The organism is Thalassotalea sp. ND16A (assembly GCF_000764205.1).
Lineage (GTDB): Bacteria > Pseudomonadota > Gammaproteobacteria > Enterobacterales > Alteromonadaceae > Thalassotalea_A.
This window is the reverse complement of sequence record NZ_JQDZ01000112.1, coordinates 1-57671: the sequence shown is the minus strand read 5'-3', so window position 1 is coordinate 57671 and position 57671 is coordinate 1. Positions and strand designations below refer to the sequence as shown.

Genomic DNA, 57671 nt, shown 5'->3' with positions numbered 1-57671 from the left:
CTTTGGTTGTTGCTTCCGATTCGTATCCATGATGTAAGGCTAAAGACGCTAATTTCATAAGAATTTCCATGTAGTTAATATGCTTAACATTAACTTATCTTCCCTGAATTAAAAAAGCCAGTAACATTGATTACTGGCTTTTTTAAATTGGCAGCTTTAGTGCGCTTTAATTAGATGTTGTAACCAGATTCATCGTGTTCAACCAAATCCAGACCTGTGGTTTCCTGTTCTTCAGATACTCGTAAGCCACCGGTCATTAAGCCAACAACTTTAAACAGGATATAGGACACTACCGCGGTATAAACGATGGTTGCAATGATACCAATTAGTTGTACACCTACCTGCTCTGACATTGTTGAAATGCCTTCAGCAAAACCAAAACCGCTAAACACACCTAATGAGGTAGCCGAGAAAATACCGGCTAAAAAAGTCCCTAAAATACCGCCAACCCCATGCACCGGGAACACGTCTAGTGAATCGTCAATTTTCAGCTTTTGTTTGATATAAACCGTACAGGTAAAACACACAATACCGGCTAAAGTACCAATCACTAACGCTCCACCTGGACCAACAAACCCGGAGGCGGGAGTGATGGTACCAAGGCCTGCAACCATCCCCGTTACCGCGCCCAGTACACTGGCTTTGCCAAACTTTTTCCATTCAATAGCCGCCCAGGTTAATGCACCTGCGGAGGCAGAGATATGAGTCACTAACATCGCCATGGCGGCGTCACCATTAGCCGCTAAGGCACTACCGCCGTTAAAACCAAACCAGCCAACCCAAAGCAAACCGGCACCGGTGACTGTCATGGTTAAGTTATGCGGCAACATTGGCGTTTTCGGAAAACCTTTACGAGGGCCTAATACCATTGCCGCCACTATTGCGGCCACACCTGCGGTAATGTGTACCACAGTGCCACCGGCAAAATCATAGAGCCCCATCTCAGCAAGCCAGCCACCGCCCCAAACCCAATGAGTCACGGGGGCGTATACCGTTAATAACCATAAGCCACTGAATAACAGCACCGCTGAAAATTTCATCCGTTCGGCAAATGCACCAATAATAAGGGCTGGAGTTATCACCGCAAACGTCATTTGAAACAGCATGAACAGGCTTTCCGGAATGTCGCCAGACAAAGTACCTTTGCCGATGTCGGCCATCATGACTTTTGAAAAGTCGCCAATCCAGGCGTTGCCTGCACCAAACGCCAGGCTATAGCCAACCACCAGCCATAATATTGATGAAATACTGGCAATAGCAAAACATTGCATCAAAATAGAGAGGATATTTTTACTGCGCACTAAACCACCATAAAACAGCGCAAGTCCTGGTAGCGTCATCAATAAGACTAACGCTGTCGAGGTTAATATCCACGCCGTATTGGCGCCATTTAATTCGTTTTCACCGGCAACGCTGGAAAATCCAATGGTGGCGCACAGTAATACGCATAGTTTTAATATTTTAATCATTATTTTACCTTAAATTGCTTCGCTTCCGGTTTCACCAGTACGAATACGAATAATCTCTTCGATATTGGTTACAAAAATTTTTCCATCGCCAATTTTACCGGTATTGGCCGAATTGATTATGGTTTCGATCACTCTTTCGACCAACTCATCATGAATGCCGATTTCTAATTTTATTTTGGGCAGAAAATCCACTTGATATTCGGCACCACGATAAAGTTCGGTATGACCTTTTTGCCGACCAAAACCTTTAACTTCAGATAACGTTAAGCCTTCAATGCCGATTTCACTGAGTGCTTCGCGCACATCATCGAGTTTAAATGGTTTGATAATCGCGGTGATTAGCTTCATTGCAGTACCTTTTTTGAATTTTAGAGTAAATACTAAAATATCTAATCAACAGAGCATAAACAAGTACATTTTAAATAAAACCTCACAATAACCGAATAACTATTCACTTAATTGACGATATGCGGTCAAAATAAGCTTAAAAGATGCTAAACAGATTTAGCAGCTCTGATACTTTTGAGCTATTTTTGAGCTATTTTTGAGCTATTTTTCAGTGGTTATCGCTATGGACTATTTCCAAAAAGTCTCTTTTGATTTATCATTCCTGCCAATAAAATTAAACTAATGCATCGAGTCAAACAGGGATCAACATGACATTCAAACTATTACCATTAGCTTTTGCCTTAGCATCAGCTTCTACATTTGCCGCAGAAGCTGTAGATCAACCAAAAATTTGGTCTGGGGATGTTGAATTTGGTTACACAAATTTATCCGGCAATACCGAAGAATCCACTACCGTCGGTAAATTTAATTTGCTCCGCGAAAGCGCGCCGTGGAAATTCGCAGCTCATGTTGAAGGGCTTGCTTCGGAAAAAGACGAAGAAAGAACGGCCGAAAAATATTCAGCGTTCACTCGCCTGGAATACAACTTTACTGCTAAGAACTACGTGTTTGGCCGGGTATCTTATGAAGAAGATAAATTTAATGGTTACGAAAATCAATACACAGCAACCTCGGGGTTAGGTTGGAATGTCTATGATCTTGACACCTTTGATTGGGATCTTGAAGGCGGTGTCGGTTATCGTGCTGGAAAACTTGAAGATCCACTGTTAGAAGATGAAGAAGAAACTATCGTTCGATTATCGACTTTAGTCGATTGGAAATTTTCAGAAACCGGTACCTTTACTCAATTACTCAGTACAGAAATTGGTGATGAAAACACCATTAGCTACTCTAAAACGGCAATAAAAGTGCAGGTGATTGGTCAAGTCTCATTAAAGTTAAGCTACAACATAAAATATACTGAAGAGGTTCCTGACGGTACCGAACACGCAGATAAAGAAACGGTTGTTAGTGTCACTTATTCTTTCTAACCGCAATACCAATGAGAGATGGGCCTGCTCATCTCTTACTTTCTTCTTTTAACTTGGCTCTCATCTCTGCCAATTCGGCATCGACCTTAGCTATCATCTGAGCAAATTGCTGGTTATTCTTTAGCGGCTTAAAGATCGGGTCTATTTTAGCATTCCATACTTGTACCCAACCTGCGTCTATTGCCCCCTGGAAGAAAGCAAGCATGTCTTCTTCTTCATTTTGCAGTGCTTTAATTGCCGCCATGTTGTAATAATAACCGGGGTTATTGGCCATTTTATTGACACTCTGTTGCAAAAACAGGGTGAATTCCGTGAGCAAAGCAGCCATTTTGTCTGGCTGTTGCAGTTGTTTATAGGCAAAGGCTAAATGTAGTGCCGCCTGTCCTTCAACTAAGTGGTAAAAAGCATTCTTATTTCTCATTTGCGCATTTTTCAAAGCTTCAAATGCGTTAACGGCGGCACGGTAATTTTGCTGATAAAATGCTACCTCCCCCTGCACATATAAATCCATACCATGGTTGCCAGCGCTGGATTTAACCTGTCCTAAGTACGTTATTGCTTGCTCGAGGGCACCTTGTGCGGCATAAAATCGGGCTCTCATAAATACCGTTTCAGTGCTGCTTAACAGCGACGGGTTTTGTTCAAGATAACTAAACCAGAACTCGCTGGCTTCAATATTGTTCATGTCCATATTCGCCAACAGTAACCCTTGAACGGCGTTCTTATTTACCGGATCAACTTTTAGGGCTCTTTGATACATGGCAACCGATTCATCAAGCCGTCCACGGTTGCGAAGAATATCGCCAACTAAATTATAGGCTCCCGGGTAATAAGGATCATTACCAACAATTTGAGAAAATAAGTCCATCGCTTTGGCTTCCGAGCCTGCTTGATAGTAGCACCAGGCCACATTGTATGCGGCTACCGGCGATCTTGGATCCAGTTCGAAAGCCTGTTCAAACAATTGATGAGCACTGGCAATCTCACCTTGCTCGCGCCGTAACGTGCCATACCACATATAGGCCATTGCATAGTTAGGATTCAGCTCAATTGCCCGCTTAAATGCCAGCTCGGCCTTTTCGTTATCAGCACCGGTTAATAACAAACCTTTAGACGCGTAGGCTTCACCTAAATTCTCATTAAGACTAAGGGCTTTGTTAACGGCTGCTTGGGCAGCAGTCCTTGCCTGTAGTTCCGACATAGAGCCGTATAATGCGAGTAAAACATTTGAGTCGGCAATACCTACGTAGGCTCGGGCATAATTGGGATCTTCAGTGATCGCCTGGCGAAAATGAGTTAGGGCTTTTTTGATGGCCGGTACGGTACGGTGGGATAACTCTTTTTGGCCTTTGCCATATTCAACCATCGCATCTACGTTCTCGGTGCCAACGACAAAGGGTGAAGTTGCCGTATTACCCAGTAAGGTAATTTTCATTTTATCAACAACGGCCCTGGCAATGTCATCTTGTATTTGAAATATATCGCGATATTCTCGATCATAGGTTTCTGACCACAAATGCTCACCGGTGCTTACTTTTATCAGTTGCGCGGTAACACGAATTTTATTGGAGGTGTCATTTTTGCGAATACTGCCCTCTAAAATTGTATCAACATTTAACTCTTTTCCTATTTCAACAATCGATTTACTGGTAACGCCTTTATAGGTAAACGACGAGGTTCGTGCGGCTACTTGTAAATCAGGAATTTTCGCCAGCAAATTTAACAATTCTTCCACCATACCATCGGCAAAATATTCATCTTCAGGATCCGAGCTAAACGGCACGAAGGGTAAGATGGCAATGGATGTTTTGTTGTTAATTGCCGCCGATTTATTAATGCTCGGCGGTTGTGGAATAATTGCAGGGCTGGCGGCAGTTTCGTTAATGGTAACTTGGTTATCTACCATTAACTGGCTAGCAAGTGTCACTAAAACGGCTATCAGCAGAGCTCCTGCTACAGCAAACGTGGTGAGGATATTAACCTTTTTGGCGTTGTCGTCTGCAGCATTGTCCTGATCATCGGCGCGCACTATGCCATGAGCAGTAAAGTTAAATAACCAGGCAAAAATAAGGCTGACCGGAAAGCCGGCGATAAATATTTTCAACAACAAAGTCATCACACTATCGGGCAAGCCCAATGCCGGCACGGCTAAATCGGCGATTTGTATTAATGGCCAGGCCGATACCGCATAAATGGTTGCAACTTTAAATACTTGTCGTTGCTTTAATTGAGTGAAAATATTTTTCAATTACTTATTCCAAAAATAAACTGCAAATTACTTTTAAAGTAATCCTATAACTTTAAATAATAACATACCACCCTTAATATTTTTGAGTTAACCGACTGAATAACCATAACTTTAAAATATGACATTTACCTTGATGCAGAGGCAACGGAAAAGCCGAATGAACCATATAAGTTTAGTTAATTTAAACAACTAAAGTTCAGCCTTGCTAAAAATGCCATATACTAAACATATACATATAAATATAAGAAGCAGACTGAAGGGAAACTCAGCTTTGAAATTAACATTATCGGTAACTTTGTTTTTATGTTCTTTTCTGAGTGTCGCCAATGGCGTTTCAGTGTCTGTCGGCCAGTCGCCTCCCAGGTATTCCGGTTATGATTACAATGACGCAGTCAGGATTGCTTATGTTCTTCCCGTTTCGACCAGGATAGAGTTTTTAGAACAAAATCACATTACTGTCGATGTTGAATTTTCGTATATGCAATGGCGGGATAACAGTAAAAAATGGGGGTCGTATGATGACGATTGGTATGAAGATATTGAGGGCATTTCGATAACCCCCCTGTTCAAATATCAACTCGCTACGCTATCAAACAACCTGGATTTATACATCGCTGCCGGTATTGGCATCAGTTATCATAGAGGGATAAATTGGGGCTATCGAGAATTAGGCACGCGCTGGTTATTTGAAGACAAGCTTGAGTTTAGTTTACTGTATAAGCAAAGACATCAATTTTCGTTATCGTTAATCCATTATTCTAATGCGGATTTTGAGAAGAAAAACCAGGGCGCGAATGTTTATTCAATTGGTTATGGTTATCATTGGTAAGCCGTTTAATTTAATGCATTGGGCTATTTAAAGCTCGGTTAGTCCCCAAATAAAGGCAACCATCGCGGTAATACTAATTAACCCGGTATAAGCCATCCCCGTAACAACGTACTTAACCGAAGTCATAATATAGCCTTGCTGGTAAATACGCTTTTGCATGATGAACAAATAAATCGGTATCCACACCAGCAAACAAATCGCCACAACGTTTAAGCTTGTGTCTAACCACGGCAAGCCAGTTATTAGCTGATCTTGTACCATATCAATAATTTCAAGTAGTAGAATAGTGAAAAACACAAAACTGTGACTATGTAGGGCAACAGTTAAGTGCTCCATATAAAAGCGTTTGGAAAACAAATACATAATTTTCAGTAAGGCGGCAAATATGGGTAACAGGACAAACATTAATGGCGGTAATTTACTGATTATTTGCTCTAACAAGGGCCCGGTATCGCTTTGAAATGCTTTCGACGCTTTTTTCTCTAATTGACTGGCAAAATCGTTCACCATGGCATTTTGTGCTGCTGGCAAAAATGGCAATGACAAGGTGCCATCGCTACTACTGCCAAGAGTCAGCAAATTCACCTGCTCGCCATTTCTCACTTTGGCGAGTTTTTTGGTCAAATTGGCGTATTGTTTTTGCTGGCTTTCTGTTAACGGTTTCGCCGATTTAATTTGTCGAAATTCAAGGCCAATAAGTTCGCCTGCTATCGCCTTTCGTATTTTATTACTTTGCTCGCCAAGATCGGTTTGATAGTAATGAAATGTCTCTAACTGTTGCGTAACCAATTGCAGCGCTTCTGACTGACGTTGTTGTTCTTGATCTTCTGAGCTAAGCAACAAGTCCCGTTGTTGCTCTAATTCGCCAATGTGAGTCGTCACTTGGCTAAGCACGCTTTCATCATTGTTAATATTAATAAGGTTACCGTTTTCGCTGACGGCAAAAAATTCCAAGGTGATGAAAAAGATGATGCTGATAAATAAATAGAGCCTTAGTGGTGGCACATAATGCACTCTTCGGCCGAGAATATATTCATTGGTAAGAAAACCCGGACGGGTTAATAATGGCCAAATGGTACGGCTTGCCCGAGAGTCGAAACTAAAGATATCGTCGAGTAAATGCAACATCACTAACCAGAAATATTTTATCGTCGACTCTGAATCTTGGCCACATTGAGCACAATAAGGACCATTGAGCTGGGCTTTGCAATTGCGACAAATCGATTTATCTGCAGCCACTGCAGACGCGGCACTTAACTGCGTATCTTCTGTTTCCGTGTTCGCCATAAGGATAAAAATACCCGAGTAACCCCCGCAACCGTTCACCGTGACGAGAACATAAGTAGAGTAATTACAATTATCTATTCAAATTAATTGGTTATTATACCAATTTGCTTAAATATCTGCTCATTTTTAATCAAATTGGTATTACTATTGAACAAATAATAACTGATTCATACTTTTAAACAAAAAAATTTAAATATATGCACTATTGATGGTGGTTAAATGTTGATTCTCTGTTAAATTTAAGGGGTTAATAACAGCAAATTATAATAAATGACATCCATAATATTAGGAGAACGATAATGGCGTTTGAAGTTACCTTCGAATTAAAAGAATCAGATTTGGAGCATTTTCGTGGGGTTATGCGCAAAGCTCAAGATGGCGCAAAGTCATTAACTGAGCAAGTGATTTTAGCAAATGCTAAAAGCCTTATTGAAGATGTGAAAGGCAATGTTCCTACCTTCGTTAGTGAGCGAATTAAAAAATTAGAAACTTTAATCGCGATGATTGAAGACAGTGAATGGAAAATTCCCAGTGAAGAGCGCGCCGATGTATTAAGCGCTTTAGCCTACTTTAGTGATCCAGAAGATCTAGTGCCTGACGATATTCCGGTATTGGGCTTTTTAGATGATGCCATTATGATCGAATTAGTGGCTGAAGATTTAAAAGACAATATTGAGGCTTTTGATGAATTTTGTGCGTACCGATTACGCGAGCAAGGCAGAGCCGGTGATGAAACGATTACTCAAGATGATTGGTTAGATGCCAAACGCCGTGAGTTGCATTCACGGATGAGAAATCGTCGCTCTTCTCGCCGTCGTGGTGGTGGTTCATTCCGTTCGATATTTTAATCTGAGTCTTTACCCTTGAGAATACTGATTAAAAAGCCTTTATCTATTTGATAAAGGCTTTTTAATAACCGCTCAAAATAATCAAATTGCGATAAAAATTACTTCTTTTCCGCATTAAATTTCGCCCACGGATCGGCAGGTGAGCTTGATTGCGAGTTGTTATCCGGTCTTGAGCTTGAACGCTGAGGGCGAGCCGAGCGTGGTTTGGAACTGCCTCTGGAGTTGCCTCTAAAATTTGCCGCTCGTTCCGCTTTTCTTTCATTGAGAGTTTGCAATAGTTGCACAGTTAATTCCATCGGCTCGCCCGGAGTTTGATCCAGCGGGATCAAGCGTTGCCGCGGCGGTAAATCGTATTGGCTGTCACTCGGGCGGGGTAAGTGTTTAAACTTGTATAAATAAAACGCTTCCAGCTTTTCCTGCGCCCATTCGGTTTTTCGCAAAAACTTTAAGCTTGAGTCTATGCTAGGATTTTTTTGAAAACAGTTAATGTTGGTGGCTACGGCCAGTATTTCCCAACCATAATAGTCGACTAACTCATTGAGTAATATTTCTAATTTTAACCCATGCAAAGGGTTATTCTGTTGTTCTTCTACCGATATACTCATGATTTTTCCTGACAATGGTTAATACTATAGATTATAAATTCAGATAGCAGCTTTGAATAGGTTTATCGCCAACTAATCATAAATTTCTGCCAAACCATGGTGACTCAGAGCTGCTTTTTCCTTGAAACGGATACCACCACATTTGCAGCAATGAGGTATACCACATATAGGCTGAAGCGACCGTGTATCCCAGGCCAGAAATAATCGTTAACGAGTCAATACTGGCGCCATCATCAATTTTCGCCGACGGTAGCACCCCTTCATAGCTTTGAAAATTCGGAATTTGTGGTTGTCATTGGCATCAGCACAGTCGCTAATATCAGATCAGTGACAAGCGGCATATTATTGGTTAACCTAAGCTTAGGACTAAAACTAAAGAATGGAAATCTAAATGGATCTAGTTAAATTACTCAGTGCGGTAGTATTAATGTTATTGCTGGCAAGTTGTGGCAGCGACGAAAAAGATGATTATTCGGTGATAGAGCTAGAAGCTCCTAGTGCATCAACAAAAGGGTTTCGTCAAGCAACTGATGCGGAAGAAACCTTAACCAATCTTCGCAACAGCATGCTCTACTCGGCCAATCGCTATTATTTTAATGGCCCAGCACCGAGTTCAGCAACAGCAGAAAGCGCAGGGACGGATGCCAGTGGTGGCGGTCCCGGCTTTTCAACAACCAACACCATAGAAGCCGGCATCGACGAAGCTGACCGGGTCAAATATGATGGTGAACAGCTATATATTTTAGCCAATCAAAACTTTGGCAATATTGGCGTTGGTGGTGTTGGAGGCGTTGGTGGTGTTGGAGGCGTTGTTGCTGCTGCAACAATAACCACAGAGCCAGTAGACGATACTCCCTGGTACTCGCAAAATTCTTACATTCGCATCATGCAGACCAATGAAGACAATCAATCTACTGAAATCAGTCGTATTGAATCTTCCGACGACTATGAATTTCATTCTATGTATTTGCATGATCAGCAATTGACTGTTTTTGCCAGTGAGTACAATTATAATGAGGCCGCGGATGATTGGGGGATTGCCGACTATCAATCCCGACAAAGTGTGCATATTCTTGCCTTTGATACCAGCGTACCAGCGACGCCAACGCTGACCAAAGAAATTGAAATTGAAGGGTATTTGTTACAAAGCCGTCGTATCGATAATAAATTGTATGTGGTCAGTTCATATCGGCCCAACCGACCAGAATTAGCGTTCCCATCGCCCAAATCAAAGCAACAATATAAGGCCGATGACGAACAAGTTGCGGCGTTATCCGCACAACATTTATTGCCGATGATACGTTTCGATCAACAAGATGCACAATTACTGAGTTTGCCGGAAAATTGCTATATCGCCGCGGACAATAACAGTAACTCAGTGCATCGTAATATCATCAATATCAGTGTTTTTGATTTAACCAATCCAGAGCAATACAGCTCCACTTGCATTAACAGTACACACCATGATTTTTACATGTCGAAAAGCGCCATTTATCTTACCTCTACTATTTGGCAAGATGATTCTCAAGAGCGCAATACGGTTATCCAGCAAATGCAACTTAGCGAACAAGGAGTCGATTACCGGGCAACCGGCATAGTACCTGGTCACTTACGCCGAGGAGCAAAGTTTAGGCTCAATGAAAACAATGACTTATTACGTATTATCACCAGCATGAACACAGAAGATGCAAGTGACAGGCTAGATCATCAATTATTTGTATTGCAAACCAATGATAACAATCAGCAACTAGAGGCCATTGGCCAGTTGCCCAATGCAAACCGACCTCAAAAAATAGGCAAAGATAATGAAGATATTTTTGCCGTCCGATTTTTTCAAGACCGGGTGTATGTCGTCACTTTTGAGCGTACCGACCCGCTTTATGTTATTGACTTAACCACCGCTGACGATCCGCTCATTGCCGGTGAATTGGAGCTCCCTGGCTTCTCGACCTACCTGCATCCCCTTGGCGAACATCACTTATTTGGCATTGGTCAGGAAGGTGATGGCAATGACGGCGTTAAATTGGGCTTGTTTGATATTTCTCAACTCGATCAGCCCAGACAATTGGCAACGACAGTGATCGGCGATCGTTACAGCCAAAGCCAGGCCCTTTATGAACACCGTGCCATTTCCATTTTAACCACTGCAAGCAATCACTACCGCTTAGCGTTTCCCGTGACAGTACGTGTTATGGATGAAAACCTTGATAGTAGCCGTTGGGATCATACCGGTTTATATCTATTTGATATTGACTTGGACAATACCCAACAGCCACTGAGCAGTACCGGGGTGATCAAGGCCGAGCAAAGCAACCAGGAACGCAACTATCCTTACTATTACGCCAATGGTCGCAGCGTGATCGATGGCAATAATGTTCATTACATTCATGGTCCATTTGTTTTTTCTGCACGATGGCAAAGCCCGGAACTGGTCATTGGCCCGCAATAAATGGCTAAATGCAAAAACAGGCATATATACAGTTATCCAAAAAGATAACTGTATAAAATAACAGTGGTAGTGTAGTATTCATTTCAAAGTACAAAATACTAGCGAGTGTATTCGTTGAAACTATACATTGCCGAAAAGCCAAGCCTTGGCAGAGCCATTGCCGCAGCATTGCCTAAACCTCATAAAAAACAGCAAGGCTTTATTGAGGTCGGTAATGGTGATGTGGTTAGTTGGTGTATCGGCCATATTTTAGAGCAAGCCGATCCTGATGCCTACGATGACAAATACAAAAAATGGCAAATGGCACACTTGCCGATCATTCCTGAGCAGTGGCAATTAAAGCCAAAAGCCAATACTCGCGCACAACTGACGGTGTTACGCAAACTGGTGAAACAATGTGATGACATTGTGCATGCCGGCGATCCTGACCGCGAAGGCCAGTTACTCATTGATGAAGTGATTGATTATTTAAACGTCAGTAACACTAAAAAGAGTAACATTAAACGTTTACTAATTAGCGATTTAAACATTGCCGCGGTGAAACGTGCGTTAAACTCATTACAACCGAATAGCCAATTTATGCCACTGTCTGTTTCAGCCCTGGCTCGCTCACGTGCTGATTGGTTATATGGCATCAATCTTACCCGTGCTTATACATTGCAAGGGCAGAAATCTGGCTATAACGGCGTATTGTCGGTTGGTCGCGTGCAAACACCAATACTTGGCCTGGTGGTCGAGAGAGACCAGGCGATTGACTGCTTTGTCAGTAAACCATTTTATGAAGTATTGGCTCATATAGAAACCCGAGAAAATGAAGCTTTTACTGCAAAATGGCAACCAAGTCAGGCCTGTGCACCTTACATGGATGATGAAAAACGAATTTTAGTAAAGGGGCTTGCCGAAAATGTTGTTGCCCGGATAACCAATCAAGATGCTGTTGTTAGTTATGTGTCGGTTGAACAAAAACAACAACATGCGCCGTTACCGTATAACTTGTCGACGTTGCAAATTGAAGCGGCAAGAGCGTTTTCAATGAATGCTAAGCTGGTGCTCGATGTTTGCCAGGCCTTATATGAAAAGCATAAATTAATCACTTACCCACGCTCTGATTGTCGTTATTTACCGGCGGAACATTTTAAGCAAGCGCCAGCTATCACTAAAATGCTGGCCAGTTCAGCATTAGAATTTAGTCAATATGCCCAAGGCGCCAATCTTGGGATTAAATCTAAGGCCTTCAATGATGCAAAAGTGAGTGCCCATCATGCCATTATTCCCAGCGAAAAATCGGCCAATAACATTAATCTGAATGCCTTTGAAAAAAATATTTACGCGCTTATTGTGCGCCAATATCTTGCTCAGTTTTATCCAGCATATGGGTATCAACAAACCAAAATAACATTAACCATTGCCGGCGGAGAATTTAAGGTTAACGGCAAAGTTCCTCAACAAATTGGCTGGAAAGCAATATTTAAACAACATGCCGCTGACACTAAAAAAACAGCTGCAGCAGATGAGCACCAACGTTTGCCGAAATTAACCAAAGGCGATGTATTGCATTGTAAGCAAGGCCAGCTGTTAGAAAAAAACACACAACCGCCGCAAAGTTTTACCGATGCCAGTTTGCTGACGGCAATGACAGGTATTGCTCGTTATGTGAGTGATGGCGAGATTAAAAAAATCCTCAAAGATACCGATGGTTTAGGCACCGAAGCCACCCGCGCAGGAATTATTGAGTTATTATTTAAACGTGGATTTTTGCAGCGTATTGGCAAACAAATTAAAGCTACTGAGGTAGGGAAAGCGTTAATTAATGCCTTGCCAGGCATGGCAACAAAGCCAGATATGACGGCACAATGGGAAGCAACATTGAATGCCATTTGTGAGCAAACAGTCAATTACCAAAGTTTTATGGTGCCCTTACATGAGACTATTCACACTATGATCAATGGTGCTAGTCAGCAGTCATTTGCCAATTTACCACCTGTAAAATTTAAGCCCAAAAGAAAAGGTAAGTTTAAGCGCGCTAAAAAAACAACGAAAAAAGCGTCATAACATTATTGCTGATAAACGTCAGGTTGCCATATTTGCATTAATATTTCTGGATTTTCTACCGGCTTAAAGCCGTACTGAGCGTATAAGCTATGGGCATCTCTGGTGGCTGGTGGAAAGAAATGCATAAATGAGCTCAAAATCGAAGTCATGTTGATTGTTACTTATGGTATAACCCTGCACGTTTCACTCCGCGATAACTACTCCGCGATAATTTCTCCTGCATTATTCTACCTACGTACCTCCTGGACTAGTGCGTTATTCTACTACATACCATTATCCATGTATTAATGCTCTAACTGCTCCGGCGCTGACTGTTCTTGCTCTAGTTGCTCTTGCTCTAGCTTGGCTCGCTCCGCTTTCGAAATGTATTTCGGCTTATTTTTTGGATTCTTTTTGGCATTAGCTCGTTTCAATTGCGCTTTCAGCGTTGATTTCACTTTCTTTTTTCGATTCATAACAAACCTTAGTTAACTACTCTTAAACAAATGCGTTGACGATATACTGATAGCAATTTTATCAGTTTTACGGTTGGTGAACTACCCGGCGACTAAAGATCACTGCGTTTTCTCGATGGCATTCGATAAATAAGCGGCAAGTAGGTCAATAGAGCGATAAAAATCAGCTTTTAATCGCAATGTTATACCAATGAGTATATGGATGTGATTAATTGTTGAAGTGAGTTTGTGCATATTCCACTCGTGCAGCAATACTAGCGCCGCGCCTATGATTTAACGCCTCTATCTGCTTTAATCTAGGTAGCATGCCCATGCCGTTAGCAATTTGAATGGCCAAACCTGGGCGAGCATTAAGCTCTAGCACTAGCGGCCCTTTTTGCTTATCTAAAACAATATCGGCACCTAAGTACTTTAATCCAGACATTTCATAGCAACCGGCCGCTAACGTCAGTAAACGTTGCCAGTTGTTAATTTCGACCTCGGTTAAGCTCTTGCCCGTATCCGGGTGAATTTCAATAGGACAGTCGTATTGCACCGCTCGCTTTGCCTTCCCCGTCGCGATATCTATGCCTACGCCCACGGCCCCTTGATGCAAGTTGGCTTTGCCATCACTGGCATGGGTGGCCAGACGCAGCATAGCCATCATCGGGTAGCCCTGAAATACAATTAAACGTATGTCAGGAACACCTTCATGGCTAAGGCCTTCAAAGATTGGATCGAACTCAATCAAGGCTTCAATCACGGCGACATCGGCGGCGCCACCTAAACTGAACAAACCGGCCAGGATATTGGAAATATGGCGGATCACTTCATCATGAGAAACGTATTCACCACTGGCTTTTTTATAGCCATTGTCATCGGTTTGTAAAATTACCAATATGCCTTTACCACCGCTACCTTTCGCGGGTTTAATGCAAAAGCCATTATGCTGGTTTAAAATATCAAACACTTGCTTAACGTCATGCTGATAGCGCACGATACCAATTAAATCTGGCACCGCAACATTATGTTCTAACGCCAAATTTTTGGTTTTTAATTTGTCATCAACATTTGGGTATAGTGAACGATCATTATACCGGCCGATGTAAGAAAAGTTCCGTTGATTCATCCCCATAATGCCGCGCTCGCGCAGTTTAAACGGGTTGGCAAAATTAAACATGTTACCCCCTAATCTTCGGCCATAGGTTTGAAACGACGTAATTCTAACAGACGATAACCGGTGTATTGGCCCATTAATAATACCGCCGCCATGATTAATAAATGCACACCTAAAAAGTTAAATGCCCAATGGCGAATTAACGGATTGTCCATCATCAAATACGCGATTACCGCCACAATCAAGCTACCACTTCCTTGGATCAGCACCTCTTTGCCGCCTTCTTCTTCCCACAATATTGACATCCGCTCAATGGTCCAGGCCATGATGATCATCGGGAAAAAGGTGATGGATAATACTTCGGTTAACCCCATTCTAAAGGCGATAACAGTAAATAAAACAATGATGCCGATCACTAAAATCACCACCGCCGATATTCGCGATACTAGCAATAGATTAAGATGTGACAGATATGAGCGAATAATTAAACCGGCCGACACTATCACTAAAAAACCGACGACACCGGTGACTAATTCGGTTTGAATAAAGGACGTGGCAATTAATATCGGCATAAACGTACCGCTGCATTTAAGGCCAATAATCACTCGCAATAATACGACAACTAAGGCGCCAATGGGCAATAACAAAATACCTTTAAATAAGTTTTGTTCTTCAATGGGTAAATGATAAAGCCCAAAATCGAAGACGTCGCCTTTGGTCGCTGAGCTGTTTGCCTCGCGCAAGGCACTCTGAGTGCTATGGCTGATAGAAAATGAAACCTTCGAGTTTTTACCCCCGGTTACATCAAGTAAAGAAGGGGTATCTTGCTGCCAAACCAATATCGGTAACTCTTTGCTGAATTTACCCGCTTCCACGTCAAACATTTGCCATTGGTTATTCACATAAACTTTTAATAACGGGATCAGCTGTTGATTACGACGGCTGTCTTCTAATACCAGACCACGTACCATCATGGCCGGCACTTTCGCCATGGTCATTAACTGCACAAAAATTTCAGTTTTTGAATATTTCGATAACAGCAGCGCAACATTCTGATTGTCAGAATTTAGTAAATTGAGTACTTGTAAAATCAAGAATTTTCGATTGCCTGATTTATCATAAGCTTCATTTAACAACTCCTGGGCCGAGCGTTGATGAGGTTTACTTAGCATTTCAGCTTCTGGCAACTCTTTTGCTATCGGCTCATCGACTGGATTTAGTGCCAGTTTATAGCTGGCCTGATAGTATAACGTTTGTTTACCTTTTACCTGACGTTTACTCCACACCACTTCTGAATTTTGTTCATCCCTTATTACATGTACACCGTAGGCTGGTGAGGCAGTAAACTCATCGACCAGGTCAAAGTTGGGATCCTTTGGCAAAGTAAACTTGGCATTTACCGGGGCATCTTTACCAATAAACTCAATTTCTGCTTCAATTTGCCATATATCAATTTGTTCACCAGCGGTAAGTGGTACGCCCATTTCAGCGTGTCGGTAATAGATGCTGCTTAACCCGGCAAAGACTAATGCGGTAACTAAAATGAAAAAAGGCACACGAGAGTTCAAAATTATTTCCTACTTAATAAATGTTCACTGCTTACATCAACCACCGCGATATCTCTTAAAAATTCTCTGCCGATCAGAACTTGATATTGCAGGTGATCTCTGTTTGCCAGACTAAACTCAGAAGTATAAGACTTACCGCCGAGCGCAAATTTTAACTTAACCACCGGGCGACGATTGGTTTCGGTACTGGTTTGTTGAATAATGCGAATAATACGATAGACCGGATACTCGTAAGTTTTAGCGTCTGCACTGTTAGTTAAATTAAATCGGAGCCAGTCTTTACCATCACGCTCAAATCGAGTCTCGTTATAAACGCCGATGGAGGAGGTCACTGCGCCAGTATCAATACGAGCATCAAAACTTAACTTTTCTTTATTCAAAAATACCGTTTCGACGCTGCCAAGCAATAACTTATTCGTGTAAATATTGGTTTTTTTATCTTTAATTGAACAGCGCTCAACGTAAACAACTTCTGGTTCCGTAGCGTCAACGTTGACGCTAGCTTGCTGCTGAGTAATTTCAACGGCCAGTTGCTTGGCCAACTCTTGGTTATCTTGTTGGCAATGTAAGGAAATTTGCTCGGTAATTGATTTTTCGAGATTGACGATATTGCTGTTAACTTGTGCTAATTTTTCACTGTTTTGCTCAACCTTCTCAGAAGTGGCAACACAACCAGTCAAAACAATCAAAGAAGCTGTTAACATTATGTTTTTGAACATACTAGATACTTAAGGAATTTTTTAGAGATAGTTATAATTGTATGCCATATTGGCAAAAATGTGCTTTTAATTAGTGTAATAATATGTACGATATAAGTATTTATTTTACCAAGAATTAGTTCATCATGTCTCTTGAGAATGCACCGCAGCACGTAAAGTTAGCCGTTGATCTGATTCAACTGCTCGAAGAAAGTGAGTTAGACACCGAAACGGTGCTTAAAGCATTAGCCATAGTAAGCCAGGATTTTAACCGCAAACTGGCTAACTCTTCCGCTGAACAAAGTTAATTTTCCAGCAAAATCAGATAGTTTTACTATAATCATTAATACTTCAAAGAAGATATATAAGTTAATAAGAAAAGCAATTGCTCATTTATCGTAAACCAAAATTCAGTATCTTTGCCGGCATATTGTCACTAAATGCCGGTTTGACTATGCCTGTCACCATGGCGGAAGAGCCATTGGTGTATCAGTACAATTCTAAAACGGGAATTCCATCATTTACCGACATTGAGCCGCAAGGGGTGCGCTATAAATTAGTCGAATTTGGCTGTTATGCTTGTAATCTTAGCTCCATGGTTAACTGGCATAACACCCCGCTAAACACTGCTGCCTATAAAGACACTATTGAACAAACTGCATTTTTACACAATGTGGATCCGGCCTTGATCCGGGCAATTATTCATGCCGAATCGCACTTTAAAGAACAGGCTATTTCGAAAGTGGGGGCGCAAGGCTTAATGCAATTAATGCCGGCGACGGCAATCGAACTGGGAGTGAAAGATTCACTTAACGCCAAAGATAATATTAATGGCGGGGTGAAGCACTTAGCCAAACTGATGAAGAAATATCGCGGCAACATTAAATTAGTCGCTGCCGCTTACAATGCCGGCGAAGGGGCGGTGAAAAAATTTGGCGGCATCCCGCCATACTCTGAAACTGTGGTCTACGTTGAGCGGGTAAGAATTTTGCATTCACGCTATCGCCAACAAAGCTAACCACTTACCCTTTATACCACCTTGCTACTTTTGCCTTTCTAACTTTCTAACTTTCTAACTTGCTTCCTTACTACCTTTAATCCTGCCTTAACGACATAAAATACTCAAAAGCTTGCCTATTTTGACGTTTTTGCGAAAACGACAAGCCTAATTCCACTAATTGCTGATTTTGCGGATAGCGTTTTACGTAGTCCGTTAATAACAAAATTGCTTTATCAGTTTCGCCATTACCGTCGAGTGCCAAGGTATAAATATAAGGGTATTGCGGGTCTTGTGGTGCTAAAACCATCGCTTTTTTGAACAATTCAATCGCTTTTGGTAATTTTTTCTGACGGACAAAATGCAAGCCATAGGCATAATGCAGTAATGCCGAAGTAGGTACCTGATTAATGCCTTTGTTTAATACCGAGGCCACTTGATTATCTTTGCCCTGGCTACGATAGAGCTCGGCCAAATTGGAATAGACGGCATCAAAATACGGCTCAACTTCGATCGCTTGTTTATAGGCTTGCTCTGTGCTTTTGAGATCGTTTTTCGCCATTGCCATCGATGCCAGATTTAACCGTCCTTCACCACGCCAACTGCTTAGCTGGTTTGCCAGGGTTAATTCTTTAAATGCCTGGTCAAAGCTTGCAACCACGGCCTCAGGAATGTAGACATCGGCTAATGCTCTGGCTGCGGCGACTCGAATGGCTTTCAAGCTGTCATCGAGCAAAGGTGCCAATAACTCGGCGCGAAACCCGGGGTGAACTAATACTCCGACATTGGCACTGGCTAACCGCAGCAATTCTTCTTTATGCGTTACGTAAGGTTTTAATAACGGCGCGCTCAGTTGCTCAGTGCTTTGTCCTAACATTTGCAAGGCAGTCGCTCTTGACATGATATCTAGGTTTTCATCGGCAATTATGGCCAGGTGTTGTTCAATCGTGATCGGCAGGCCATTTTTTATTGTCCAAAAATGTTGTCTGCTGACGCTGTCAGCTCTGGGTTTTACCTGCCAATTTTTCAACATCGCAACGGCCCAGTCATTATCTTTTTGCTGATGACAACTGGTACAGGCATTTGGACTGGCAAATTTTTTCGATAAATCGGGACGCGGAATTTTAAAGCTGTGATCACGACGGTCATCAACCCCCATATAACGATTTTCGGTCATATGACAATTCACGCATTGTGCACCGTCACTATTGGCTTGATGATTATGATGTTCTGGTTTATCAAACACTTCACTGGCATGACATTGCAAACATAAACCGTTGCCAGCAATTTTGATTTTCATTGTGTGCTGATCATGGCAATCAATACAGTTTACGCCGTTGGCATACATCTTACTTTGTAAGAATGAACCGTAAACGTACACTTCTTCTTTGATTTGACCATCGACATGATAATTAGGGGATTGAATAAACTGTGGCGAAAACTGGTCTAAAAATGCTTTCTTCGGGTCGATACCATCGGTTAATGGTGCACGCAGAGCATGGCAGGCAAAACATTGCTCCATAAAGCTGTTATCACGCTTTTCGCCCTGCCACTTTGCCGTGTTTTGACCGGCTTTTCGATGCCATGCCCCTTGCTTTGTAGCTACTGTAGGCGATTGCTTGTTTTGCTGTTGGGATAAGTGTGACTCTGACATGGCGCCATGACAAGATAAACAGCCCACATTGATGTTGGTGAAGGTGGAAGAGAATTGGTTTTTATCGAGATCGTAGTTACGTTTTAAGCCATCCGAATGACAATCGGCACACATGCCATTCCAGTTTTGCAGCGGCTGGCGCCAATGCAACCTATCGGCGGGCTTTATTTCTTCATCTTGATAATTATGATACCAACGTTGCCCGCCTTCATCCTTCACTCTTGAATCCCAGGCGAATGGTAGTACTTGATATCCACCTTGTTTGGTTTCCACTAAATACTGCTGCAACGGATAATGACCAAAGGTATAGTCAACCGTATAGGTATCAATGCTCTTGCCATAAGAAATATCCACTTTGAACTGTTTACTTTGGCGATAAAACTTGGCTTTTTGCCCATAGTGCTCAGCAACTTCTTCAGTAAACGGCGCTAATACACTATTCTTATCTGCTATTGCCATCGACTTGGCATGATCCGATTGCTGCCAGCCACTCACCTGTTCTTGATGACAAGCAACGCATTGTTGCTCAGTTTGAGCGAATACAATCGATGAAATGAAGGTACTCGTTAATATCGCGATGGGAACAATAATTTTTGAAAATAAATGCATGCTTGGCCTTGCTTGTTTAAGTTGTCTGTTTTAGTTGTTTGTTATAAATAGTCTACAACAGTGTAAAGAATTAAATAATGATGTAAACCATAAGAGTAAAAACCAATTTAAATTAATATCAAGCACTCATTATCCGAATTCAAATTAAATTAGTGAGTTACTCTTATGGCAGTCCTGGAGATTGAGCTGGAACATTAGCCCAGTAATGTTTGCTGGTAAGCTTTATGCTGTGGAAATATCTTGGCAATTTGACTATCAGATAGTTGCCAATGTTGCTGCAACACCGCCCCCATCCATGAAAACGTATTGCTGGTAGGCATTAAATCCCGGCCGTTAAATAATTGTTCATTTTTTAACCCAGGCCACTGCCCTAATACTTGGCCACCTTTAATGGCACCACCGGCGATAAACATCGCACTGCCAGTACCGTGATCGGTGCCAACGGTACCATTTTCTCTTGCCGTTCGGCCAAATTCAGTGGCAACCATCACTACCGTATTTTGCCAGTAATCCCCTAATTCATCTTTTAATGCGGCAAGTCCTTTATCTAAATCACTGAGTTGTCTGGTTAGGCGCAACTCTTGGTTATTATGGGTATCCCAGCCGTTCTAAATGAACGTTCATTGTTTAAATAAATTAACATCGCCGGATGTTTACTTACCGCCAGTAACATATCTTCAAAACGGTTAAATAAATTCCCGGCAATGGCTTCTCGCTCAAGCGTGGCGGCGATCACTGTCATTACCTGGCCGTTAGCCGAAACGTTAAAATGATTTGAGAAAAAGTCGAGCAAACGCCAGGCTAAACTGTTATCGCTATTGATACTTTGTGCAAAGGCATCGGTTGCCAGTTGTCGGTAGGTTGTTTGAATAAAATGCCTGCGTTTTTTATTGTCCTTTTTGCCTTTCTCTGCACTGACGTTGTTTTTTTATTTTGCTTTTTAATCGTTTGATAGTCACTAAGCTGCTGAAATAATTGGTCTGAGGTAGGTAACTCCTGAGTAAACCTTACTGGCGTTAATTGCGCAGTTAACCATTTTTGCGGATCTTTTTCGGCCTGGTAAAGATCGTCAGGTTTAGCGCCTAAACCAAAACGGTTAGCAGCAATCACGGCGCTGGTTTTATTTGATACATTACTCATAAAGCTTACCTTTACTGTTGTATACCCTAACAATTATTTACAGAGCTCTAGTGCTTTTACATAACTTTACACATAAAGCCTTCCCGTCCCTATACTTAAAGAATATCATCGATGAGTAATTTTTATGGACAATTGAGAGTAGGTGAATATGTTTAAAACAAAACGTGTTATTTTTTTTGCCGTTGCACTGTTATCCGCTTGTGCTGCCACAGAGCAAGCGAAAGAAGAAAAGACGCCAGATATTAGACAAGGTGAAGCGGTTAATCAAATCTGCTTTAACCGCAATATGGATGGTTGGCGCCCACTTGAGGATGATAATAAAGCGCTCATTGTTTTTGACCGCCGCCGTCAGGCCTATAAATTAGACCTAATTGGTACTTGCGACCCGCAATGGGCGATGATGCGAATTGCCACGATAAGTCGTGGCAGTTCTAGCTGTTTATCACGTGGTGACAAAGTGATCACCGATGCCGATATGTCTCGTCATGACAGTTGTACCATTATGAAAATTTACAAATGGCACCCTGAAAAGTTAAATGATGAAGGTACTCAGAAAACAGCCGCAACAGGTGAGGAAGACAGCAAAAGGGATGGCCGATAGAATCAAAAACGGTTGCATGTAAGAGCGAAACGCGATCGCCATCAGCATATAAGAAACGAGTAACGCTGAACTTCCTGACCAAAATACGCTTGTTTTAGCTGTTTAACTCGTTGCTGACTGATTAGCAGCTGCTGGTTATCGCTTAGTGCCGTTTGTTGATTAAAATAGAGATGCAAGATTTCCTGAGTAAGGTAAAACATCGGATTGCTCACTTTAACCAGGTTTTAATAATGTAAGCAGCGCCGCAATGTAAAGATCAAGTAAATTCCAGGGTAAATATGATACTTAAAAGCATAAAAATTCAAAACCATACAGAGCGTATCTATAACCACATTTTGTAAAAGTGGATAAAATTACTTACAGTGATCGCGGTTATTAATTACATTTCGACAAGACATCACTGGCGAACCTTGCTAGCATCAGATTGCTTCACGCTTTCATCAGCTGAAAAAACAAGAATAAAATCAGATAAAACTATAATAAAATTAGATAAATTGAATTAAAAACAGGATCCCATATGAGTGCACCTCGCGAGCTTTTTAGCTCTAAACTAGGATTTATATTGGCTGCGGCAGGCTCTGCCGTGGGTATTGGTAATATTGTCGGCTTTCCGGTAAATGCGGCCAAAAACGGTGGCGGCGCCTTTTTGTTAATGTACGCCATTTTTATCATCGCCATCTGTTTGCCGGTAATGATGGCAGAAATGGCCGTTGGCCGTAAAACCGCAAAAAACCCGGTAGGGGCCTATAGCGCGTTAGCTGGTGAGAATTCAAAATGGCGGCTAGCGGGTTTACTCGGCATTATTACGCCGTTCATGATAGCGGTATTTTATACGGTCTTGACCATCTGGATCTTTATTTACCTGATCATGACCTTAGGTGGTCAGCTCGATTACTTGGCCAGTAACGCCGGTTTTGGTGAAATCATTAATAATCCATATTACTTATTTACCGCGATGATAGCCGTGGGTGCAGTAGTAGGCGTTATTCTCAGTTTCGGGGTAAAGGATGGCATTGAACGAGCGGCCAAAATAATGATGCCGGCGTTATTTGTGATGCTGATTCTCTTGGTTATTTTTGTATTAACGCTCGATAATGCGATGGCCGGCGTGCAATTTTATCTGGTACCGGATTTAAACAAAATTACGCCGGCGGTGATCTCTGGCGCAATGTCACAAGCATTTTTCTCATTATCATTGGGTATGGGCATCTTAGTCACTTACGGCTCCTACATTTCAAAAGAAACCGATATTGAAGGCTCAGCAAAACTCGTTGCCATTACCGATACTGCGGTTGCCTTTATTGCCGGCTTAATGGTATTGCCTGCCATTTTCTCTTTCAATCCGGAGGTTAATCCGGACGATTTGAGTGACAGTTCAGTGTCGATGATTTTTGTGTTTTTACCGAAAATTTTCTTAGCCTTGCAAGCAACCGTGGGTTACTTCCTGGCCAGTGCTATTGCCGCAATTTTCTTTTTGTTGGTATTTTTTGCCGCAATTACCTCCTTAGTTTCGATCATGGAAGTGCCGATTTCATATCTGATTGATGAGAAAAAGTTAACTCGTAAAAAAGCGCTGAGAACCATGTTTATCTCGGGTGGTTTAATTGCCGTATTAGCAACATTGTCATTTGGCATGGTGGAGTTTTTAACCAAATTCACTACTTACGGTGGTGGCCAGGACAAGTCATTATTCGATGTCATTTACGACATGTTCTACGACACCATTTTGCCGTTGAACGGGTTATTGATTTGTTTATTCGTTAGCTATCGCTGGAAAAAGCATAACTTAAATGCTGAACTTAGCGAAGGCAGCTCCAGCTTTGGTAATTCCATTCTGGCCAAATACGTGGACTTTTCTTTAGGCACCTTCATACCGTTTATTCTGGCGGCAATTCTGTTCAATACCGTAGCTAAAATTTATTTTGGTTACGATGTGTTTAGTTAATTTATAGGGTTGCGACAAACCATCGATTTGCATTTTCAAGCCCGGTACACACCGGGCCACGGGCTGCGGGCTAAAAGCTACGGGCAGCCGGTGCGAGGTACGAGATACAGGGTACAAGGTACAAGCAGCCACAGCGAGCGAATAGATCGTTTAGATTTTACAGATAAGCTGCGGGCATCGAGCTACTGGCTTCGGGCAACTCGCTTGAGCGATAAGTGAAGTTACTTTTTGAACATAGAGTTTCAAATTAGGTTCGGTTATATTTGCAAGCGAATAGCATCAACTTGACCGCCTGTACCTTGTACCTTTACCTTATCCCTATTATTTACACTTTAATCCCAGACCGTATTAGTCTACACTCCGCCCTATTACACCTCTTACTTGCAACGATATGATCAGCCACATTAATTTTAGCGATATTTCGGTAACCGAATGCCAAAGACTCTTTCATGGCCGTGGTCATGCTTATCCTGGTTTTGAACACGTCAATGTCGACTGGCTACCACCGGTGGCTTTAATTACTCTTTACAAGGAAGAAAGTGAGCCGTGGTTAGAAGTTTGCGCCGAGCAGCTGCTTGAGAATATTGACGGTTGTAAAACAGTGAAAGTGCAGTTTCGATGCCGGGCTAAAGCGCCTTATCAACTGTTGGCTGGCGCTGACGTTAGCGATTTAGTAGCCATTGAGCACGGTTTAAAATATCAGTTACAGCTTGCCCACGCGCAGAATAACGGTATTTTTCTCGATATGAAAAATGGCCGAAAATGGGTGCAAGAACATAGTCAGAATAAAAATGTATTAAACCTGTTTGCCTATACCTGCGCATTTTCAGTGGCTGCTATTGCCGGTAATGCGAACAAAGTGGTAAATGTGGATATCAGCAAATCTCCCTTAGCCAAGGGCCGGGACAATCACCGGCTGAATCAGCACGATTTAACTAAAGTAAAATTTGAAGGGGTCGATATCTTTAAATCTTACGGTCGTTTAAAAAAACATGGCCCTTATGATTTATTGATTTCAGATCCACCATCATTTCAAAAAGGCAGTGTTGATATTAAACGCGACTACCCCAAAATTATTCGCCGTTTACCGCAACTAATGAATGATAAAGGATTGGTGATGTTATGTTTAAATTCGCCCGATTTAGACGAAAATTTTCTCATTGATATGGTTGCCAAAGAATGTCCACAATGTGAATTAATGGAACGTCTGCAACCGCCGAATGTGTTTAAAGAAGCGATGACAGGTAAAGGCTTAAAAGTACTGATTTTTGAATATCAGCAATAAGCTTTATCGAGCGACCTAAAAATCGAACCCCTAAAGCGGCGTTAAACGACCACGCGAACAGCCAAAACAATAAGCACCACCCCGGTGACTTTATCTATGATGCTGCTTTTGGCTTTCAACCGTTCCAGCACCGGGCCTCGGGATAAACCAAAGGCGACCAAACAATACCAAATGGTATCAATGCCACCTACGGTCAGTACCATGATCAACTTTTGCTCAAAACTGGCGTTGACATCGACAAACTGACTAAACAAGGCTAAGAAAAATATCGCCAGTTTCGGGTTTAAAAAAGCAATTAAAAAGCCATCACGCCAAGCGTTCACTTGCTCATTTGGTTCACCGTATGTATCGGCTACATCTAGTTTACTGCCTTTACTGCTGAGCGCCTTAAAGGCCAAATACAATAAAAACGCGGCGCCGCCATATTGGATAGCTTGAAAAATTAATGGCGACTGGATAAGGACAAGAGCAATACCGGTAACCACAATAGCGGCATATAGTGCTACGCCCATGCCATGACTAATTGCAGTTGCCAGACCCGAGTTTTTGCCACCCAGCATAGTATTGCGTACTACCAAAGCTAATGACGGTCCTGGCGACAACGCCCCTAACATGCAAATAACCACCAAAGATAACCACAATTGCAATTCCATAAACTCTCAACCACTCAAATAATTCTCGAGGAGTATATACCATATAATATTGCCTTCGTGTTATAAAGAATTGCGTATTCGCATAAAAGTGGCAAATCGAGGTTTACCGCCACGAGTGAAGCCCCAATATTTATAGCTGATGACAGTGCCGATTGCGGGTGGATTTCGTCTTTGGTTATCGCTAAAGCCGCTACCAATTTTAAACACGGTTCCTTTCGGTGTTTGTACGATAAGTGCACCTAACAGGCCTGAATATTTGCCTTTCCCCGGAGTATGGCCAATCACCTTAGCTTCACTGTCGGCAAAGGCCTTCAATTTTAATAAATTATCCGTTCTGCCGGGATGGTAATAGGCACTTTGTTTATGCAGCATTAATCCTTCGCCACCAAGTTTAATCACTTTCGTTAATACATTTTCAAGCGTATCCGTTGAGCTTAATTTTATTTGTTCTATCATCTTTAAATACGGCGAATCATTATCGGCAACAAGCTGTTGCATTGCCGTTACCCGCTCAGCAAACGTGCCTTGATGAGCAGGTAAATCAAAAATCATATAACGTACATTTTGCCAACCTTGATGTGCGCTATTCCGGGAGATAACACTTAACGTTTCAGAAAACTTTCCACGTGCAATCCAGAGTTCACCATCGAGTGCAATCGTGGGAAATTGCTCAGTAAACCATTTTGGTGCAGAAAGTTTATTTCCGGCTCTCGATAGCAATTGTCCGCCATCCCAATAACCGCGGACACCATCGAGTTTTTCACTGACGTAGTAATCGCTAATATTAATTCCAGTACGATACATTTTACCGTGCTGCAACCTCTTTGATGTTGAAACCGGCGCTATTGGCTCCGTCTTGGCCTGGACAATAAACTGGCAGCAAACGAAACTGAACATGCAAATAAATAAACCCAAGATAGGCTGTGTGTTCATAGAAAATCCTTTTTCTGATTGAGCAGATCTTTATTTTAGTCAATATTTGATTTATTCAGAACTTTTTCGGCAAATTTATTTATCACAACTACACTAAAGGCTGTTAGAGAACAAACAAACAAGGAGTGTTTTATGTTCAAGCTCATCATCCTCGTCAGCATTTTTTGCTTATCTTGCTCAGCGTCAGCGAAACCTGATTGCCAATATTACCTGAATAAACTTAAAAAAGTTCAAAGCCAGCTGCGTGCAGGTTATACCGTGGGACAAGGGGAAAAACTGAAGAAAAAAGAAAAGCAGGCCCGCAATTTATGGTGGCTATGCAGTAAAAACAAGCTGCCAAAGGCCGAATTAAAGCGGTTAAAGCAACGACAAAATAGTAAAAAACACTAATATGGTTATCAATAAAACCTCAACAAAATATATAACAGTCTGTTTTTACTGGTATTTGTTTTTATGGCATGAGCTTTGCTGCTAATCATTTAAATGAGTCTTGTAAATTATGAAAATTAATTGAAATTGATTAAAGAAGCGAAAATTATGCAACAGTTAAAAACCAAAGCTATCAGTGTACTGGGCGGAATTATTTTATTGATCGGAATTATCTTTTTGGTATTACCCGGCCCGGCAATTTTGTTTATTCCGGTAGGATTGGCATTGCTAAGTTTTGAATATCCGGCGGCAAAAAAATGGTTGAGAAAATATCAACGCTATTCAAGTAAGGCGGCTGGTAAGATGGATGGCGTAGTGCGAAAATTAAAAAGAGCTTAATAAGATTTAATCCCCGTACACAAAACAGGCCCGCTATAGAGCGGGCCTGTTTCATCTTATAATTGCTGATTAGCGAATACGGCGGCTATTTTTTATTGGCGTAATATGCATCTTTTATTGCGTAAAAGCGCGTGTTTACTTCGCTCATCTGCTCATGGCAATATTCACGTAACGCGCTTAACACCATATATTTAACGCCATGACCAACGACTTTGCCGTTACTTAACAGATCAAATTTCAGTTTCGCCTGACCACGTTTGCCATCAACGGTTAATATCGTTTCCTGTTCATTCAATTCTAACGAAACTTCAGTTAAATTCAGGGTGTCTAGATCAATTTCCATGCTCTGATACATAATCATCGGCCTTGCCGGATTGATCATTACATTATTCTTTTCCATCAAATTGCCAAGAATTTGCGGGAAAGTATGACCGGAGAATTCAACATAAGAGCGGATCAACGAATCGATTAAAGTTTCACATTTGCTGTGTTCACCCGATACGGCGTAGTTCATGTACTCTTTGCCATTATCGTCCAGGACCTGGGCGCTTGCTGTGACCTGGGTAGGAAACGCTAAGGCGACGGTATCGGTTACCATGCCGGAAAAATTGAAGGTCATTTTCGAGTTGAGACCCGATTTCGCCAAAATAATCGAAAATAGTAAATCACCAGGTACGCAAAATCGCTTGGCATCAACGTCGTGAATAGGATTAAAATCATCGGCGATTTCTTTGGCAAAGTCGCTCGCTTGCTGACGAGTAAAACTAACTCTTTGATTTTCTTCGCTATAATACTCTTCAATAAACATTGTTTAATATTTTCCTTTCCTGATGCGTGTTTGCGGGGCGTAGTTTAGCAGCGAATGCGCTGTAAATCGAAGTTTAATCTACTAATCAGACCACGAAGACATGTGATAAGCAGCAAATAACCTTAAATTCAGTCATGAAGCAGCAATTAGCTGCAATTTTTTCTTTTTTGTCAGCTTTTTAATTGCCATTTCTCTTTTTGTCGCAGAAGATCGACATTGACATTGCTCATGATGCACCATTTTAACCGGTAAGCGATTACGAGTGTATTTTGCCGATTTCACCCCACCCTGGTTATGTTCCAGTAAACGTCTTTCAATATTTGTCGTAATGCCAGTGTACAAACTGTCGTCGCTGCAATGTAAAATATAAACAAACCAGGGTTTTGCCATTTATTATTGTTCTCATTATCGTTATTATGGGCTAAAAGTTACTGGGTGTAACCGCTTGCCAACAGTAATTTTTCATGGTGAAAAGGATCACTAAACTATGATAGTTATATCAAATCGGCTGGTAATTAACGAGCAAGAACTCGAATTAAATGCCATCAGAGCGCAAGGTGCCGGCGGCCAGAATGTCAATAAAGTGTCTTCTGCCATTCATTTACGCTTCGACGTAAAAGCTTCTAGCATTAGCGATGAATATAAAGAAAAAATTTTAAGCCTTAATGATAGTCGCATCAACAAAGATGGGGTGATCATTATCAAGGCACAATCATTTCGCACCCAAGAGAAAAATAGGGCCGCCGCGATAGAGCGCTTAATCGAACTGCTCACCCCAGTGACCATTGTACAAAAAACAAGACGAGCAACAAAACCGACGAAAGCGTCACAACGAAGACGTATGGACAGCAAAAACAAGCGCGGCCAACTGAAAAGCGGTCGCGGTAAAGTTAAATTTTAATAAGTTAAGTTTAAATAAGCCAATATAAATATAGAAACAGAGCAATTATGAGCACAAATACCCTTACCGGTCATATCCGAAAAATGACATCGCAACTAATCGATGGCCAGGTGGAATATCAACTACCGCTATCAGAGCACTCACTGGCGTTAAACCCGTTAATTGGCAAACAACTTACCCTGACCCACAGCGGCAAAATTCATTGTATGGAGTGCGGGAAAAAAACCAAAAAGAGTTATTCACAAGGTTTTTGTTATCCCTGCATGATGAAACTGGCCAAATGTGACATGTGCATTATGAAGCCAGAAACGTGTCACTTTGCCCAGGGCACCTGTCGTGAACCCGAGTGGGGAGAAGCGAATTGTTTCGTGCCACATTATGTCTATTTGGCCAATACCACCGCCATTAAAGTTGGTATTACCCGCCATACGCAACTGCCAACTCGCTGGATAGATCAAGGAGCCAATCAGGCGTTACCAATATTCAAAGTGAGTACTCGCTTACAGTCAGGTTTAGTTGAAATTGCCTTGGCAGAGTTCATTTCCGATAAAACCAATTGGCGCAATATGCTCAAAGGCAAAGCTGAATCTATTGATTTAAAAGCAAAGGCGGCTGAATTAATCCCACAAATAGAACAACGCCTGATGGATATTAAATTAAAATTCGGTGACGATGCGGTGCAGCGATTGGATGAAGAGGTGGTGGAAATTGATTTTCCAGTATTAGAGTACCCAACGAAAATAAGCTCTTTTAACTTCGATAAAACCGCGACCGTTGGCGGCACGCTAATGGGCATTAAGGGCCAGTATTTGTACTTTGATACTGGCGTTATCAATATGCGTAAATTCACTTCCTACGAAATTACAGCAAGTTATTAACGGCTAAGGCAAATTAGTATTATTCTCCCTGACAGAGTTAGGTACTAGGGTCTGTTGACCTTTGCTGTGCATTTTTGTACCGCAAGGGTCAACAGACCCTAGTCAGGGATTAAAATATGCTGTGCTTGTTTTTGGTTACAATTATTATCTTAATTTTGGTTTTTTCTCTTCTCTTGAAAAGGTATAGTAACACCTGCGCTAAGCAGGCGCGGATATTCGCCTGCACTCAATAAAAATATAAACTATGGATTAGTTATGTCTAAATTTATTCCTCTTCTTTCTTTAGCAAGTCTATTTTTACTTTCTGCCTGTGGTAGTGGCGGTAGTAGCAGTGATGATGACACTAATAAACCTCCGGTGAGTTACAATTTTTCTTTACAAGCCGTACTGACTAACAATTGTGGTGTAGAAACGCCATTCAGTGATGTTGAGTTAATCTTGCAAGATGCCGACTGGCAAGTATTGAGTACCCACCAAGCCAATGCCCAAGGCATGATTGAATTTACCACCGAGCTTAAAAAAATCAATTATACCCTAGTCGCAAAAGCCAAGCATGAAAGTGAAGATGAAGGTATCGAGGCGATTAGTTATTATCAAGCAAGTAGCACAGTTGCAGCCAAATTTTATGCGAGCCATAGTGGTTTAATCGATGATAGCAGTTGTGAATGTCAAACCAACGACATCATAGTTTCACACTCTCAAATTAATGAATTAACCCAAGCTGGCAGTTCTGCAAACTATATCAGCCATGAAAAAATAGATGGGTCGCAAACGAAATTTATTGGTGTTACTACATGTCGTGGTACTGCCGCAGCGTGGCCTGAGCACTCGTTCACGGTACAAGGACCGACCAACAGTCTGGAAAATACCGCGTCATCAGGGTTTGGCACTGGCCTTACCGATATGCTAGCGCTTTCCCCCGCCGCAGAAATACAAATATCGGCTAAAAATCCAGAGCTGGAAAGTGATCAGGTTTTTAATGGCTTAAGACATTTCAGCACCGAAGTTGCGGAAAAAAGTGGCCGCGTGCTGATTTTTGATAATCATGCGTATAGCGACATCACGACTTATGCCGGCAAGGCTGGCGTTACTTTTGAAGAATACTCAAACCTGTTCGGTAAAGTAAAGTCTAACAGTGAACATTTGATTTACAGCAAAAATTATAATGTTGCGCTTGATCTGCATCCAAGCACTGATGAAGCCGATATCGATTTAGACCGATTAACCGAAATTCAAGATGATGGCCGCTACAATTATTCTTCGGTCAGTAAGCATGAAATGGCGATATTTACCTTTGATTATCGCGCCAAAAACCCTGAAAGCCAATTAGATATGCCAGCCAGGTGGACCATATACGGACCGATTGCAGGCCAGCTGCCTATTGTTAACGGCTTGTATGGCCATGAAGGTGTGATTAGCAGTGACACTGGTATTAAAGGCACTATTGTCAGCTTAATTCGCAGTTATGACACTAACGATTATGAAGATTACGTAAATTATTATGCCGCGGGTAATGAATATTCAGAAGAAGACAATGCTGGCGCAAGCTTTGCTGCAGAACGTCACTTTTACCACATCAGTATTGAGTTAAAATAATTATTAAATCAAAAAAAAACAGCGATAACGCTGTTTTTTTTGATTTAATAATACTGCTATGGATTAAAAAACGTGAATGCGGTTTCAAAGGCATTTTGTTGAAATTGTTTTAAGCCCGTATCGCGAAAATCGATAGTCACTTGTGCTTTTTTCAGTTTTTCATTAATGATATTGCTGCGCACGAGTTCCACTTGCAGACCGTCGATTAACTGGATCGCGGCTTCCATTTTAAAGCCTTGTGAGCCACCAGAAAATTTGCCTTTGGTGGCGCGCTCTTTGATAACGATCGCATCAATTTTATAATCTTCAACCAGTTTCTTTATCGCAAATTGAAATTTTTGAATATGCTCCGCTTCAGCTCCTTTAGTTAATGAGATTTTAGGCACTCGCAAATGTGGAATATCGTACAAATTATTTTCTAACGCAACCAGGCTGATAATGGCATCATCACCTTTTATTTCAACACCACAAACTCTCATGGTTTCTCCTTACATTGGTTTATCGCAGCATTATAATCGAAAGTGACGACATACCCAAGCGCCTTGCAAATGCAACTATCTATAAATTGATAAACAGCCACTTGCCAGTTAGCAAAATAAATATTTTAAATTAATTTGCTAAAACAGTGACTTATTGGCAAGGTATAGACATAAAAATATAACAAAGGTTTATTATGAAAAAACATTTAATTTCAGTGGCTATTGTTGCCGCACTCGTCGGTTGTTCTGAGCCAGCCAAGCAAGAGACCTCCGTACCTGCGGTAAAAGCTAGCCAAGAAAGCCCAACAGCGAGCGCGGTTGATATATTAAACCAAGAATTTGCACAATTTAGTGGCGAGTTTATTGAACAGTTCTGGCAATACAATCCCGGCTATGCCGTTTATGTCGGTTATTATAAATATGATGATCAACTGCCGGTGCCCGATGCCAAAAACCTGGCTGCAGAGTTGAGCTTTGCTAAGGCACAACTAGCGGCTTTGCTCGCTTTTGATGTGAAGAAATTAACCGCGTCGAATGCCAGCGATTACTACATTTTGAAAAACCAGTTGCAATCGCTGTTATTCAACGTTGAAGAATTTAAATCGCACCAATGGAATCCGGCTAATTACAACGTAGCCGGTGTGTTTGGGGTGATTTTAAATACCGATTACAAGAGTAAAGATGAACGCTTACGCACCATTTTTAAACGCATGGGAAATATCCCCGCGTATTACCAAGCAGCGAAAGCCAATATCACTAACCCTACCATTCCACATACCGAATTAGCGATACAACAAAATAAAGGCGCCTTAGGCTTATTCAAAGATAGCTTGCACACCGCGATGACAGAGTCTGGTTTAAGCGAAGCAGAAAAGACCGACTTTACTTCCCGTTTAGCCGAGGCCTCAGCGGCGATAAACGGTTATATCAGCTGGCTGGAAACGAAAGCCGAAGCGCTTAAAGCCAATGGCAATGCCAAAGATTTTCGCATCGGCAGCGATCTTTATGAGAAGAAATTTGCGTTAGACATCTATTCAAGTTTAACCGCCGAGCAATTGTTTGAAAAAGCGCAAAAAGACAAAAGCCGCGTACATGGCGAAATGGTAAAAATTGCCGACAAGTTATGGCCAAAATATTTCGCCGAGCAGGCCATGCCTGCTGACAAATTAGTGGCAGTAAAGCAGTTAATTGATCACATTTCGGTCAAACACGTTGAACGCGATAAATTTGTTGACAGTATTCGCGCGCAAATTCCTGAGTTAGAAAAATTTGTAATCGATAATAATTTACTGACCATGGATGCCGATAAACCGTTAGTGGTGCGTGAGACACCAGAATATCAACGCGGTTTTGCTGGCGCATCTATCAATGCTCCAGGACCTTATGACGCCAAAGCCAATACCTATTACAACGTAACCCCGCTTGATCATTACAACAGCGAAGAAGCCGAAAGCTACTTACGGGAATACAACCATTGGTTGCTGCAGATATTAAACATTCATGAAGCCGTACCTGGCCATTATACCCAATTAGTACACAGCAATAAGTCTAAGTCGTTGGTGAAATCTATCTTTGGCAACGGTGCCATGGTGGAAGGCTGGGCGGTATATACCGAACGGATGATGCTGGAACAGGGTTATGGCGATTTTGAACCTGAGCTTTGGTTAATGTATTACAAATGGAATTTGCGGGTGATCATGAATTCGATCATCGATTACTCCATCCAGGTTAATGGCTTAACCGAAGAGCAGGCTCTGGATATGATGATGAATCAGGCGTTCCAGGAGAAAGCGGAAGCAAGTGGAAAATGGCGTCGTGCGACGTTGTCGCAAGTACAGCTAACCAGTTATTTTACCGGTTATTCTGAAATTTACGAGTTACGCGAAGAACTAAAAGCGAAACAGGGCGAAGCTTTCAACTTGACTGATTTTCATAATCAATTTTTAAGTTATGGTAGTGCGCCGGTACCCATTATTCGTCAAATGATGCTCGCCGAATAGTTATACCAATCGGCATAGCGAATGGGCCACTCTGCAATCGGCAATACATAAATTTTAATGACGGGAATAGTATTAATCTATTCCCGTTTTTTTATTGGCTGAAGGCAGTTTTTTCCAAGAAAAAGTTAACCTTATTTGAAAATTCAGAGTAAAATTAAGCCCATAAGCATTTACCAGAACCGCCATTTATCAGGAACACACACATTGAAGCCCGATTCGTTTACGCAAAAACGCCATTTTATCATTACCTTAGGTAAGTTATTGCATCAATTTGGGGCCACTGCCTACCGTTTGGAAAACCATTTAAAAAGTGTCTCTCGATTTCTGGAAATCCAGGCTTCTTTTGTGATCACCCCGACATCAATGACCTTTGTGTTATTCAACATTGAAGACAATCAGGACTATAACTTTATTGTTCGGGTAAAGCCTGGCGATATCGATTTAGGGGCATTATCACGTACCAATGAATTGGTTGATGAATTAGCCTCGGGCCAAAGAACCTTAGCGGAAGCCATCGAACGCTTAAATGAAATTCCGAATAAGCCTTCCCCGTACTCAAATTTTCTCACCTTTTTAGGCTTTGGAGCCTCGTCCGGCGCCTTTGCTTTATTAATGCACACCTCCTGGAATGATGTATTTTGGTCTACCGGCATCGGTTTCGTGGTATTTCTCCTGGTACTCTGGTCTGAGAAATCGAAAGGTGTGGCGAATGCATTAGAGCCGTTAGCGAGTATTGTTGCGGCATTATTTGCCAGTGCGATTGCGGTCATTGATCCAACGATTAACACACCACTGGTCATACTGTCGGGTATCATAGTCTTCATTCCCGGGCTGTCATTAACCACCGGATTAAGTGAACTGGCTGAACGCAATTTACTCTCAGGCACCGCCAAAATCATGGACGCTAGCATGACCATGTTTAAGCTGTTTTTTGGCGCGGTGTTGGGTTTAACCTTAGGGCAATTATTATGGGGTACCATTGAAAGAGTCGAGGTAGCAACGGTGCCGTCGTGGACTGCATGGATAGCAGTATTAATCCTTTCGATGTCACTGGTAATAATGTTTAAGGCTCGGCCAAGACATGCCTTTTGGGGCGTGTTATGTGGCTTTATTGCCTTTGGTTCGAGTTATTGGGCGACCACCTATGTTGGTGTTGCCTTAAGTGCTTTTGTTGGTTCTTTTGCCGTCGGTATTTATTCAAATTTGTTTGCCCGTTTTTTAAAGGCACCAGCCACTGTGGTGATGCTGCAAGGCTTGGTAGTATTAGTGCCCGGCTCAAAAGTCTATATCGGTTTAAGCTCAATGGTCATTGGCAGTGAGATAGTGCAGACCGAGCAACTTGGCTCACAAACGTTTTTAATTTTTATGTCTCTGGTTGCCGGCTTAATCTTTGCCAATGTGGTGATCCGACCGAAAAGCTCACTTTAGTGCAGCTTTAATAGAATTGGTATTAATGTAGAGGTAAAATATGTGCATATTATTCATCGCCATTAATCAGCATAAAGACTACCCTTTAGTCATCGCCGCTAATCGCGATGAGTTTCATCCACGACCAAGTAAGTCTGCGTATTTTTGGGATGAACAACCAAGCATTCTCGCCGGTCAAGACTTACAGGCAAATGGCACTTGGCTCGGGCTTAATCAACACGGTGACTTTTCGGCGCTGACCAATATCCGTGGCACAAACGCTTTGAACCCAAAAGCAAAGTCCAGAGGTGAATTGGTTAAATTCGCGCTGCAAAGCTCAGCACACACGAATCATGACTGGTTAGTCGCTAATGCCAAGCACTACAATCCATTTAATTTGATTTTTACCGAACGTGGTAATTTATATTGCTTTAACAGCAAATCATTACAAACCAATGAATTAAGCAGTGGCTTTCATGCCATATGCAATGGCGCCATGGATGACGTGTGGCCGAAAATGGCCAAGGGCGAGCAATTACTGGAACAATTAATTAGCGAGCAACAACCGTTAAACCCTGAGCATTTATTTGCCATTATGCAAGATCCAACTCAGGCGCCCGACCATTTACTGCCCGATACCGGCGTAGGCCTTGATTGGGAGCGAAAATTATCGAGCATCTTTATCAAATCAAGCGATTATGGCACCCGCTCTACCTCGATAATATTAAAGCATGTCGGTGGTAGTGTAGATTTTTATGAGCAAAGCTATACTGCCCAAGCTGAAATTTTCAACAAAAAACAATTTGCGCTAGCGCATTAATCAAAGCAGGTGCTAGAGTCTGTTGACCCTAGTTTCAACAAAGAGAATAAAATGAATAAAATTTGTGTAGTAACGGGTGGTTCTTCTGGCATTGGCTTAGCAATAGTTAAAGCCTTTATCGATGCTGGCTACCAGGTGTACAATCTGGATATTAGCCACAGTGAGATTGGCCATTTTATTCATTGCGATATGGCCAGTCAGAGCGAAGTGGCAAGTGCAATGGCGAAAATTATCACTGACAACCGAAAAATTGATGTGTTAATTTCCAATGCCGGCATTCATCAATCGGCAAATATCGAAAATACCTCTGAGCAAATGCTGGATAACGTATTTGCCATCAATGTAAAAGGCGCCTTTGCCGCGACGCAGGCAGTATTACCCATAATGAAGCAACAGCAACATGGTGCCATTATTTATATTGCCTCTGATCAGGCCATTATTGGCAAACAGAATTCATTTGCCTATAACTTATCAAAACATGCACTGGCGTCAATGGCGAAAACCACCGCCTTAGATTACGCCCAATTTAATATACGCGCCAATGCCATTTGCCCGGGTACCATAGAAACCCCTTTGTATCATCAGGCGATAGATAACTATTGTCAAAGAAGTGGTGCTATCAAGGCCGAAGTGCACCAGGCAGAACAAGCGCTGCAACCATTAAACCGCTTAGGCCAACCAGAAGAAGTGGCACAATACGCGTTATTTTTAGCCAGCGACAAAGCGACATTTATCACCGGCAGTTTGCCAGTGATCGATGGCGGCTACACTGTCGGTTAAGACCGTAGCCAAATCATATGAATATAATTGATCCTCACCTGCACTTGTTCAACCTTGAACTCGGTGATTATCACTGGTTGCAGCCGACAAATTCGCCGCATTGGCCAGACAAAGGCATCATCAATAAATCGTTTACTGAGGCTGATTTACAACTTGCCAAAGGGCTTAACTTAGCCGGCTTTGTCCATATTGAAGCCGGCTTTAATAATCAACAACCTGAGCTTGAATTGGCGATGCTGGCAGAGCAATGTACATTACCCTTTAAGAGCATTGCCTTTGCTGACATTACCGGCAAAAATTTTGCCGATAAAATCAATACTCTACAACAGTATTCGGCATTTATCGGCGTTCGCCATATTTTAGATGAACAAGCTATCGCAATTCTTTCTCAGCCACGGGTGTTACAAAACTTAAAACACCTGGAAAAACAGCAGCTGATATTTGAACTGCAATGTGATTGCAGCGACAACGCGGTGATAGAGTTGCTGGTAAGTCATTTGCAACAAGTACCAAATTTAGCCCTGATAATTGAACACTGTGGCATGTCACACAGCAACACGGTTTCGAAAAATTTGCGCTATGGCTTAACGGCATTAGCAAGTTTTGAACATTGCTTTATTAAATGCTCAGGTTGGGAAATGCGCGATAGAAGCTGGCAATTCGATCAGGCGCTATTGTGCATTAGTCAAATCATAGACATTTTTGCGGAAGCCAGAGTGATGCTTGCCAGTAATTTTCCATTGTCTTTATTCAGTAGCGAATACCAACAGCTTTGGCAAAATTTGCGAAATGCACCGCACTTTTCAGAGCAAACAGTAATGGCGCTTTGTTACCAAAACGCCAATAGAATTTACCAACTCAATTTATCATAGTAAATTGGCCAGTATAAAAATTACTTCACTTCCACTCGCGGCGAACGCATCACCACTTCGTCATTAAGCTCGATACCTATGCCCGGCTGTTCTGATACCTGGAAGAAACCATTTACCGGTTGCGGGTCTTGAATACACAATTCACGATTCCAACTCTTTATCGCATACGTGTGGTGTTCATGGATCAAGAAATTAGGTATCGCCGTTTCTAAGTGTAATGACGCTGCGGTTGCTACCGGACCGCCACAGACATGGGCTTGAATACGAATGTCATAAACATCGGCATAATCGCATACTTTTTTCGCTTCGGTAAAGCCACCACATAAACCAACATCGGGTTGCAACACATCAATACTTTGATCTTCGAAATACTGACGCACATCCCAGCGATGGTACAAACGTTCACCACCGGCAATGGGCACATTAACATTTTCAGCGACTTTTTTATGAACCGCCGGATTTAAATAATTGACCGGTTCTTCGTACATCATACAATCGACTTCTTCAATTATTTTGCCCATTTGAATGGCCGATGCTGCGCCCATTAAGGAATGTGACTCAAAAATAATATCTACGTCATCACCAACCGCATCTCTTATTGCCCGCAGTCGGTCGCCAAATAAACGCATTTGTGGTCGGGTAAATAATTTGGTGCGATCAAACGATGAGCTGCCATCTTTGTTATAGACGATAGGATCAACCTTGACCGCGTCATAGCCTTCGCTCATCGCCTTTAGTGCTGCTTCGGCATATTCGCCTGGCTCGATAAGTTTTTTGCATTCTTTATCCCAATCAAACTGCAGCTGGCTGGCATAAGTCCGGAGTTTATCATTTACTTTACCGCCTAAGAGCTGATAAACCGGAACCCCCAACGCCTTACCTTTGATATCCCATAGCGCGGTATCGATAGCACTCATTGCCGAATAAAGTACGGGTCCGCCACCTAAGCCCCAAAAACTTTCTCGCAACATTTTTGACCATAGCAATTCGGTTTGGAACGGGTTAAAACCAATTAACACGGCTTCTGCAATCTCTTTGATCATCGCCGCCGCCGCGCTGTGCCCCCAATCATAAGCAAGGCCCGCCTCGCCTACCCCGGAAATACCTTCATCAGTATGCACACGAATAAAAACCGGGTTCCAGGCAGGACGGTCAGGACACTCGATATCAAAAATTTCTACGCGGGTTATTTTCATGGATGCTCCGGGGTTTGTGTATTCAATAGTGTGGTTTAAATAATAGCGGGTTAAATCGTCATTACTGGGTATATATTATAGAAGAAACGAGAGACTCGTTTCTCGTTTCTCTTTACTCTTACTCCGCAAAACTGGGGTCTAGACGAAATGCTTTTCGCATCATCGCTGGCCAGGATTTTTGACCGCCGGTTGAGCCGGTGTGAACGATTTTTGCCTGATTAAGAATGTTATCAACAATGGGTTGCTCTACATACACTAATTCTTCACCACTGGCTTGTAACATCAATTGTATTTCGCAGGCACGATTCAAATCATACATACGCATGAACGCATCGCCAATGGTTGCGCCTAAGGTTAAGCCACCATGGTTTCTTAACAGTAAATGATTATTGCTGGCAAGATTGTCCTGCAAACGCTTTTTCTCCGCCGGATTCACCGCCAGACCTTCATAATCATGGTAACTCATGGTTGCCATAGCGAACATCGAATACTGGCTTAATGGCAATAACCCTTGCTTTTGCGATGCAACCGCGATGGTTGAATTAGTATGCAAATGCATGACACACATCGCGTCATGGCGAACTTCATGGATAGCACTATGAATGGTAAAGCCAGCCGGATTTATTTCAAATTCACCGCCATCAAGAATATTGCCATGAATATCTATTTTGACTAAATTTGAGGCCGTCACTTCATCAAAGGCGACACCAAAAGCATTGATTAAAAAATGTTCACTATCGGGGATCCTTGCCGATATGTGAGTATAAATTAAATCATCCCAACCAAAGTGAGCAACCAGGCGATAGCAAGCGGCCAAATCAAGACGAGTTTGCCATTCTTCTTTAGAAACTTTATTTTTTAAATTTCTAACAATTAAATCAATCACTTAGATTTCCTTTATGAATTTTTCTTTATACTAATATATAGTGCTTAACTGGAATTCCAGCCAATGGCAGAGTAAACTGATAGTCACAAGTTTAAATCGATTTCCTCTGATAATCACTTTTTGGAACTTATCAATGTTGAATAAAGTATTCTCAACTGTACTAACTGTTTTTTTGCTGCAGGCCATTATCCAACCTGCGCTGGCCATCGAATATAAACTTCCAGCCAATAATAACCGATTAGTCGGTGAAAAAACCAATTACACCGTAATAAAAGGCGATTCTTTTCAACAGATTGCCCAGGCATTTAACGTCGGTTTTTTAGCCCTGATGGAAGCCAATCCTGGTATTGACCCGCTGTTACCGGAGCCGGGAACTGAATTGGAAATCCCGACACAACTGATTTTACCTTTTGGTGAACATGACGGTATCGTCATTAACTTATCGGAATTACGCCTTTATTACTTTGATCAGCAAAGAAATTCTGTGCACGTTTTTCCTGTGGGTATCGGCAAAATTGGCCATATGACACCGACCCTGATCAGCGAAATCACCGAAAAAAGAACGAATCCCAATTGGTTTCCTACCGCAGATCATCGCAAAGATTACTTCAAAAAACACGGGGTAGAAATGGCGAGAATGGTCAAGGCAGGGCCTGATAACCCGTTGGGAAATTATGCAATGAGAATTGGCACCAGTGCCTATTTGATCCATGGTACCAATCAACGTTTCGGTATCGGCATGCGCGCCAGTTCGGGTTGTGTCCGCATGAACCCGGAAGACATTGAATGGTTATTTAAACAAGCAGCACCAGGAACGAAAGTAAAGATTGTCGATCATCCGATAAAAATGGCATATCAGGCACCGAATAAACGGGTGATAGAAATACATTCACCGTTAACCAATAACCAAGGTGTGGTGCCAAGTTTGTTACCAATATCCGAAGGGGTGAAAAAATTTATCGGCAGTGATGCAGACGATATTGAATTATTGAATGCCATAATTGCCAAGCCAACAGGATTGCCGGTAGAAATTAAATAACTCTCCTTGAATTAAACCCTCCCTATCCACCATTCATGGCTCGGGAATATAAGCACGTATATGTGCAATCATCCCCTATCCACCATCCATGGCTCGGGAATATAAGCACGTCCATGTGCAAAAAAACGAGCCTTGGCTCGTTTTTTTAATTCATGGATTGCTGATTTAGTCATTACTTCTTATAAGAGCTAACAACCATATCTAAGCGCTCATTTGCTTTGCTAGCTTCCGCGGCAGCTTCGGCAGCCATTTCTTTGGCAGCTGCGGCATCTGCAGCACTTCTTTTAGTTGCCGCTTTCATTGCAGCGTGATCCGAAGATAATTTATTCACTTGCATAGATAAGCTATCTACTTTGGTATTTAAATCAGCAATGTTTCGATTCAATTCATCATTATTAGCACAACCAGTTAAACCTAGTGCTAATACCACTCCTGAAAGAGTAATAAGTTTCTTATTCATCCTGAGACTCCATTTATTCATTAGTTAACCGAGAGTGAAATCTAAACAATAATTTCACTCTGTAGTGAGTATGGCATATATAAATTTTATTTCAGCTTTTTATTGTTATTTTTTAAAGGCTTGTATTATTCCCCAAGCATTAGGGTCTGTTGACCCTAGCAAGCAATTGTTATGATTAGTCGGATAACACCGGCAAACCTAAATCTTCTTTTACCTGTTCAATGACCACATAGGTATGAGTTTGCGATACTCCGGGTAATTCAACGATCATACCCAACACATCTCGATAATTATGCATGTTAGTGATGCGTAATTTTAATAAGTAGTCAAAACCGCCAGCGACCATATGACACTCGGCTACTTCTTTAACCTTCACCACTTCCGCCTTGAATAAATTAAAAACATCGGCAGTCGTTCTATCTAACGTTACCTGAATAAATGCCGACATATTAATATCGAGCATTTGTGCATTTAATACGGCGCCATAGCGCTTTATGTAACCTTCCGCTTCTAAGCGCTTTACTCTGTCTAAACAAGGACTTGCGCTCAGGTTCACTTGTTTTGCCAGCTCAACATTCGAAATTCGAGCCTGACGCTGCAAAATGTCTAAAATGGTCAAATCGATACGATCAAGGGGTCTCATTTACTCACTACCACCAATATTTTCTAGTGTACATATTCACATTTACCAAATAATACACTGAAATAACTGGAATTTCATCAGCACATTCTGTGGTTTTTTCTTTAAAATTCGGAAAACATTAAATAACTGATGCTGTTAGCAGCTGTTAATCATGAAACTTTAAGATTTTCGATTAAACTTACAGTGCAATTTCATCGATAATTGAATTACTTTATATGGGGCTTAACAATGCTTTTTAATGGTACTTTAACCACAAACGATCCTATCCGTCAGCAAATTCGCAATCACTACCGTGCCAACGAAAATGAGGTGTTAGCCAATTTACTACCTCTCGCTGAAATTGATGCCAATGCTCGTTCTCGAGCCTGGGAAAGGGCACGCCAGTTAGTGGTGCAAATTCGTCAAGACCAAACCGGTAAAGGCGGGGTTGATGCACTGTTGAATGAGTTCTCGCTTTCTAGTGAAGAAGGCGTGGTGTTAATGTGTTTGGCCGAAGCATTATTACGTGTTCCTGATAAATTAACTGCTGATAATCTGATCCGCGATAAGTTAGCCGAAGGCGACTGGAGCTCGCATATTGGTAATAGTGATTCGATTTTTGTCAATGCTTCTTCCTGGGGATTGTTGTTAACCGGTAAGTTAGTGACTTACTCAGATGACAACAAGAAACAACAATTTGGTCTGTTGAAGAAAACCATCGGCCGTTTAGGCGAGCCAGTCATTCGCCAGGCCGTGCGTTATGCGATGAAAATTATGGGCACCCAGTTTGTCATGGGACGTACCATTAACGCCGCGGTTGAACGAGCCGTAAAAACGGAAGCAAAAGGCTATACCTATTCATACGACATGCTAGGTGAAGGTGCGCGCACAATGAAAGATGCTGACCGTTACTTTGACAGCTACGTCAAAGCAATAGCAGTGATCGGTAAAGCCGCAAAAGGTAAAGGTCCGCAAAAAAGTCCGGGCATTTCAATTAAACTTTCGGCGATTCATCCTCGTTATGAATTCTCCCATCGCGATCGCGTCATTGAAGAGTTAATTCCCCGCCTTAAAGACTTAGCCTTAAGAGCCAAAGCCTACAATATCGGCTTTACCGTCGATGCTGAAGAAGCCGATCGTTTAGACATTTCTCTCGATGTAATTGGCGCGGTATTTTTAGATGACGATTTAGCCGGCTGGGATGGTTTCGGTATTGCGCTTCAGGCGTACCAAAAACGTGCCTTATATGTGGTTGAGTGGGTACGCGAACAAACCGTAAAAGCGAAGCGTCAAATGATGGTGCGCCTGGTAAAAGGTGCCTACTGGGATGCGGAAATTAAAATTAGCCAGGTTGAAGGTTATGAAGATTTTCCAGTATTTTCTCGTAAGCCAGCAACGGATGTGTCTTATCATGCCTGTGCGAAAAAATTATTAAGCTACCGCGATACTATTTACCCGCAATTTGCGACACACAATGCCTACTCGGTAGCCACTATTCTTGAAATGGCTGAAAACCTTGAAGGCTTTGAATTCCAACGCTTACACGGTATGGGAGAGTCTTTATATGATCAAGTGGTTACTAATGATAACGTACCATGTCGTGTTTATGCGCCGGTTGGTGAACACGAAGATTTGCTCGCCTATTTGGTACGTCGTTTATTGGAAAATGGTGCCAACAGCTCTTTCGTAAACAACATTGTTGATGAAAATATTCCGGTTGAGTCGCTACTTAGCGATCCGGTTGAAGAAGTGCGCAGCTGGCAAGATAAATACAACCCGCAAATCCCGCAATCAATTGCCATGTATGGCGGTGAGCGTGATAACTCGAAAGGCATTGATTTAACCGATATCGATCAGGTAACGGAAATGCGTGATAATTTGAATAACTGGTATGCCAAAGCACAAACCAAGGTAGTCGTTGACGGTGCACAACCGGTAACAAACCCGGCCAACCACAACGAAGTTATCGGTTATTTAACTCATGCCGATGAAACCAAAATGCAGGACATTTTAGCCTCTGCTGAGGCCGCCTTTGCTTCATGGTCGGCGACAGATGTAGCACAGCGTGCTGAAATCTTATTAAAAACTGCCGATGCATTAGAAGCAAATCGCGATGAATTAATTGCCTTGTGTATTAAAGAAGCCGGTAAAATTCCGGTCGATGGTGTTAGTGAAGTTCGTGAGGCGGTAGATTTTTGTCGCTACTACGCCGCCCGCGCACAAACCATGCTAACGGATTCAGAATTACAATCTCGCGGTGTGGTCTTATGTATCAGTCCATGGAACTTCCCCTTAGCAATATTCTTGGGACAAGTTGCCGCGGCAATTGTTACCGGTAATACGGTGGTGGCAAAACCGGCAGAGCAAACCAGTTTAATTGCCTTACGTACTATCGAATTAATGCATGAATGTGGCCTGCCAAACGGCGTGGTGGTACCCGTTATTGCTCGTGGTAGCAAAGTTGGCGCCCACATAGTGCCGGATGAGCGTGTACAGGCCATCATGTTTACCGGCTCTACGGAAACTGGCACCTGGATTTCACAAAAGCTGGCCGAGCGTGAAGGTGACCCGGTACCGTTTATTGCCGAAACCGGTGGTCAAAACTGTATGATAGTGGATTCAACGGCGCTGCCAGAGCAAGTAGTTGATGATGTAGTTGCCTCAGGTTTCCAAAGTGCTGGTCAACGTTGTTCAGCATTGCGGGTGTTGTTTTTACAAGAAGACATTGCCGATAAAGTTACCGATATGCTCAAAGGTGCCATGGCAGAGTTGCATGTTGGCGACCCGGCGTTGTTTAGTACCGATATTGGCCCGGTAATTGATAATAAAGCGTTAACCGCACTAAACGAGCATGTTAGCTACTTAGCAGATAAAGCGACATTACACTATCAATGCCAAGCTCCGGATATGGGCGATGTTGGTAACTACTTCTTTGTGCCACGCTTGTATGAAATCAGTGATTTGTCAGTGCTGAAAAAAGAAGTCTTTGGCCCATGTGTCCACATTGTTCGCTTTAAAGCCAGCGATATTGACAATGTGATTGATCAAATTAACGGTACCGGCTTTGGTTTAACTATGGGTATCCACACCCGTATTGAAGAAAAAAGTGAATACTTAGCCAAACGCTCACGTGCCGGTAATGTTTACGTAAACCGGAACATGATTGGCGCCGTTGTTGGCGTACAGCCATTTGGTGGCCGAGGTTTATCCGGAACAGGTCCAAAAGCCGGTGGACCTATGTATTTAACTCGTTTGGTGAAAGAGCCAAAATTGAGTGAAGATAGACGATTATCCGCAACCGAAAAAACAGCACTGGAAAGACAGTTTAGTGATTTTGCTAACGATGCCTGGAAAGTTGGTGCTAAGCTGCAAGCGGCAAAAAATGATGAGTTAAAATGGCGTGATACCAGCATCACTATTCGAGTATCAATTGCCCGTCAGTTACTCGCAAAAATAGCATCAAACAAGCTATTTGTTTCACAACAAAGTGAACTTGAACAAAGCTTAATTGCTGCTCGTGAACAGTTAACCATGATTGAGAAAAAGCTGAGTAAGCCAATCACGCTTCCGGGTCCTACTGGTGAGTCGAATAAACTTTACCTTGAATCTCGTGGCACGGTGGCGGTTGTTGGCGATCAGGATACCAGTTTTGAATATTGGTTAGTCGCGGTTGTTTCTGCTCTTGCATCGGCCAATACCATTGTTGCGGTCGTTAGCGACGGTTTCTTAGCAGAAGCGCAAGAATGCGAAAAGGTACTGAGCGAAATTGGTTTAGTTCCTGGAATTTTCCAGGCAGTATCGTTAAATCATTTGCCTCTAGTGCTGGAACATAAACATCTAGCCGGTGCCGTAGTTGCAAGTAACTCACGCTTGAAACAAATTATTGCTGAAAAATTAGCCGCCAGACAAGGCGCAATTTTGCCAGTGATAACTGCACAAACCTTACCTAAACTGTTCGAACGTTTAGTTACTGAAAAGACCATTACTATTGATACCACTGCCGCTGGCGGTAATGCATCATTAATGACGATGGAAATGGCAGAGTAACGCGAATTCGCTTAAACTTTGTCAATTATAAAGCGGCCGGTTGGTCGCTTTTTTGTACATGGATTGTACTTATGCCCGACAGGCAGGGATAGCCTTTAGAGGGTGATATGGGGTAAATAAATTAACGCACTATACGCGAGAGGAGGTACCGACCTCGGTAACTGCTCCATGCGTTACTCTATCTCCTGCGTCCATGCAGTCGTTCGTCGGTATGACGTGGTTCAAATTAACAAAAATAATTGAAAAATACGCCGTCATCCTGAACTTGTTTCAGGACCTCCCTACTTGACAGCGAGCAACTATCGACTCGTTGCTAGCAGCTTGACTATCTCGGCTTCGTAGTCGGCTTTTTTGTTATTAAAAAAGCCGACATGGGCCGATACTGGTTTACCCGTTTTATCGAACAGATAACTGCTTGGCATGCCTTTGAGTTTAAATTCTTTGGCGATTGCACCGTTTGGATCATAAATCACGGTAAAGTTAGCTGGATTATCTTGCAAAAATTCATCGGCTAAAAATTTTTCGACATCGACATTGACGGTAATTATCTTTAAGCCTTGTTCAGCATATTTTGCCTGCATCTCGTTCATCCAGGGAAAGGATTTCCGACAAGGAATACACCAGGATGCCCAAAAATCGAGATAAACCACTTTGCCTTTATTGTCATCAAGCAATTGCTGCAATTGTGCCTTACTGCCGATATTGTTGGCCACGTCGTTCGCCCGACTAAAGGCTGCTGTAGCCATACAAACCAGCAACAATAATGTTGTTAACGCAAGCTTATTCATCTTCTTTCCTAACGACTTATACCAAATTTTATTGATAGGTGATCTATTGAGAATGCTCTAAAAAGCTTTATAACAATTGAAATTTGTTGGAGATAGGTATTCATATCTTCAGTAAATTTCAGGCAGTTAGAAAGTTTTATAGAAATTCCAGAAGGGTGATTTTATTTACTCAAAATAAAATTACTCAATGAGCAGATATCCAATAAGAATTGGTATTACTCTTGGCTTTCTACGCTCACGGCACTATCAGCACCCGATTCTTGGCTACTTTCTTTCGGCTCAACCACATCTTTTGTTTCCAGACCATGTTCCGGGTTACGGGCAATTTCCGCTTTTTCATCGCTCAGCCATTTATCGACGCTGGCTTTGTTTTCACAGCGTTCATCGGTCATATCATCACGATAATAGCGTAAATTTACACAATCTAGCTCATAACGGCGCTCAAGTTCGGTACGTTTAATTGGTTGCCCTTTGGCATTGACGATTTGACGCTGCAAACTCGCACATTCAGCCTGTTGTTCGGCGCTAAAAGTAATTTTTTCACAAGGGTCTTCTTGCACAAACGCACAGCCGGCTTGCGCTAATAATACGGTAGAAATGAATGCTAATGTTGTTGTTTTCATTGAGGCCTCCTGCCACGGAAGGAAAATAATGCTTGTCGATAACATAGCATTTACCTAGTATGTCGGCAATTTAAAAACCGCTAATTTTAAAATAAAATACGCTACACTTTATACAGATAATGTTATTAGGAAAAATATATGCAAGTTGTTGATTACCTCGCGCCAGATGCGGCTGAAAAATTTGTCGCCTCACTACGTCAAACCGGCTTTGGGGTATTAAAAAACCATCCAATAAAACAAGAACTTGTTGAGTCGATTTATCAGAGCTGGCAACAATTTTTCTTATCGGAAGAAAAACATAGTTTTGCCTTTGATGTGGAAAAACAAGATGGTTTTTTTAGTAGTCAAATATCGGAAACCGCCAAAGGTCATGCAAAAAAGGATATCAAAGAGTATTACCATGTCTACCCATGGGGCCGAATACCAGCACAGTTGAAAGAAGAGATTTTAACTTACTATCGACAGGCATCGGAGTTAGCCGCTGAACTGTTAGATTGGGTTGAAAAATACAGCCCTGCCGACGTTGCGAAACTCTATGCTGAGCCACTATCGAATATGATAATGGATACGCCAAACACTTTGTTGAGGGTATTGCACTATCCGCCGTTATCTGGCGATGAAGAAGCCGGGGCGATTCGAGCCGCGGCACACGAAGACATTAATTTATTAACCATTTTACCAGCAGCCAATGAACCAGGATTGCAAGTACAATTGCAATCGGGGGAATGGATAGATGTGCCTTCTGATTTCGGTAATTTAATCATCAACATCGGAGACATGCTAGAAGAAGCCTCAGGCGGATATTTTCCATCGACCAGTCATCGAGTGATAAACCCTGAGGACAGTGATATGACGAAATCACGGATATCGCTGCCGCTATTTTTACACCCAAGAAGTGAAGTGGTGTTATCAGAGCGTCATACTCAACACAGCTACCTGCTAGAGCGATTAAGAGAGTTAGGTGTGAAGGTTTAAACGGCGAAGGTGGAACGAGGAACGAGGAACGAGGAACGAGGAACGAGGAACGAGGAACGAGGAACGAGGAACGAGGAACGAGGAACGAGGAACGAGGAACGAGGAACGAGGAACGAGGAACGAGGAACGAGGAACGAGGAACTAGAAATCACCCCGGTTCTAGCCAGTAGCCAGTACCCCGTAGCCCGTAGCCCGTAGCCCGTAGCCCGTAGCCCGTAGCCCAAATAGTAAAGGAGCCGTTAGGCTCCTTTTCAATATAAATTATCAGATAATTTACGTGACTAGCTTTTCAGAGAAACGAACTCTGGGTAAGCTTCAATACCACAGTCAACTTTATCAACACCGTTGTATTCGTCTTCTTCAGACACTCGGATACCGACAGTTTTCTTCAGTGCGTACCAGACAACGAAGCTTGCGGTGAATACCCAGGCAAAGATCACGAAGGCACCGTATAGTTGCGCGCCAAATGTTGCATCACCATTGCTAAATGGTACCGCCATTAATGCATAGAAACCTACCACACCGTGAACTGAGATAGCACCTACTGGATCATCGATTTTCAGTTTATCTAAAGTGGTGATTGACAGTACAACTAATACGCCACCTAAGGCACCAATTAAGCTAGCGAAGATTGGCGACGGTGAAAGTGGGTCGGCAGTGATTGCTACCAGACCGGCTAAGGCACCATTTAAAATCATGGTTAAATCGGCTTTACCCCAAATCGCTTTGTTCAGTAATAACGCCGCTACCGCACCAGCTGCTGCTGCTGCATTAGTATTTAAGAAGATTTGACCGACCGCTGTCGCATTTTCAGCATCCGATAGTAAAAGTTGTGAACCACCGTTGAAACCAAACCAGCCCATCCACAGGATAAATGTACCTAAGGTAGCAAGTGGCATGTTCGAACCTGGAATTGGAAAGATTTCACCATTTTTACCGTATTTACCTTTACGAGCACCTAGTAATAACACCCCGGCTAATGCTGCAGCAGCACCTGCCATGTGAACAATACCAGAACCGGCGAAATCAGAGAAACCAGCTTCTGACAAGAAACCACCGCCCCAAGTCCAGTACCCTTCCATCGGGTAAATAAAACCAGTTAAAATCACCGTAAAGATAAGGAAAGTCCAAAGTTTCATCCGCTCAGCAACCGCACCAGATACGATAGACATTGCTGTCGCAACAAAGACTACCTGGAAGAAGAAATCTGATTCTAAAGAATGATCGGCGTCCGCTGCTTGCGTACCAATCAGGCCGGCAATACTAGGTAAGAAGCCACCTTCGGGGTTATCAACATACATGATGTTATAACCCACAAGTAAGAACATGATACAAGCGATTGAATACAAGCAGATGTTCTTGGTTAATATTTCGGTAGTATTTTTTGAACGAACCAGACCCGCTTCCAGCATGGCAAAACCTGCCGCCATCCACATCACTAGTGCGCCTGATATTAAAAAGTAAAATGTATCTAAAGCAAATCTCAATTCAGAGACTGTCGTGGTTAATGTTGCTAATTCTTCCATTATATATCCCCTGATTAAAGTGCTGCAGAATCTAGTTCACCAGTACGAATACGCACTGCTGATTCTAAATCGTAGACAAAGATTTTACCGTCACCAATTTTACCGGTATGCGCCGATTTGGTAATAGCTTCGATAATGCGTTCGGCATCTTCGGCTTTCACTGCAATTTCTAGTTTTACTTTTGGCAGGAAATCCACTTGATACTCAGCACCACGATATAATTCGGTGTGACCTTTTTGACGACCGAAGCCGCGTACTTCTGACACAGTTAAGCCTTCGATACCCACTTCAGAGATTGCTTCTCTGACATCATCCAGTTTGAATGGTTTGATTATTGCGTTTATTAATTTCATTTCGCCCCCTATGTATAAGCTGACTATAGGGTTACAAGTTACGTACCAACAATTAAAAAACAAATAAATACAACAACTTACAATAAACCAGAGATAATCAGAGTTGTCTGCCGCACCATGACGGTGCTCAAGAATCACTACAAAGGTGCGGAAGATATGCTACCAATGGAAAAAACTTAACAACAAGCACAAGCAATAACATTGCCTTTTTTCCAATTGCAAAATGATGGCGAAGGTGATCTCAACATCTTCTTCAGGCGCATCGGTGCCCATGAGTTCAAACAGTCGAGTTAACCTTGTAACTTCTCCTCGCCATGAGTTTAACAATAAGACACTGAGTTTAGGATTGTATAAGGCTTCGTGATGGCAGGCGAGTTCGATACGACGATCATCGCTATTGACTAACACTTGGTTGGTTAAATAATTTTCGCTGTCTTTGAATAGCTGTTCAGCAAACTCCCGTTGGTTAAGCGGCCGTTGCTGCTGGCACCACCGGCCTGGTCGGAATTAGTGCCTGCAGTGATGATGGATTTACAACAAGGCCTGGAAAAGGCCGAAGAACTACGTGATCAGCACCGTCATTTTGAAATGTACGCCCTGCCCCATGCCGAATATATTTTAGGTATTCGGTAATGTCAGAGATATCCGCTTTAATGAAATGGAATATTCGGTCCCTGCCGAACACGGTATTGCCTGTTTACGGGATATTTTAGCCACCATTAAAAAGCAAAATATTCCGGTGATTTTCCCAATGGAGTTTAGAGACATTAAAGCGGACGATATCTGGCTTAGTCCATTCTATCAACGCAATAGCTGTCATAATTTTCATGATAAAAATTACAAGAAATATTTTGCCGCAATCGAACCAAAGTTTAAAAAATCAAGGCAACCACCTGCCAAGTGTGTTGGTTGATTTAGACCTTTTAGATGAAAACATTGCCACATTATCAGCACAGCTTAACGGTAAAACTGATTTAAGATTTGTCGCAACACACCTATCAGCAATTTATCAATCGCCGGTATCAACTAAACAGCGATTATAAAGAGCAGGCGTTATGCTTTAATGGCGCCGGCAGCCCCACCATAGCCCTGCATAAAGAAAACACCGTTGCTAACGAATTATCCGCGGGCTCTTGTTTAGTAAAGCCTGTGGATTTTGATATTCCTTCCTTGACGACCTTTACCCCGGCGGCATTTATCGCCCTCAGAAGCCAGCGAGTGAGCCAATATTGGCCAATTTTACAGCAAGGATAGTGAGTAAAAATCAACGAGCTGTTATTGTTTTAACTGCCGGGCATAATGATCAATGATTTTCACCACTTCGCGCGAATAGACCATGGAAGTGTGGGATTGACGCACGATGATATGTTCACTCATTCCGGGAATTTGCGTCTCAAAAATGCTTACGGTACCGTCCGACTCGGCGACTTCTTCGCGCCAAACCCGGTCGAGTAATGGCCGGGCACCCAACTTTACATTACCGGCAATGGAGATTAATTTTTGCGCTACTGGCCAGGATTTCTTGAATCTTTTCGGGATTAAACCAAACTGTGGCGATGAGCCAAGTAAACCATCTAGGTTGAGCTTTGCCATGTCTTTGGTAATTTCTGCACCTTGATGGGGTGTCCCTAGAGTTATCACCATCGGGACTTTGTCGGTGCTAACTTGTTGGCTAAATAAGTAGTCGGTTATGACCAAACCACCGAGAGAGTGACCTAACATTAAGGCGGGTCCGTCCGCTACGGCCTGGTCGATGGTGTTAAACAAGCGTGCTTTATCGGCTTTGGTGCTGGGGTAAGAGATATTTTCGACATCATAGCCAAGCACCTCTAGCCGTTTCGCTAAAGGCTTCATGATGACTTTATTCATAAACAATCCGTGTAAGAGAATAATTTTCACTGCTTTGCTCTCACTTACGCCTGCTGAACTTCAGTTTCAGCTGGTGTTTGCAGCTTGCGCTTGCGTCTAAAGATATTGGCAACATCCTCTTTAATCAGATACATCGACGGGATCAAAAATAAGGTGATCACAGTAGCAAACATAATACCAAAACCTAGTGAAATCGCCATCGGAATAATAAATTGCGCTTGTAAACTACCTTCAAAGTAAATTGGCAAGATACCAAAGAAGGTGGTTAATGAGGTTAACAAGATGGCTCTAAATCTTTGCTTACCTGCTGCTAACACGATATTTTTCATGGTTTCACCACTGCCTTTGGCCTTGTTAATGAAATCAACCAAGATCAGGGAGTCGTTGACCACCACCCCGGTCAGCGCAATAAAGCCGTACATAGACATCATATTAATGGTGCGACCCATTAGCCAGTGACCGACAATGGCACCAATGATACCAAATGGGATCACCGACATGATCACCAGTGGTTGTACATAAGATTTGGTAGGTATGGCGATGAGGCCATAGATTAAGAACAAGGCGCCAAGACCGGCGAAAGCCAGTTGTTTTAAGAAATCCGCCTGATCTTTACTGGCGCCTTCCATGCCATAGTTAACCGTTTGGTATTTATCGAGAATGGCAGGAATAATATCGTCATTCATTTCACCATTGACTACTCTCGATTCAATTTTGGCCGCATCAATTTCTGCCGCTATAGTGATGGTACGTTTTTGATTGATCCGGGTGATGGTGGAAAACCCCTGGCCGATTTCAATATCTGCCACTTGAAAAAATGGTACCTCATCACCGCTTGGTGTTCTCACCCACATATTTTCCATATCGGAAATCGAGCGACGCTCGCTTTCCGGATAACGCACCATGACTTTCAACTCATCGCGGCCGCGTTGAATCCGTTGTGCTTCTTCGCCATAAAATGCCTGACGTACCTGACGGGCCAAGTCATTCAAAGTTAACCCCAGCACTTCCGCTTCCGGTTTAATGCTCAGTTTGATCTCTTGCATGCCACGGCTGTAAGAGTTACTGATATCAAACACACCATCGTATTCTTGTAATTTTGACTGCACCTCTAACGCGGCTTGCTCAAGTTCGACCTCATCACTGCCATTGAGCTGAAATTCCATGGCAGAGCCACCACCAGCATTGGTGCCGGCAAATACTTTCAAATCTTTGATACCAGGAATTTCGCCAATTTCTTCCCGCCATAGTTTTTCGATATCAAAGGCACTGTGCAGTCGGTGTTCGGGTTTGCTTAACTCCATTAAAAAGCCACCGCCGGTATCACCATTGGTAAATTGTATGGTGTGCTTGATAAAGGTTTCTCCGTCGGCCTGACGATTATTATTCGCCATGGCATGACCGGCTTGCGATATTTTGTCTAACGCCTGATTTCTAATATGTGGCGAAGTACCATCAACCATAGTCAATTGTCCCTGGATCATATCCATCGGCACATTGGGAAACACCTCAACTTTGACCAAACTGCCGGCGATAAGGCCAATCGAGATAAAGAATATGGCAATAAAGCCGGCCACAGTGTTATACCGATAGGTCAATGCCTTAGCCAGCATCGGCTGATAGCGCTTATTAATAAAGCGGTCGAGCCAGGCCTTAAAGCGCAATTGAATACGATGCACTATGTGGGGATTATGCGGGTCAATATCCTTGTATTTCATATGCGCCAGATGCGCGGGTAAAATCCATTTAGACTCGATAATGGAAAATATCAAACAGAAAATCACCACCAGGGCAATGGCGCGGAAAAAGCCTGAAAAACTGGTATCAATAAACAGCAATGGCAAAAACGCGGCGATGGTGGTCAATACCCCAAAGGTCGCTGGCATGGCAACCCTTTGCGCGCCACGAATGACATTATCAACACTATGACCATATTGACTAATTTCGCTATACGAACTTTCACCAATGACGATGGCATCATCAACAACGATACCCAGCACCATGATAAAGGCAAATAAGCTCAGTAAGTTTACCGAGACCGCCCATTCCCCCATTAACGGCATTAAGATAAAGGCACCGAGGAAACTGATAGGAATGCCTAACATTACCCAGAACGCGACTCTTATGCGTAAAAACAGGGTAAGGATCAAAAACACTAAAAACGCCCCAAGCAGCATGTTCTCCAGCATCATATCGAGACGGGCATTCAAATAATAAGACGAGTCACCCCATACGGCGAGGTGCGCCCCAGCGGGTAAGCTGTTCTGCTTTTGTGTGACATACGCCTTCACTTGACTGGCAATGGCCAAATCATTTTGATCGCCGGTAGATTTTACCCGGACAAATGTTGTCGGTTCGCCATCAAAGCGGGCAAAACCATCATCTTCGATAAAGCCATCCTTGATGGTGGCGATATCACCTAAGGTAAGGCGGGTACCATCGTCAGCGGTTCTTACCACTAAATTTGCGTATTCTTCGCCGGTATATGCCTGTCCTTCGGTTCTTAGCTGAATGTAACCACCGCTCGATTTAATGGTACCGCCAGGTAAATCTATTGATGACTGGCGGATGGCGTTGGCAACATCGTCAATCGTTAATTTATATTGTTTGAGCTGGTTTTCGGAGATTTCAATACTGATCTCAAAATCGCGAAGACCGACCAGTTCGGCAATGTTAACCTCGGGCAACGCCATGATCTCGTCACGGATATTTTGTGCCATAACTTGCCGGCTGCGTCTTTCCATAGAACCATAAACAGACACCCACAGCACGTCGCCCTGAAACTCCTGTTTGACCACTTGCGGGCGTTCCGCCTGAGCAGGAAAAGTGGTGATTGAATCGACCTGCATTTGAATTTCATTGAGTTTGTCTTCCAGCGAATAGCCGGAATTAAGCTCAATGCTGACCCGCGCCATGCCTTCTCTTGCCGTAGAGGTAAAACGTTTAATGCCCTGAATGTTCTCAATCGCTTCTTCAATCTTCAGCACTACCGCTTTTTCCACTTCTTCCGGCGAAGCGCCTAAATGCATCACCGACACCTGAATGATATTCGGACTAAAGTCAGGGAACATTTTCTTATTGATGGTTTGATACGAATAAATACCACCAACAATGATGAAGAACATCATTAAATTGGCAGCAACGCTATTGCGGGCAAACCAGGCAATAATACCGCTGAGTTTTTCAGTATTGGCGTTCATCTTTAGCCCTCAACTTTTTCAGGTGTTAAAGATTCAGCCTCATTTGTCTGTTCCACAAGCTCACCGTTTACTCGTAACACCATGCCCTTAACCGGTGTTGCTAATTTGGTGGTTACCACGCGCATATCACTGGCAATGTCAGCGGCTAAATAAACACGGTCTTTTTCGCTGCGGATCACCTTAACCGTAATAATGTGCAACTTATTGGCGTTGTCAATGAGATGCAGTTGGTTCAACCCGTGTAGCGCAGTCCTTGGCACGGTATAGAGATTGGTTTCGGTCTTGCCGACAATACTGGCATTAACAAATGTGCCTACTCGTAATTCAGCATCACTGGTGTTCACATCCTTTAAATTATAGGGATCTGCTACCTGCGCCACAATGAAGTGCACCCTTGATTGTTGGTCCACTACGCCTTCATAACGATGAATGCTTGAATTCCACGACAACAGTTCGCTCCCTTGCATTGAGCTGATCTGCACTGGCGTTGGTTGATAATTGTGTTGATTAATTTTAGGTAAATGAATAAAGCCAATATCTTGCTGTTTAATTGGCAGCCGTACTTCGGCGAAATCTATGGCAATGGTCTTTGCCAATTGGCTGCCAGTGCTAACATATTGGCCAATATCCACATGTTTTTCATTGAGCAAGGCATCATACGGGGCGATAATTTTAGTACGAGAGAGTTTGATGTTCGCTTGTTGCAAATCGGCTTCTGCGGCTTTTAACTCAGCCTGGGCTTTTTGATATTGTGGTAATCTCAACGCTAAAACAGGGGCTTGTTCCACCGTTTTACCGGTAAGTAACCATTCTTCTTTCGCTTGTTCGGTTCTGGCTTGTTCTTCAATGAGCGAGGCTTGCATCGCCCCTAACCGTGATTCTGCCTCGAGCACGGCAACTTGATAGGTTATCGGGTCAATCTCGAGTAACACCTCACCCCTGGCAAAATAACCACCAACCAAAAATTTCTCCGAAACAAAGGTAATTTGTCCGGAAACTTCTGAAATAAGCAAGGTTTCAGTGCGCGCTACCACAGTCCCTTGACTGGCAATATTAAAAGTAACATCTCGTTGTGCAACCGTTATCACATCGACAATAGGCGCTTTATTGACTACCGGTTTTTTCTCTGGTTTCTTTGCCATACCACTCAAAGAGGAAAAGCCAAGAATACCAGCAATGATGATTAACAAAGGCATACCTATTAAAAACAATTTGCTCTTAGGTTTGCTCGCAGTTGAAGATTGTGGGGTATAAGCCATGAGATACCTTTATTACGCTTTTGATCTGTAGGTTAAGACAATAACAGAAACTCTTGCCAATCATCGGCTTAACTAAATTTTATTTATTGTAATGCTAAAAGCGTCATTGCACCATTTAAATAAATTCTTGCCAGGAGTTTAGCATTTCCACAAAATCTTCCAGGCCACAACTGGCGGTTGAGTCTTGTTCAAAATCATCGACATCGTTAACCAGGCTGTCGGGTAATTCACTATCAATATGATTTGCATTGGCACTGATCTCAACCTCACCAAAGGCGATAGTTAAAGTATACTCCTTACCAATTTGACAAATTTCATCAACACTGCTGACATTAACCAGCATCTCTGTAATTTTTTCTAGCTTTCCCCTATCTTTACCGACCTCTTGCTCTAACCAGGGACCAAAGGCCTCATGACCATAACTAAAATGCGCTAACGGTTGACCGGTAATAAAGTCGGTGCGAAAGGTATATTCCATTTTTACGGGTTCTCATCGGGTTTAATGGCGCGCATAGTATGCATTAGTAAAAAAAATAGCAAGATGGAAACTTTTTGTTTAATTGCACGTCTTAATCTTAACCTATTATTAACATATATACCCTTCACCATTCAAAGTGCAGGATTTCAGTGGGAATTAAAAGTGATTTAGGCAAGGTATTAAATTTAGAGAATGGTTATTCCATTGTTAAAATTCATAGCGCTGCATAAATCACTTTTAA

Annotated in this window: 61 protein-coding genes (1 of these 61 running past the window's edge); 26 read left to right on the top strand and 35 right to left on the bottom strand. The window is 42.4% G+C overall.

The features are described from left to right. The 3 genes from ND16A_RS03720 to ND16A_RS03730 all read right to left on the bottom strand — a co-directional run. Window positions 1–58: the beginning of an O-acetylhomoserine aminocarboxypropyltransferase/cysteine synthase family protein gene (locus ND16A_RS03720; protein WP_033078766.1), read on the bottom strand. Its footprint begins 1214 nt before the window's first position; the window shows 58 of its 1272 coding nt (coding positions 1–58); it begins with the start codon at window positions 56–58; its stop codon lies off the left edge, out of view. Window positions 59–170: 112 nt separating this feature from the next. Continuing rightward, on the bottom strand, window positions 171–1469 hold the full coding sequence (locus tag ND16A_RS03725; protein ID WP_033078765.1) for an ammonium transporter: 1299 nt from the start codon (window positions 1467–1469) through the stop codon (window positions 171–173). 9 nt (window positions 1470–1478) lie between these two features. Then, window positions 1479–1817 carry a P-II family nitrogen regulator gene (locus tag ND16A_RS03730; protein ID WP_033078764.1) on the bottom strand — a complete coding sequence of 113 codons (339 nt, stop codon included), beginning with the start codon at window positions 1815–1817 and terminating at the stop codon, window positions 1479–1481. 308 nt (window positions 1818–2125) lie between these two features. On the opposite strand from ND16A_RS03730, the gene ND16A_RS20385 reads away from it, so the two are divergent. Next, window positions 2126–2848 (top strand): DUF481 domain-containing protein, encoded by a 723-nt coding sequence (locus ND16A_RS20385; RefSeq protein ID WP_052073256.1) that lies wholly within the window; start codon window positions 2126–2128, stop codon window positions 2846–2848. A gap of 28 nt (window positions 2849–2876) precedes the next feature. Here ND16A_RS20385 and ND16A_RS03735 read toward each other — a convergent pair whose 3' ends face one another. Beyond that, window positions 2877–5096, bottom strand: coding sequence for a tetratricopeptide repeat protein (locus ND16A_RS03735; protein ID WP_033078763.1), 2220 nt, complete (start codon window positions 5094–5096; stop codon window positions 2877–2879). A gap of 271 nt (window positions 5097–5367) precedes the next feature. Between ND16A_RS03735 and ND16A_RS03740 the strand changes: the two genes are divergently transcribed. Beyond that, on the top strand, window positions 5368–5925 hold the full coding sequence (locus ND16A_RS03740; protein WP_033078762.1) for an acyloxyacyl hydrolase: 558 nt from the start codon (window positions 5368–5370) through the stop codon (window positions 5923–5925). A 27-nt stretch (window positions 5926–5952) separates the two neighbouring features. Here the strand turns inward: ND16A_RS03740 and ND16A_RS03745 are convergent, their stop codons facing one another. After that, entirely contained in the window at window positions 5953–7212 is a 1260-nt protein-coding gene (locus ND16A_RS03745; protein ID WP_033078761.1) for a DUF3667 domain-containing protein, read from the bottom strand. Window positions 7213–7511: 299 nt separating this feature from the next. Between ND16A_RS03745 and ND16A_RS03750 the strand changes: the two genes are divergently transcribed. After that, complete coding sequence (locus ND16A_RS03750) at window positions 7512–8060, top strand: YkvA family protein (protein WP_033078760.1); 549 nt, start codon at window positions 7512–7514, stop codon at window positions 8058–8060. Between the two features lie 98 nt (window positions 8061–8158). Here ND16A_RS03750 and ND16A_RS22035 read toward each other — a convergent pair whose 3' ends face one another. Then, entirely contained in the window at window positions 8159–8665 is a 507-nt protein-coding gene (locus ND16A_RS22035; protein WP_033078759.1) for a VF530 family DNA-binding protein, read from the bottom strand. 76 nt (window positions 8666–8741) lie between these two features. Continuing rightward, on the bottom strand, window positions 8742–8921 hold the full coding sequence (locus ND16A_RS0119600; protein WP_033078758.1) for a hypothetical protein: 180 nt from the start codon (window positions 8919–8921) through the stop codon (window positions 8742–8744). Between the two features lie 135 nt (window positions 8922–9056). On the opposite strand from ND16A_RS0119600, the gene ND16A_RS03760 reads away from it, so the two are divergent. After that, window positions 9057–11114, top strand: coding sequence for a beta-propeller domain-containing protein (locus ND16A_RS03760; protein WP_033078757.1), 2058 nt, complete (start codon window positions 9057–9059; stop codon window positions 11112–11114). Window positions 11115–11228: 114 nt separating this feature from the next. Next, on the top strand, window positions 11229–13166 hold the full coding sequence (locus ND16A_RS03765; protein WP_033078756.1) for a DNA topoisomerase III: 1938 nt from the start codon (window positions 11229–11231) through the stop codon (window positions 13164–13166). Between the two features lie 2 nt (window positions 13167–13168). Here the strand turns inward: ND16A_RS03765 and ND16A_RS20755 are convergent, their stop codons facing one another. From ND16A_RS20755 to ND16A_RS03780, 5 genes are all read right to left on the bottom strand, one after another. Next, a complete protein-coding gene (locus ND16A_RS20755) occupies window positions 13169–13315 on the bottom strand; it encodes a hypothetical protein (RefSeq protein WP_327144965.1) in 147 nt (48 codons plus the stop codon). Window positions 13316–13450: 135 nt separating this feature from the next. Beyond that, the gene (locus tag ND16A_RS20750; RefSeq protein ID WP_081945654.1) at window positions 13451–13621 is read right to left on the bottom strand and encodes a DUF2986 domain-containing protein; all 171 of its coding nucleotides are present in this window, start codon (window positions 13619–13621) and stop codon (window positions 13451–13453) included. 208 nt (window positions 13622–13829) lie between these two features. Next, window positions 13830–14780, bottom strand: a complete 951-nt coding sequence (locus ND16A_RS03770) for an alpha-L-glutamate ligase-like protein (protein WP_033078755.1) — start codon at window positions 14778–14780, stop codon at window positions 13830–13832. Between the two features lie 8 nt (window positions 14781–14788). Then, the gene (locus ND16A_RS03775; protein WP_033078754.1) at window positions 14789–16285 is read right to left on the bottom strand and encodes an inactive transglutaminase family protein; all 1497 of its coding nucleotides are present in this window, start codon (window positions 16283–16285) and stop codon (window positions 14789–14791) included. Window positions 16286–16287: 2 nt separating this feature from the next. Further along, on the bottom strand, window positions 16288–17004 hold the full coding sequence (locus ND16A_RS03780; RefSeq protein WP_033078753.1) for an ATP-dependent zinc protease family protein: 717 nt from the start codon (window positions 17002–17004) through the stop codon (window positions 16288–16290). A gap of 125 nt (window positions 17005–17129) precedes the next feature. Here ND16A_RS03780 and rsmS point away from each other — a divergent pair, with 125 nt between their 5' ends. Next, complete coding sequence (gene rsmS, locus ND16A_RS20745) at window positions 17130–17291, top strand: pleiotropic regulatory protein RsmS (RefSeq protein WP_081945653.1); 162 nt, start codon at window positions 17130–17132, stop codon at window positions 17289–17291. A 77-nt stretch (window positions 17292–17368) separates the two neighbouring features. Then, complete coding sequence (locus ND16A_RS03785) at window positions 17369–18001, top strand: lytic transglycosylase domain-containing protein (RefSeq protein WP_052073255.1); 633 nt, start codon at window positions 17369–17371, stop codon at window positions 17999–18001. 76 nt (window positions 18002–18077) lie between these two features. Here ND16A_RS03785 and ND16A_RS03790 read toward each other — a convergent pair whose 3' ends face one another. From ND16A_RS03790 to ND16A_RS03800, 4 genes are all read right to left on the bottom strand, one after another. Next, window positions 18078–20243, bottom strand: coding sequence for a multiheme c-type cytochrome (locus ND16A_RS03790; RefSeq protein WP_033078752.1), 2166 nt, complete (start codon window positions 20241–20243; stop codon window positions 18078–18080). 194 nt (window positions 20244–20437) lie between these two features. After that, window positions 20438–20821: a DUF1501 domain-containing protein gene (locus ND16A_RS03795; protein ID WP_052073254.1), complete on the bottom strand. Its 384-nt coding sequence runs from the start codon at window positions 20819–20821 to the stop codon at window positions 20438–20440. Beyond that, window positions 20812–21093, bottom strand: coding sequence for a DUF1800 family protein (locus tag ND16A_RS20740; RefSeq protein ID WP_235282223.1), 282 nt, complete (start codon window positions 21091–21093; stop codon window positions 20812–20814). Before ND16A_RS20740 ends, ND16A_RS03795 begins: the two co-directional genes overlap by 10 nt. Further along, a complete protein-coding gene (locus ND16A_RS03800) occupies window positions 21045–21383 on the bottom strand; it encodes a DUF1800 family protein (protein WP_033078751.1) in 339 nt (112 codons plus the stop codon). The genes ND16A_RS20740 and ND16A_RS03800 overlap by 49 nt, the downstream gene beginning before the upstream one ends. Window positions 21384–21531: 148 nt before the next feature. Here ND16A_RS03800 and ND16A_RS03805 point away from each other — a divergent pair, with 148 nt between their 5' ends. Next, window positions 21532–21984: a DUF6491 family protein gene (locus tag ND16A_RS03805; protein WP_033078750.1), complete on the top strand. Its 453-nt coding sequence runs from the start codon at window positions 21532–21534 to the stop codon at window positions 21982–21984. Window positions 21985–22025: 41 nt separating this feature from the next. On the opposite strand, the gene ND16A_RS21400 is transcribed toward ND16A_RS03805, so the two are convergent. Further along, window positions 22026–22184 (bottom strand): hypothetical protein, encoded by a 159-nt coding sequence (locus ND16A_RS21400; protein ID WP_160173540.1) that lies wholly within the window; start codon window positions 22182–22184, stop codon window positions 22026–22028. 317 nt (window positions 22185–22501) lie between these two features. On the opposite strand from ND16A_RS21400, the gene ND16A_RS03810 reads away from it, so the two are divergent. Beyond that, window positions 22502–23929, top strand: coding sequence for a sodium-dependent transporter (locus ND16A_RS03810; protein WP_033078749.1), 1428 nt, complete (start codon window positions 22502–22504; stop codon window positions 23927–23929). Window positions 23930–24320: 391 nt separating this feature from the next. Further along, window positions 24321–25214 carry a class I SAM-dependent methyltransferase gene (locus ND16A_RS03815; RefSeq protein ID WP_033078748.1) on the top strand — a complete coding sequence of 298 codons (894 nt, stop codon included), beginning with the start codon at window positions 24321–24323 and terminating at the stop codon, window positions 25212–25214. A gap of 41 nt (window positions 25215–25255) precedes the next feature. On the opposite strand, the gene ND16A_RS03820 is transcribed toward ND16A_RS03815, so the two are convergent. Beyond that, entirely contained in the window at window positions 25256–25867 is a 612-nt protein-coding gene (locus ND16A_RS03820) for a LysE family translocator (RefSeq protein ID WP_033078747.1), read from the bottom strand. 60 nt (window positions 25868–25927) lie between these two features. Beyond that, window positions 25928–26800, bottom strand: coding sequence for a DNA ligase (locus ND16A_RS03825; protein ID WP_152593914.1), 873 nt, complete (start codon window positions 26798–26800; stop codon window positions 25928–25930). Window positions 26801–26932: 132 nt separating this feature from the next. Here ND16A_RS03825 and ND16A_RS03830 point away from each other — a divergent pair, with 132 nt between their 5' ends. Then, window positions 26933–27190: a hypothetical protein gene (locus tag ND16A_RS03830; protein WP_033078746.1), complete on the top strand. Its 258-nt coding sequence runs from the start codon at window positions 26933–26935 to the stop codon at window positions 27188–27190. Between the two features lie 120 nt (window positions 27191–27310). Further along, window positions 27311–27568 (top strand): PGPGW domain-containing protein, encoded by a 258-nt coding sequence (locus tag ND16A_RS03835; protein ID WP_235282205.1) that lies wholly within the window; start codon window positions 27311–27313, stop codon window positions 27566–27568. 85 nt (window positions 27569–27653) lie between these two features. On the opposite strand, the gene ND16A_RS03840 is transcribed toward ND16A_RS03835, so the two are convergent. Both ND16A_RS03840 and ND16A_RS03845 read right to left on the bottom strand, forming a co-directional pair. Beyond that, entirely contained in the window at window positions 27654–28376 is a 723-nt protein-coding gene (locus ND16A_RS03840; protein WP_033078744.1) for a DUF3581 family protein, read from the bottom strand. A 132-nt stretch (window positions 28377–28508) separates the two neighbouring features. After that, window positions 28509–28766: a GIY-YIG nuclease family protein gene (locus ND16A_RS03845; RefSeq protein ID WP_033078743.1), complete on the bottom strand. Its 258-nt coding sequence runs from the start codon at window positions 28764–28766 to the stop codon at window positions 28509–28511. 97 nt (window positions 28767–28863) lie between these two features. Here ND16A_RS03845 and arfB point away from each other — a divergent pair, with 97 nt between their 5' ends. From arfB to ND16A_RS03860, 3 genes are all read left to right on the top strand, one after another. After that, on the top strand, window positions 28864–29277 hold the full coding sequence (gene arfB, locus ND16A_RS03850; RefSeq protein ID WP_033078742.1) for an alternative ribosome rescue aminoacyl-tRNA hydrolase ArfB: 414 nt from the start codon (window positions 28864–28866) through the stop codon (window positions 29275–29277). A gap of 47 nt (window positions 29278–29324) precedes the next feature. Further along, window positions 29325–30155, top strand: a complete 831-nt coding sequence (locus ND16A_RS03855; RefSeq protein ID WP_033078741.1) for a DUF2797 domain-containing protein — start codon at window positions 29325–29327, stop codon at window positions 30153–30155. 255 nt (window positions 30156–30410) lie between these two features. Continuing rightward, window positions 30411–31751 carry a hypothetical protein gene (locus tag ND16A_RS03860; protein ID WP_033078740.1) on the top strand — a complete coding sequence of 447 codons (1341 nt, stop codon included), beginning with the start codon at window positions 30411–30413 and terminating at the stop codon, window positions 31749–31751. A gap of 56 nt (window positions 31752–31807) precedes the next feature. On the opposite strand, the gene ND16A_RS03865 is transcribed toward ND16A_RS03860, so the two are convergent. Then, complete coding sequence (locus ND16A_RS03865; protein ID WP_033078739.1) at window positions 31808–32230, bottom strand: DUF3010 family protein; 423 nt, start codon at window positions 32228–32230, stop codon at window positions 31808–31810. A 194-nt stretch (window positions 32231–32424) separates the two neighbouring features. On the opposite strand from ND16A_RS03865, the gene ND16A_RS03870 reads away from it, so the two are divergent. The 5 genes from ND16A_RS03870 to ND16A_RS03890 all read left to right on the top strand — a co-directional run bounded on the left by ND16A_RS03870 (window position 32425) and on the right by ND16A_RS03890 (window position 38109). Beyond that, window positions 32425–34230, top strand: coding sequence for a DUF885 domain-containing protein (locus tag ND16A_RS03870; RefSeq protein WP_033078738.1), 1806 nt, complete (start codon window positions 32425–32427; stop codon window positions 34228–34230). Window positions 34231–34434: 204 nt separating this feature from the next. Next, window positions 34435–35658 carry a threonine/serine ThrE exporter family protein gene (locus tag ND16A_RS03875; RefSeq protein ID WP_033078737.1) on the top strand — a complete coding sequence of 408 codons (1224 nt, stop codon included), beginning with the start codon at window positions 34435–34437 and terminating at the stop codon, window positions 35656–35658. Window positions 35659–35698: 40 nt separating this feature from the next. Beyond that, the gene (locus ND16A_RS03880) at window positions 35699–36457 is read left to right on the top strand and encodes an NRDE family protein (protein ID WP_052073253.1); all 759 of its coding nucleotides are present in this window, start codon (window positions 35699–35701) and stop codon (window positions 36455–36457) included. Between the two features lie 51 nt (window positions 36458–36508). Beyond that, a complete protein-coding gene (locus ND16A_RS03885; RefSeq protein WP_033078736.1) occupies window positions 36509–37237 on the top strand; it encodes an SDR family NAD(P)-dependent oxidoreductase in 729 nt (242 codons plus the stop codon). 17 nt (window positions 37238–37254) lie between these two features. Further along, complete coding sequence (locus tag ND16A_RS03890) at window positions 37255–38109, top strand: amidohydrolase family protein (protein WP_033078735.1); 855 nt, start codon at window positions 37255–37257, stop codon at window positions 38107–38109. A gap of 20 nt (window positions 38110–38129) precedes the next feature. Here ND16A_RS03890 and ND16A_RS03895 read toward each other — a convergent pair whose 3' ends face one another. Together ND16A_RS03895 and ND16A_RS03900 are read right to left on the bottom strand one after the other, a co-directional pair. Further along, window positions 38130–39305 carry a mandelate racemase/muconate lactonizing enzyme family protein gene (locus ND16A_RS03895; protein ID WP_033078734.1) on the bottom strand — a complete coding sequence of 392 codons (1176 nt, stop codon included), beginning with the start codon at window positions 39303–39305 and terminating at the stop codon, window positions 38130–38132. 118 nt (window positions 39306–39423) lie between these two features. Further along, on the bottom strand, window positions 39424–40191 hold the full coding sequence (locus tag ND16A_RS03900; RefSeq protein ID WP_033078733.1) for a class II aldolase/adducin family protein: 768 nt from the start codon (window positions 40189–40191) through the stop codon (window positions 39424–39426). Window positions 40192–40324: 133 nt separating this feature from the next. On the opposite strand from ND16A_RS03900, the gene ND16A_RS03905 reads away from it, so the two are divergent. Then, window positions 40325–41230, top strand: coding sequence for a L,D-transpeptidase family protein (locus tag ND16A_RS03905; protein ID WP_033078732.1), 906 nt, complete (start codon window positions 40325–40327; stop codon window positions 41228–41230). A gap of 172 nt (window positions 41231–41402) precedes the next feature. Here the strand turns inward: ND16A_RS03905 and ND16A_RS03910 are convergent, their stop codons facing one another. Both ND16A_RS03910 and ND16A_RS03915 read right to left on the bottom strand, forming a co-directional pair. Next, window positions 41403–41690, bottom strand: coding sequence for an Lpp/OprI family alanine-zipper lipoprotein (locus ND16A_RS03910; RefSeq protein WP_033078731.1), 288 nt, complete (start codon window positions 41688–41690; stop codon window positions 41403–41405). A 175-nt stretch (window positions 41691–41865) separates the two neighbouring features. Continuing rightward, window positions 41866–42333 carry a winged helix-turn-helix transcriptional regulator gene (locus tag ND16A_RS03915; protein WP_033078730.1) on the bottom strand — a complete coding sequence of 156 codons (468 nt, stop codon included), beginning with the start codon at window positions 42331–42333 and terminating at the stop codon, window positions 41866–41868. Window positions 42334–42561: 228 nt separating this feature from the next. On the opposite strand from ND16A_RS03915, the gene putA reads away from it, so the two are divergent. Further along, complete coding sequence (gene putA / locus ND16A_RS03920) at window positions 42562–46359, top strand: bifunctional proline dehydrogenase/L-glutamate gamma-semialdehyde dehydrogenase PutA (protein ID WP_033078729.1); 3798 nt, start codon at window positions 42562–42564, stop codon at window positions 46357–46359. 299 nt (window positions 46360–46658) lie between these two features. Here putA and ND16A_RS03925 read toward each other — a convergent pair whose 3' ends face one another. Together ND16A_RS03925 and ND16A_RS0119595 are read right to left on the bottom strand one after the other, a co-directional pair. Continuing rightward, window positions 46659–47147, bottom strand: coding sequence for a TlpA disulfide reductase family protein (locus ND16A_RS03925; RefSeq protein WP_033078728.1), 489 nt, complete (start codon window positions 47145–47147; stop codon window positions 46659–46661). A gap of 215 nt (window positions 47148–47362) precedes the next feature. Next, window positions 47363–47770, bottom strand: coding sequence for a hypothetical protein (locus ND16A_RS0119595; protein ID WP_052073252.1), 408 nt, complete (start codon window positions 47768–47770; stop codon window positions 47363–47365). A gap of 138 nt (window positions 47771–47908) precedes the next feature. On the opposite strand from ND16A_RS0119595, the gene ND16A_RS03930 reads away from it, so the two are divergent. Continuing rightward, a complete protein-coding gene (locus tag ND16A_RS03930) occupies window positions 47909–48745 on the top strand; it encodes an isopenicillin N synthase family dioxygenase (RefSeq protein WP_033078727.1) in 837 nt (278 codons plus the stop codon). A gap of 281 nt (window positions 48746–49026) precedes the next feature. On the opposite strand, the gene ND16A_RS03935 is transcribed toward ND16A_RS03930, so the two are convergent. From ND16A_RS03935 to ND16A_RS21155, 3 genes are all read right to left on the bottom strand, one after another. Beyond that, a complete protein-coding gene (locus ND16A_RS03935) occupies window positions 49027–50271 on the bottom strand; it encodes an ammonium transporter (protein ID WP_033078726.1) in 1245 nt (414 codons plus the stop codon). Between the two features lie 14 nt (window positions 50272–50285). Continuing rightward, the gene (locus ND16A_RS03940) at window positions 50286–50624 is read right to left on the bottom strand and encodes a P-II family nitrogen regulator (protein WP_033078725.1); all 339 of its coding nucleotides are present in this window, start codon (window positions 50622–50624) and stop codon (window positions 50286–50288) included. Between the two features lie 159 nt (window positions 50625–50783). Continuing rightward, complete coding sequence (locus tag ND16A_RS21155) at window positions 50784–51032, bottom strand: hypothetical protein (protein ID WP_152593913.1); 249 nt, start codon at window positions 51030–51032, stop codon at window positions 50784–50786. Window positions 51033–51086: 54 nt separating this feature from the next. Between ND16A_RS21155 and ND16A_RS21395 the strand changes: the two genes are divergently transcribed. From ND16A_RS21395 to ND16A_RS21540, 3 genes are all read left to right on the top strand, one after another. Further along, window positions 51087–51257, top strand: a complete 171-nt coding sequence (locus tag ND16A_RS21395; RefSeq protein ID WP_160173539.1) for a hypothetical protein — start codon at window positions 51087–51089, stop codon at window positions 51255–51257. Window positions 51258–51282: 25 nt separating this feature from the next. Continuing rightward, complete coding sequence (locus ND16A_RS03945; protein ID WP_033078724.1) at window positions 51283–51537, top strand: D-arabinono-1,4-lactone oxidase; 255 nt, start codon at window positions 51283–51285, stop codon at window positions 51535–51537. Between the two features lie 68 nt (window positions 51538–51605). Further along, complete coding sequence (locus ND16A_RS21540; RefSeq protein WP_033078723.1) at window positions 51606–51878, top strand: hypothetical protein; 273 nt, start codon at window positions 51606–51608, stop codon at window positions 51876–51878. Window positions 51879–51899: 21 nt separating this feature from the next. Here the strand turns inward: ND16A_RS21540 and ND16A_RS03950 are convergent, their stop codons facing one another. The 4 genes from ND16A_RS03950 to ND16A_RS03965 all read right to left on the bottom strand — a co-directional run bounded on the left by ND16A_RS03950 (window position 51900) and on the right by ND16A_RS03965 (window position 57430). Then, window positions 51900–52523, bottom strand: coding sequence for an alpha/beta fold hydrolase (locus ND16A_RS03950; RefSeq protein WP_033078722.1), 624 nt, complete (start codon window positions 52521–52523; stop codon window positions 51900–51902). A gap of 14 nt (window positions 52524–52537) precedes the next feature. Next, window positions 52538–55693, bottom strand: a complete 3156-nt coding sequence (locus ND16A_RS03955; RefSeq protein ID WP_033078721.1) for an efflux RND transporter permease subunit — start codon at window positions 55691–55693, stop codon at window positions 52538–52540. Window positions 55694–55695: 2 nt separating this feature from the next. After that, entirely contained in the window at window positions 55696–56952 is a 1257-nt protein-coding gene (locus ND16A_RS03960) for an efflux RND transporter periplasmic adaptor subunit (protein WP_033078720.1), read from the bottom strand. Window positions 56953–57067: 115 nt separating this feature from the next. Then, window positions 57068–57430, bottom strand: a complete 363-nt coding sequence (locus ND16A_RS03965) for a YacL family protein (protein ID WP_033078719.1) — start codon at window positions 57428–57430, stop codon at window positions 57068–57070. Window positions 57431–57671: the final 241 nt, after the last annotated feature.

What these genes read in the sequence shown, in the direction of transcription:
- ND16A_RS03725 (WP_033078765.1), bottom strand. Translation starts at nt 1,469, where the DNA reads ATGATTAAAATATTAAAACTATGCGTATTACTGTGCGCCACCATTGGA.
- ND16A_RS03730 (WP_033078764.1), bottom strand. Translation starts at nt 1,817, where the DNA reads ATGAAGCTAATCACCGCGATTATCAAACCATTTAAACTCGATGATGTG.
- ND16A_RS20385 (WP_052073256.1), top strand. Translation starts at nt 2,126, where the DNA reads ATGACATTCAAACTATTACCATTAGCTTTTGCCTTAGCATCAGCTTCT.
- ND16A_RS03745 (WP_033078761.1), bottom strand. Translation starts at nt 7,212, where the DNA reads ATGGCGAACACGGAAACAGAAGATACGCAGTTAAGTGCCGCGTCTGCA.
- ND16A_RS03750 (WP_033078760.1), top strand. Translation starts at nt 7,512, where the DNA reads ATGGCGTTTGAAGTTACCTTCGAATTAAAAGAATCAGATTTGGAGCAT.
- ND16A_RS22035 (WP_033078759.1), bottom strand. Translation starts at nt 8,665, where the DNA reads ATGAGTATATCGGTAGAAGAACAACAGAATAACCCTTTGCATGGGTTA.
- ND16A_RS03760 (WP_033078757.1), top strand. Translation starts at nt 9,057, where the DNA reads ATGGATCTAGTTAAATTACTCAGTGCGGTAGTATTAATGTTATTGCTG.
- ND16A_RS20755 (WP_327144965.1), bottom strand. Translation starts at nt 13,315, where the DNA reads ATGACTTCGATTTTGAGCTCATTTATGCATTTCTTTCCACCAGCCACC.
- ND16A_RS20750 (WP_081945654.1), bottom strand. Translation starts at nt 13,621, where the DNA reads ATGAATCGAAAAAAGAAAGTGAAATCAACGCTGAAAGCGCAATTGAAA.
- ND16A_RS03770 (WP_033078755.1), bottom strand. Translation starts at nt 14,780, where the DNA reads ATGTTTAATTTTGCCAACCCGTTTAAACTGCGCGAGCGCGGCATTATG.
- ND16A_RS03780 (WP_033078753.1), bottom strand. Translation starts at nt 17,004, where the DNA reads ATGTTCAAAAACATAATGTTAACAGCTTCTTTGATTGTTTTGACTGGT.
- rsmS (WP_081945653.1), top strand. Translation starts at nt 17,130, where the DNA reads ATGTCTCTTGAGAATGCACCGCAGCACGTAAAGTTAGCCGTTGATCTG.
- ND16A_RS03790 (WP_033078752.1), bottom strand. Translation starts at nt 20,243, where the DNA reads ATGCATTTATTTTCAAAAATTATTGTTCCCATCGCGATATTAACGAGT.
- ND16A_RS03800 (WP_033078751.1), bottom strand. Translation starts at nt 21,383, where the DNA reads ATGAGTAATGTATCAAATAAAACCAGCGCCGTGATTGCTGCTAACCGT.
- ND16A_RS03805 (WP_033078750.1), top strand. Translation starts at nt 21,532, where the DNA reads ATGTTTAAAACAAAACGTGTTATTTTTTTTGCCGTTGCACTGTTATCC.
- ND16A_RS21400 (WP_160173540.1), bottom strand. Translation starts at nt 22,184, where the DNA reads ATGTTTTACCTTACTCAGGAAATCTTGCATCTCTATTTTAATCAACAA.
- ND16A_RS03810 (WP_033078749.1), top strand. Translation starts at nt 22,502, where the DNA reads ATGAGTGCACCTCGCGAGCTTTTTAGCTCTAAACTAGGATTTATATTG.
- ND16A_RS03815 (WP_033078748.1), top strand. Translation starts at nt 24,321, where the DNA reads ATGATCAGCCACATTAATTTTAGCGATATTTCGGTAACCGAATGCCAA.
- ND16A_RS03820 (WP_033078747.1), bottom strand. Translation starts at nt 25,867, where the DNA reads ATGGAATTGCAATTGTGGTTATCTTTGGTGGTTATTTGCATGTTAGGG.
- ND16A_RS03825 (WP_152593914.1), bottom strand. Translation starts at nt 26,800, where the DNA reads ATGAACACACAGCCTATCTTGGGTTTATTTATTTGCATGTTCAGTTTC.
- ND16A_RS03830 (WP_033078746.1), top strand. Translation starts at nt 26,933, where the DNA reads ATGTTCAAGCTCATCATCCTCGTCAGCATTTTTTGCTTATCTTGCTCA.
- ND16A_RS03840 (WP_033078744.1), bottom strand. Translation starts at nt 28,376, where the DNA reads ATGTTTATTGAAGAGTATTATAGCGAAGAAAATCAAAGAGTTAGTTTT.
- ND16A_RS03845 (WP_033078743.1), bottom strand. Translation starts at nt 28,766, where the DNA reads ATGGCAAAACCCTGGTTTGTTTATATTTTACATTGCAGCGACGACAGT.
- arfB (WP_033078742.1), top strand. Translation starts at nt 28,864, where the DNA reads ATGATAGTTATATCAAATCGGCTGGTAATTAACGAGCAAGAACTCGAA.
- ND16A_RS03855 (WP_033078741.1), top strand. Translation starts at nt 29,325, where the DNA reads ATGAGCACAAATACCCTTACCGGTCATATCCGAAAAATGACATCGCAA.
- ND16A_RS03860 (WP_033078740.1), top strand. Translation starts at nt 30,411, where the DNA reads ATGTCTAAATTTATTCCTCTTCTTTCTTTAGCAAGTCTATTTTTACTT.
- ND16A_RS03865 (WP_033078739.1), bottom strand. Translation starts at nt 32,230, where the DNA reads ATGAGAGTTTGTGGTGTTGAAATAAAAGGTGATGATGCCATTATCAGC.
- ND16A_RS03870 (WP_033078738.1), top strand. Translation starts at nt 32,425, where the DNA reads ATGAAAAAACATTTAATTTCAGTGGCTATTGTTGCCGCACTCGTCGGT.
- ND16A_RS03880 (WP_052073253.1), top strand. Translation starts at nt 35,699, where the DNA reads ATGTGCATATTATTCATCGCCATTAATCAGCATAAAGACTACCCTTTA.
- ND16A_RS03885 (WP_033078736.1), top strand. Translation starts at nt 36,509, where the DNA reads ATGAATAAAATTTGTGTAGTAACGGGTGGTTCTTCTGGCATTGGCTTA.
- ND16A_RS03890 (WP_033078735.1), top strand. Translation starts at nt 37,255, where the DNA reads ATGAATATAATTGATCCTCACCTGCACTTGTTCAACCTTGAACTCGGT.
- ND16A_RS03895 (WP_033078734.1), bottom strand. Translation starts at nt 39,305, where the DNA reads ATGAAAATAACCCGCGTAGAAATTTTTGATATCGAGTGTCCTGACCGT.
- ND16A_RS03905 (WP_033078732.1), top strand. Translation starts at nt 40,325, where the DNA reads ATGTTGAATAAAGTATTCTCAACTGTACTAACTGTTTTTTTGCTGCAG.
- ND16A_RS03910 (WP_033078731.1), bottom strand. Translation starts at nt 41,690, where the DNA reads ATGAATAAGAAACTTATTACTCTTTCAGGAGTGGTATTAGCACTAGGT.
- ND16A_RS03915 (WP_033078730.1), bottom strand. Translation starts at nt 42,333, where the DNA reads ATGAGACCCCTTGATCGTATCGATTTGACCATTTTAGACATTTTGCAG.
- putA (WP_033078729.1), top strand. Translation starts at nt 42,562, where the DNA reads ATGCTTTTTAATGGTACTTTAACCACAAACGATCCTATCCGTCAGCAA.
- ND16A_RS03925 (WP_033078728.1), bottom strand. Translation starts at nt 47,147, where the DNA reads ATGAATAAGCTTGCGTTAACAACATTATTGTTGCTGGTTTGTATGGCT.
- ND16A_RS0119595 (WP_052073252.1), bottom strand. Translation starts at nt 47,770, where the DNA reads ATGAAAACAACAACATTAGCATTCATTTCTACCGTATTATTAGCGCAA.
- ND16A_RS03930 (WP_033078727.1), top strand. Translation starts at nt 47,909, where the DNA reads ATGCAAGTTGTTGATTACCTCGCGCCAGATGCGGCTGAAAAATTTGTC.
- ND16A_RS03935 (WP_033078726.1), bottom strand. Translation starts at nt 50,271, where the DNA reads ATGGAAGAATTAGCAACATTAACCACGACAGTCTCTGAATTGAGATTT.
- ND16A_RS03940 (WP_033078725.1), bottom strand. Translation starts at nt 50,624, where the DNA reads ATGAAATTAATAAACGCAATAATCAAACCATTCAAACTGGATGATGTC.
- ND16A_RS03945 (WP_033078724.1), top strand. Translation starts at nt 51,283, where the DNA reads ATGGAATATTCGGTCCCTGCCGAACACGGTATTGCCTGTTTACGGGAT.
- ND16A_RS03955 (WP_033078721.1), bottom strand. Translation starts at nt 55,693, where the DNA reads ATGAACGCCAATACTGAAAAACTCAGCGGTATTATTGCCTGGTTTGCC.
- ND16A_RS03960 (WP_033078720.1), bottom strand. Translation starts at nt 56,952, where the DNA reads ATGGCTTATACCCCACAATCTTCAACTGCGAGCAAACCTAAGAGCAAA.
- ND16A_RS03965 (WP_033078719.1), bottom strand. Translation starts at nt 57,430, where the DNA reads ATGGAATATACCTTTCGCACCGACTTTATTACCGGTCAACCGTTAGCG.